The following is a 57,671-nucleotide window of genomic DNA, read 5'->3' on the forward strand; positions in this document are numbered from 1 at the left end:
ATGTCACCGGTCGGCGCCTCCAGCTTGACGACGTCCGCGCCGAGCCAGGCGAGCAGCTGGGTGGCGGACGGCCCCGACTGGACGTGCGTCATGTCGAGGACGCGGATGCCTTCGAGTGCCTTGGTGGTCACCGGCGTTCACCTCACTTGTACATGGTCTGGTTCATGGTTCCGGGGGCGTACGCGTCCGGGTCGACCCAGACGTTGATCAGCGACGGCTTGCCCGACTCACGGGCCCGGCGCAGGGCGGGGCCGATATCGGCGGGGTCACGGACCTCCTCGCCGTAACCGCCCAGCATCTGTGCGAACTTGTCGTAGTGGACGTCGCCGAGGGTGTTGCCGACCCGCTCGCGCTCCTTGCCGTACTTGGCGGCCTGGCCGTAACGGATCTGGTTCATCGAGGAGTTGTTGCCGACGATCCCGACGAACGGCAGGTCGTAGCGGACCAGGGTCTCGAAGTCCCAGCCGGTGAGGGAGAACGCGCCGTCGCCGAAGAGGGCGACGACCTCCTTGTCGGGGCGGGCCTGCTTGGCGGCGAGCACGAAGGGGACGCCGACGCCGAGGGTGCCGAGCGGGCCCGGGTCCATCCAGTGCCCTGGCGACTTGGGCTGGACGACCTGTCCGGAGAAGGTGACGATGTCGCCGCCGTCGCCGATGTAGATCGAGTCCTCGGTGAGGAAGTCGTTGATCTCGCTGACCAGGCGGTACGGATGGATCGGTGAGGCGTCCGACGTGAGGCTGGGCAGCCGCTTCTCGAGCGCGGTCTGCTCGGCGGCCCGCAGCTCGTCGAGCCACTCCTTGCGCCTGGACGCCCCGCCGTTGACGCGTCCCGAGGCGGCCTCGGTCACCGACTTGAGGACCAGCCCCGCGTCGCCGACGATCCCGAGGTCGATGTCCCGGTTCTTGCCGACCGTGCGGTAGTCGAGGTCGATCTGCACGACGGTCGCGGTGGGGGAGAGCCGCTTGCCGTAGCCCATACGGAAGTCGAAGGGGGTGCCGACGATCACGATGAGGTCGGCGTTGGAGAACGCGTACCGGCGGGAGAGCTGGAAGTGGTGCGGGTCGCCGGGCGCCAGGGTGCCGCGCCCGGCGCCGTTCATGTACGCCGGGATGTTGAGGGTGCGGACGAGTTCGATGGCGGCCGCGGTGCCCCGGGTCGTCCAGACCTGGCTGCCCAGCAGGATGGCCGGTTTCTCGGCGTGCACGAGGAGGTCGGCGAGCTTCTCGATCGCCTCCGGGTCGCCGGCGGAGCGGGTGGAGGCCCGGTAGGCGCCGGCCGTGGGTATGCGCGCCTTCTCGGCCTGGACCTTGGCGTCCAGGACGTCGCGCGGTATCTCCAGGAAGGAAGGGCCGGGGGCGCCGTGGTAGCACTCGCGAAACGCCATCGACACCATGTCGGCGACGCGGGCGGTGTCCGGGACGGTCGCCGCGAACTTGGTGATCGGCGCCATCATGTCGACGTGCGGGAGGTCCTGCAGGGACCCCATCTTGTGCTGGGTGAGGGCCCCCTGGCCGCCGATCAGCAGCATCGGGGACTCCGCGCGGAAGGCGTTGGCGACCCCGGTGACGGTGTCGGTCGTGCCCGGACCAGCCGTGACCACCGCGCAGCCGGACTTCCCGGTGATGCGCGCGTATCCGTCGGCGGCGTGAGCGGCCACCTGCTCGTGGCGGACGTCGACGACTTCTATGCCCTCGTCGACGCAGCCGTCGTAGATGTCGATGATGTGACCGCCGCAGAGGGTGTAGATGCGGTCGACCCCCTCGGCCTTCAGCGCCTTGGCAACGAGATGACCACCGGAAATCACGTCCTGGGTGTCGTCTGGCATGGCGAAGTCCTGGTCCCTTCGTAGGAGGTGCGGGGCCGTCTTCGTACATTGCATACAGTCGACGAATACTGTATGAAGCTTGTTATCCCGCATCCGGTGGGTGGTGTCCAGGGGGCGTGCGGCACTTTTAAGACAGGAGCCGGAATGGACCTGTACGAGCACCAGGCAAGGGAACTCTTCGAGGAACACGGCATCGTGGTGCCAAGGGCTGAGGTCACCGACTCGCCCAAGGAGGCCCGGGAGATCGCCCGCCGACTCGGCGGCCGGGTCGTCGTGAAGGCGCAGGTCAAGACAGGTGGCCGGGGTAAAGCGGGCGGAGTCAAGATCGCCGCCGACCCGGCCGCCGCGGAACTGACGGCCCGGCAGATCCTGGGCATGGACATCAAGGGCCACACGGTCGGCAAGGTGATGCTGGCCCAACCAGTGCAGATCGAGAGCGAGTTCTACGTCTCCTACGTCCTCGACCGGGCAGCCGGCGGCTTCCTGGCGATCGCCTCCGCCGAGGGCGGCATGGAGATCGAGGAGGTGGCCGCGACCCGGCCGGAGGCGGTGGCCCGCGTCCCCGTCGACCCCGCCAAGGGCGTCACCTCGGCGAAGGCGGCCGAGATCGCCGAGGCGGCGGGCCTGCCGCCGCAGACGGTCGACGTCCTCGTACGGCTCTGGCAGGTGCTGGTCCGCGAGGACGCCCTGCTCGTCGAGGTGAACCCGCTCGTGCGCACCGAACAGGGCCGGATCCTGGCGCTCGACGGCAAGGTCACCCTTGACGACAACGCCCGCTTCCGGCAAGCCCGTTGGGGTGCGGACGAGGCCGAGCACCACGACCCGCTGGAGGCTACGGCCGCTGCGAAGGGCCTCAACTACGTCAAGCTGGACGGCGAGGTCGGCATCATCGGCAACGGCGCGGGCCTGGTGATGTCCACCCTCGACGTGGTCGCGGGCAGCGGCGCACGGCCCGCCAACTTCCTGGACATCGGCGGCGGAGCCTCCGCCCAGGTCATGGCCGACGGACTGTCGGTGATCCTCTCCGACCCGGCCGTGAAGTCGGTCTTCGTCAACGTCTTCGGCGGGATCACGGCGTGCGACGCGGTCGCCGACGGGATCGTGCAGGCCCTGGACACCGTCCGGCTGACCAAGCCGCTCGTGGTCCGCCTCGACGGCAACAACGCGGCGCGCGGCCGGGCGATCCTCGACTCCCGCGCGCACCCCCTGGTCGAACAGGCCACCACCATGGACGGCGCCGCCCGCCGAGCGGCCCAACTCGCCACCACAGCCTGAGGAGACGGGACGACATGGCGATCTATCTCACCAAGGAGAGCAAGGTCCTCGTCCAGGGCATGACCGGCGGCGAGGGCATGAAGCACACCCGGCGGATGCTCGCCGCCGGGACGGACGTCGTCGGCGGAGTCAATCCGCGCAAGGCCGGCCAGACCGTCGACTTCGAGGACCGGGCCGTCCCAGTCTTCGGCACGGTCGCCGAGGGCATGGCGGCCACCGGGGCCGACGTCACCGTGGTGTTCGTGCCGCCCGCCTTCTCCAAGGCGGCCGTCATGGAGGCCGCAGACGCCGGCATCGGCCTCGCGGTGGTGATCACCGAGGGCATCCCGGTCCACGACTCGGTGGCCTTCACGTCGTACGCGAAGCGGAACGGCACCCGGATCATCGGCCCCAACTGCCCCGGCCTGATCACCCCCGGCCAGTCCAACGCGGGCATCATCCCCGCCGACATCACCAAGCCGGGCCGCATCGGTCTGGTCTCCAAGTCCGGCACGCTGACCTACCAACTCATGTACGAGCTGAGGGACATCGGCTTCTCCACCTGCGTGGGCATCGGCGGTGACCCGGTCGTCGGCACGAACCACATCGACTGCCTCGCCGCCTTCCAGGAGGACCCCGACACCGAACTCGTCGTCCTCATCGGGGAGATCGGCGGCGACGCGGAGGAACGGGCCGCCGCCTACATCCGGGAACACGTCACCAAGCCGGTCGTCGGCTACATCGCCGGGTTCACCGCACCCGAGGGCCGGACCATGGGCCACGCGGGCGCCATCGTCTCCGGTTCGGCCGGCACCGCGCGGGCCAAGCAGGAGGCACTGGAGGCGGTCGGAGTGCGGGTGGGGAGCACACCGACCGAGACCGCCCGGCTGGTCCTCGACCTGCTCGACGGACGGCAGCCGGAAGGGAGCTGAGCCATGACCCTTGCTCTCAAGCCCGGCACCGGCTGGAGCGACGCCTGGGCGCGCTGTCTCGCCCACGCCCCGGAGGCCTTCCGGGACGACCGTGTCCTCAACCTCTGGGCCGCCGCCTGGCGGCCCGACGGCCGGCCGCTGCCCGCGAGCAGCCCGGTCGACGGCAGCCCGATCGCCGGCCCCCCGCGGCTCGACCGCGACTCCGCCCACCGGGCCGTCCGCGCCTGCCTCGACCAGCACCGCGCCTGGCGGCACGTCCCGCTGGAGGAGCGCCGGGCCAGGGTGGCCGCCACCCTGGACGCCCTGACCGAACACCGCGGACTCCTCGCCCTGCTCCTCGTCTGGGAGATCGGCAAGCCCTGGCGGCTGGCCCAGGCGGACGTGGACCGGGCGATCGACGGGGTGCGCTGGTACGTCGACGGCATCGAACCGATGCTCGCGGGGCGCGCCCCGCTGGACGGGCCGGTGTCCAACATCGCCAGCTGGAACTACCCGATGAGCGTGCTCGTTCACGCGGTACTGGTCCAGGCCCTGGCGGGCAACGCGGTGGTGGCGAAGACCCCGACCGACGGCGGGGTCGCCTGTCTCACCCTGGCCTGCGCGCTGGCCGCCCGCGAGGGCCTGCCGGTCACGCTGCTCAGCGGCAGCGGGGGCGCGCTGTCCCAGGTGCTGGTGCGCGCGCCCGAGATCGGCTGTGTCTCCTTCGTCGGCGGCCGGGACACGGGGGCCGCGGTGGCCACCGCCGTCGCCGACCTCGGCAGACGGCACGTACTCGAACAGGAGGGGCTCAACACCTGGGGCATCTGGAACTTCACCGACTGGGAGGCGTTCACCGCCGTCGTCCCCAAGCTGTTCGACTACGGCAAGCAGCGCTGCACCGCCTACCCGCGATTCGTCATCCAGCGTGAGCTGTTCGACGAGTTCCTCACGGCCTACCTCCCCGCGGTCCGCGCGCTGCGCGTCGGCCACCCCCTCGCGGTCTCCGACCCCGGGGACCCGCTCCCGGAACTGCACTTCGGGCCGGTGATCAACGCGGCCAAGGCCAAGGACCTGACCGACCAGGTCGCCGAGGCCGTCGACCGTGGCGCCGTCCCGCTGCACCGCGGCCGCCCGGCCGACGCGCGCTTCCTGCCGGGCCAGGACACCTCGTCGTACGTCCACCCCGTCACGCTGCTCAACCCGCCCCCGTCCTCCCCGCTCCACCACGCGGAACCGTTCGGCCCGGTCGACACGATCGTCCTGGTCGACACGGAGGCCGAACTGCTGGCGGCCATGAACGCCTCGAACGGCGCGCTGGTCGCCACGCTCTCCACCGACGACGAGGCCACCTTCGCGCGGCTGGCCCCGCAGATCCGCGCGTTCAAGGTCGGCCACGGCAAGCCGCGGTCGCGCGGGGACCGCGACGAGTTGTTCGGCGGCTTCGGCGCCTCCTGGCGGGGGGCCTTCGTCGGCGGGGAGTTGCTGGTACGGGCGGTCACGAAGGGGCCGGCGGGGGAGCGGCTGCCGGGGAACTTCCCGGACTACCAGCTCATGCCGTGAGGGCGAGCACCGGGACAGTGACCTCCTCGGCGCGAGGGGGTTCGTCCCGGTGCGGACCAGGGCGATGACCGTGGCAGGGGCCGCCGTCGGGCCGTCGTACGGCACCAGGACCGGCATCGAGCGGACGGTCTCCATGGTGTTGTGCGGCGGCCCGGGTGATGCCCTCCACGGTCGGCACGAGCGGGAGGCCGTACGCCTCGTACCCGGCGCCCGCCGGATTCCCGTAGCGGACCGGACACGCTCGGCGAGGGGGTCGCCCACCTGCGGATATGTCGACGGAAACACAGGTGAAGGCCACTCCGAAAGCTTGGTATTGTTGTGCATGTCGCCGCGGGGAACACCCCCGGTCAGGCGGCAGACACCTAGTCCGGGTGGCGGAATGGCAGACGCGCTAGCTTGAGGTGCTAGTGCCCTTTATCGGGCGTGGGGGTTCAAGTCCCCCCTCGGACACACTCAGGGACGTTCACGAGATCGTTCCGAAGCGTTCACGAATTACCGGTCGAGTCATGTGACTCACCGGTATTTCGTCGTTTCCGGGGCCTTGAGCCTCGTGGTCGGCTCGATGAGGGGGTGAGGCGGTGGCGGTCCAGGTACTGCGCCTCTCACCTCGCTCGTGGAGTGCATCCTCTTCGCTGTCGCTCAGCCTCGTGACTGCTTCATCAAGGCGTTCCACTTCGAACAGGTCTGACTGATCCCCTCGCCGGTTCGCGCATGACGGCTGATGCCAGGTCCGGAGCGACACATGAGCCCCGCATCGCGGGCATTCGGACAGTTCCAATACCCGACTCCACCATTAGCCAGCTACCCCGCCGAGACCATTGAGGCCCACCGCGCATTCATCTCCCGACGGCGAGCCCTGCGCCCCGCCGAGGAGTACCGAACCCCCACCGACGCCGAATGGGAAGACTTTCTCGGCCACTTCGAACGCCGCAAACTCTCCGTCGGCACCTGCGCCCGCGCATACGGCACCGCCTGCATCCACGAACACGCCCTGTTTTCGAGCGGCACAAGATCAGACGTCAGGAATTCGACCGCCTCCCCGGGGGCCGCAGAGCGGGGGTCGGCTCGGCACCGATGCCGGGGCCGTCGGGCAGTACGAATCGTCCGTCGCGGAGATCGGCACCGGCGAAGGGGTCGTTCTGCAGCCAGAGGTGCAGGTCGAGGTCCGCGTAGTCGGCGAGGCAGGTGAGGATCGCGGCGGCCGTGATGGACAGGGAGGTCTCCACCTCACAGCCGATCATGACCGACAGGTCGACCGCTCGGGCGGCGTGGATGAGGCGAAGAGCCTCCCGCATGCCGCCGCACTTGGTGAGTTTGATGTCGATGCCGGAGCATTTCCCGATGAGAGGCCGCAGTGACGAGAGGTCGGTGATCGACTCGTCGGCGATGACGGGGATGGGGGAACGTTCGTGGACCTCGGCAAGGGCCTGCGGATCCGCAGCGGCCACGGGCTGTTCGAGCAGGGTGATCCCGCAGGGTACGAGGACCTCGTCGAGAAGTTCGAGCGTGCGTCTGGCACTCCAGCCGCCGTTGGCGTCGACACGTAGAGGCACATTCACCGCCGCCGCGATCTCCCGGACGATGGTGGCGTCGTCGGGGCAGCCCAGCTTGATTTTGAGGGCGGAGAATTTCGATGCCGCATCCACCGCCGCCTTGACCATCTCGTCGACGGAGTCCAGCCCGATCGTGTAGCAGAGCTCGCGGGTGCGGGTGGTGTCCAGTCCCATCAGGCGGAACGCCGGCGCACCGACGAGCTTGCCGACGAGGTCGGTCAGGGCCATGTCGACGGCTGAGCGCGCGGCCCCGTTGTCGCCGAGTCGCTGGTCCAGGCGGGTAAGGATCGCATCGGAGTCGAACGGGTCGTCGCCCAGGAGCGGGACCGCGCCGTCCAGGTAGCGCAGGATCGCCTCGATCGGCTCCCCGCGCCAGGGCCCTGGCGCGGCCTCGCCGTATCCGACCTTCCCCGCCATGGTGATGGCGACGAAGACGTTCTCCACCACCGTCGTCGTGGACCGCGAGATCGCCAGTGGCCGGACGAGCCGCAATGGCTGCTTCCAGACATCCATCCGCAGACCTTCGCCGCCGCCCATCACCCCGCGCTCCCGACGGACGTGATGCTGTCGCCCCACCCACGCAGATGGCGGGAGAAGAACCGCTGTGAGCGAGGCCGGCTGCTGGCCAGGACGTCCTGGGGAGAGCCGGTTTCCACCACCTGGCCGGCCTCCATCATCAGCATGATGTCGGCCACCTTCGCGGCGAAGGAGATCTCATGAGTCACGACGACGAGGGAGGTGCCGCTGCGGGCGAGCCCGAGGACCACGTTCTCGACCTCCTCCACAAGTTCAGGATCGAGCGCGCTGGTGACCTCGTCCAACAGGAGCACGTCCGGTTCCAGGGCGGCGGCACGGGCGATCGCGACCCGCTGCTGCTGGCCGCCGGAGAGCTCATGAGGGCGGCGCTTCTCCAAGCCGGCCAGCCCCACCCGGTTCAGCCACTCCCTCGCCTGCTCGTCCGCGGCGGGCTTGGACAAGTGCCGTGTCCGCCGCAGCCCGAGCGTCACGTTGGCCAGGGCGTCCAGGTGGCCGAACAGCGCGAACTTCTGCGAGACCAGGCCGATACGGCTGCGCAGTGCAGGCGCCGGGAGCGCGTCGGTGTGGACACCGCCCAGCAGGACCGAGCCGCTGGATATCCGCTCCAGCCGGTTCAGGCAGCGCAGCAGGGTGCTCTTCCCGGACCCGGACGGACCCACGACGCTGATCGCGCGTCCGCGTTCGAGCTGGAAGCTCACGTCGATAAGGATCGTGGTGCCGCTGGCGGACATCTCTATGTTCCGGACGTCGAGCACCACTTCCGCAGAACCGTGACCGCTGCTGTCAGACATGGACAGGCACCTCCGTCCGTGATCCCAGGTTGAGGGCGCTGCCGCGTCCGCCGCGTGCCAGCGTCTTTTCCAGTCGGCGGGCCAGCAGCGTCAGCAGCACGTTGACGATGAGGTACATCGCTCCGGCCGTCAGGTAGAGGGGCAGCGAGGCGAAGGTGGAGCTGATCGCCTGCTGCGTGCGCAGGGTCAGCTCGGTGATGGTGATGAATCCGAGCATCGAGGTGTTCTTGATCAGGGCCACGGCCTCGTTGGTCAGCCCGGGCACCATGCCGGCGAATGCCTGGGGCCATACGACGCGGGCGATGACGTCCCGGTGACCGAGGCCCAGCGAGAGCCCGGCCTCCTCCTGCTCCCTGCCGACGCTCGCCAGCGAGGCACGTACGATCTCGGTCACATAGCTTGCCCCGTACAGGCCGAGGCCGAGGATCCCGGCGACCGGGGCGGAGAGTTGTACGCCTGCGTACGGCAGGCCGAAGAACCAGATGTACAGCTGGACGATGAACGGAGTGTTCCGGAACAGCCCGACGAACCCTCGGATAGCCCAGCGCACGGGCCGCAGATGCACGGCGTAGTCCACCGTCCCCAGCAGACCGCCCAGGAGCATGGCGAACACCAGCGCACCGGCCGCATAGCCGAGCGTCATGGCGAAGCCGTCGAGGAGGAACGGCAGGTTGTCGACCACGGCGGACATTTACGCACCGCCGTTCAGGTCGGAGGTGCCGAACCAGGTCTTGCGCAGCTTGCCGAGCGTGCCGTCGGCCTCCATCGCCGCCAGCGCCTTGTCGACCGACTGCCGCAGCGTGCTGCTGTGCAGCGGCATGACCACGGCGATCGGCTGCGCCGCGTTGAGCGGGGTCGGCAGAACCTTCAAACTCCCGCCTAGCTTCTTGACGTAGTAACCCGCCACGGGGGCATCGGTGATGACGGCGTCGGCGCGGCCCTGGACCACGAGCTGGAACGCCGACGGCGTGTCCTGGACCGTGACGTTCTTGGCCTGCGGGAGCTTCGCCTTCACGAACTCCTCCGGAATGGTGCCGACCTGAACGGCGATGGCCGCTTTCGCAAGGTCGGATATTCCCTTCACCGAGCTGTTCGACGACTTCACGGAGATCACGAACGAGTCGTTGATGTAAGGCTTGGAGAAGGACACCTGCTTTCGACGCTCCGCCGTGTCCAGGATCCCGGAGATGGCGACCTCATCGCGTCCTGACGTCACGGCCGGCAGCAGGCTCGTGAAGGGAAGCTGGTCGAAGGTCGCGTTTTTTCGGCCGAGGCGACTGGCCAGCGCCTGGGACAGGTCCACATCGAACCCGGTGAGCTTCCCGGAGTCGATCTGCTCGAACGGTACGAAGCCAGGATTGATCGCCACCCGCAGAGAGTCCGTACTCGATGACGCCACCGCCGGCTGAGTCTGAGAGGTGGTCGAGGAACTGCCGCAGCCGGCGAGCGTCACCAACGCGAGCCCGGCCAATGAGGCGCAGATATTCTTCCGGATGCCCACTGATATGCCGTCCTTTCAGAGGTGTGCAGTGCGTTCTTCCGTGTTCACGGGCATGTACCAGGCGTCGTCCGGTCCTCGAGAAGCGCGGCCGCCAGCGCCGCATAGCCACGCGCACCGTCCAGCAATGCGTCCACGTGGACGTATTCGTCAGCCCGATGTGCCATGCGCTGCTCGCCGACGCCGAAACCGATCGTCGGCACCCCACGTACACCCGCGCTCAGTGATCCGTTGGTGCAGAACGAGTACGTGCCCGGCGCCTCGGAAAGGCCGATGGACGCCAGCGCCGCGCGGGCGGTGTCCACCAGCGGGCCTTCCGTCCACCACCCCGGCGCGATCTCCCGCACCGCGAGTTCCTGCCCGGTGTACGTCGGTGCGCTGACTTCGACGGTGCTCACCGAAAGGACGGGCGGCTGCGGCCAGTTGTCCCACGCCCGGGCTGCGGCGTGCGAGAACAGGGCATGCAGCTCGCTCTCGGTGTCCTCCGGCAGGAAGCGGACATCGAAGCGGGCCTGAACCCGACCGGGCACGGTCGACACGGAAGGGAAGGGTGACGACACCACATCGATGCAGGTGATGTCCCGGTACCCCAGCCTGGAATGGTGGGGGCGCGGTGCACGCCGCAGCTCGACGAGCAGATCGGTCAGCGCCTCCACCGCGTTCACGCCGTCCGTGGCCAGAGCCGCATGGGCGGAGCGGCCCCCGATCTCGACCTGGAATTTGGCCCGTCCCCGGTGCCCGACCACCAGCTTCAACTCGCTCGGCTCGGTGATCACCACGCACGTCGGCCGGAGTACGTCGAGCGCGTATGCCAGCGCCGCGCCCTCCATGAACTCCTCGCTGACGCTGGCGACCAGTGCCACCAGGCCCGGTGACGCGGCGAACTGCTGAGCCATCGAGCCGAGTCCTGCGACCGCCGCCGCCAGTGAGGCCTTCTGGTCGCATACGCCGAGACCATAGAGGCGGGCGTCGATGATCTCCGCGCCGAACGGGTCGCGGGACCAGTCCCCGTAGGCCGGCGGCGGGATCGTGTCGACGTGACCGTCGATGACGACCCTCGGATGGCCGGGCAGGCCGCGGCCGAGCGTCCCGATCGCGTTTCCCGCCGCATCGATCCGGACCGCGAAACCCAGCGCCCGCATGCTGTCGGCGAGCAGTTCGACGGCATCGCGCTCCTGTCCCGAGGGGCTCGGGATACGAACCAGACGCTGTGCCAGCGACACCACGTGGTCCATCACCGCTCCAGATCCAGCAGGCGGACGGCTGTCCCGCCGAGGATCGCCGCCCGTTCCCCGGCGCCGAGGCCGGGCAGGCCGTCCACCCGGTCCGCCGTGCGCACCGGGTCGTACCAGGGGAAGTCGGAGCCGAGCATCACGCGATCGGCTCCGATGTGCCGGACCAGTGCGGCCAGTTCGGTCGTCGACGGGGCGTTGGGGGCACCGGTCCATTCGATGATCTCGGAGAGGTCGAAGGCGACCTGGGGGTAGGTGCCGGCCAGTTCGGCGGTTTCCCGCCAGCTCGCTCCGCCCAGGTGGGCCAGGATCAGGCGCAGGTTCGGCCACCGGCCCAGCACCGGGCCGAACTCGCTGGGCCGCGCCGATGCGTCGCCACGGTGGCCGGGACCGGAGTGTGACAGGACGACCAGTGCAGCGTCGCTGCAGATGTCGTAGATGGCGTGCAGCCGGGGGTCGTTGGGCAGGAGCCCCTGGGCCACGGGGTGCAGTTTGACGCCCCGCACGCCCGCGCCGGCGAGCTCCGTCAGGTGATCCACGATCTCCCGCCGGGTGAGCACCGTCGGGTCGAGGCTGACCAGCACCTCCACCAGTGGGTTGTTCCGGGCCGTCTCGGCTGCCCAGCGGTTGGACGCCCGCATGGCGGCGGCTACCGCCTCGGTGACGTCGGCGGGTTCCTCCGGAGAACGGCGGCCCGGGGCCGGCCGGACCATCGCTTCGGTACGGGCCAGGGCGGTGTCGAAGAGATGGACGACGACGGCCCGGTCGAAGCCGGCCTGTCCGTAGGTGGTCGTCAGGTCGGCGAGGTCGCCCGCGGTGGCGGCGAACTCCACGCCGGGTTCGTCGCCGTACTCCCAGATGACGTAGCTGTCCTTTGCCTGCCGGCCGGCGTCCGCATTCGGGTAGAGACGAACATGGACGTCGACCAGAGGACTCGATCCCCCTACTGCCATGATCAGGCGCTCGCCGTCTCGGCTGCCGGCAGACCGAGCAGGACCTGCTTGGCACGGTAGGAGGAGAGGGTGCGGGCTAGGAGCATGGCCGCCAGGTAGATGACGATGGTGGTGGCCCATGCCTCCACAGAGGGCAGTCCCACGTTGGTCTTCCCGAAGCCCGACGTACCCGGAATGAGTCCACCGGTGACGGCTCCGACCACAAGCCCGGCGAGGATCGCCACGATCCCTGCCACATTGCCCGGTGAGGCTGCCGCCCAGGACGTCACGGCTCTGGCGGCGCCGTCTTCTCCGGCGGGTCGGCGGCAGCCCGACAGCCGTTCCAGGAGGAAGACGTCGATCGCCATGACGATGGTCGCGCACGGCAGGAACACCGCGCACATGTTGGCCACGATGAAGAAGTTGCTCTGCAGTGAGGACGACCGCTCCATGAATGCTGCGACCGCCGCTGCGACGACACCGAGTGCGAGGACGGTCTCGATCCGCCGCCGGCCGCGGAGGAAGTTCTGCACGGCGTTGACCGCCTCGTAGAGGTTGGCGTCGTTGACAGCGACCACGTTCATGGCGAACACCACGACGGCCAGCGCGGTGAGTCCGAACATCGAGAACGTGGTGAAGAAGTGCATCGTGGCACCCAGCGTCGTTGCGCTGGAGAGCTCGGCCATGAGGTAGCCCGCCACGGGGAAGACCAGCATCCCCAGCGCGTAGCCGACGACCAGCGCCACGACGTTGCGGCCGCCGTCGCGGCGGGCATACCGGAACATGTCCGGCTCGTTGCCGTACACGGCCGCGCCCACCAGGAGTCCGACCGTGAGGAGGATGCCCTGCGTCTGCTGGACGTGAGGAGGAGCGGCGAACAGGTTGTGACCCGAGGCCGAGACGACGGCCTTGATGATGGTGTACGCACCCCACACCAGCAGGATGGGAGCCGCCATGCGGGCGTAGCCGGAGACACTACGGAACCCGAGCAGGTTGTTGGTGATCATCACGAGGGCGAACAGCACGCAGAAGACCTGTAGGTGGGTGAGGCCGAACAGGCCGTTGAAGAGCTGCGCCAGGAACACTGTCTGGAATCCATACCACCCCAGGCCGGTGACGGCGAGCAGCACCGACGCCAGGGCGCTCCCGGACTTCCCGAGGACTCCCCGGGCCAGTACCGAGTGCGGCTGGCCCGTGACGGTCCCCACGTTGGTCGCCAGCAGGCCGTAGCCGACCATGACGATGACGCCGATCAGCGAGGCCCACAGCAGGTCACCGAGCGACATGCCCGCGGAACGAGCCAGATAACCGGTGTACATGTTGGCGACGGTGGCCTGGCACGTGACCCACAGGAGGGTCATTTTCAGCGAACCGTCGCGCCGGCTCTCCGGTACGACCTCTTCCAGCAAATCCGACGTCTCGAGCTTCGACAGCAGGTCCGGCGGTGACCCGTGCCCGGTTTCCTCGGTCCCCGTCGTGACCGTTGCGCCTATTTCCACGGTGTGACTCCCTACACGACAGGCGCGTATGCGCCGAACCTGTTTCGGTATGTGCCAACAATCAGCTCGATTGACCGCTGGGCGGCTTGGCTGGGCTTATCGCCTCAGTCGGTGGTGCCGACCGCCGTGGCCGGGAATTCCGTCTCGACGATGTCCAGGATGTACTCGGTGATCCGCTCGGCCAGCAGCTTCCCCTTCTCCTCGCTGGCCTTGGTGGCCGAGGCGAGTACGCCGCTGGCGGTGGACATCGTCGTGTCGATCGGCACCACGTCATAGGGCGGATGCCGCAGCGGCGCGTCGTCGCAGATCCGGTCCTGCCGGATGGCGCCCGGCCGCAGATAGGCGAAAAGCGAGGTCTCGATGAGCGAAGCGTGTTCCAAATCCAGACCGGGGAAGCCATCCGGGAAAAGCTCCGTCAGATCTTCTTCGGAAAACCGCGGCAAGCCCTCCTCGACAACCACAATCTTGACCTGCGGGTGCCGTTCGGAGACCAGGAAGGCCGGCTCGTAAACGAATCCGGAATTCTCGAAGTGCCAGTTGTAGACGACGATACGAGTGAAGCCCGCGCGCACGAGTTCGTTCAGCACGTCCTCCAACACCGCCATCAATGTGGTGGCGCGCAGCGAGAGCGTGCCGGGAAAGTGCTGGCCGCCACCGCTGCCGGGACGGGAGCGATAGCCCAGCCGTAGCGCCGGACCCACGACGAAGTGCCGTTCGGCCGCGGCCAGCCGCAGCAGTGCCTGCGGGATCGCCCAGTCCGCGGACACCGGTAGGTGCGGGCCGTGCTGCTCGGTGGCCCCCACCGAGATGACCACGGGAGTGTCCCGCCGGGCCTCCTCGGCGATCTCCTGCCAGGTCATCCACTCGTACTCGGCGGTTCCCGCGCCGATCCTGGGACTCATCAGGTCGTCGGTCACTTCGACCCCTTCCTCGTGGTCGTGCGCGGCGCACGGTTGTTCCATGACGCCCTGTCTGCCGTGATCTCCCGCCATTCGCGCCAGGGTTGGCCGGTGTAGAACCGGGCCACGGCGCCCTCGAGCGCCTCGGCGGCGGCTTGGCGGTCCTGCTGTTCGGCGCCTTGTCGGCCGGCCAGGTAGCGGCGTAGTTCGGTGCGTATGGCGGGGCCGTCGACCTTGGTCGTCCGGCCGTCCGCGAAGACGAGCTCGCCGCTGACGTACACCTGCCGCAAGGCGGTGGGACGGGCCCGTCGTACGACCGCGTCGATCGGGTCGGCCGTCGGGTCGAGATAGGCGCCGGTGACCGATTCCCAGTCCAGCACCAGGAAGTCCGCGGCATAGCCCGGTTCCAGGCGGCCGATGCGGCCGGCGAACGGCGTGGTGGCCGCCGAGCCTTCCAGGGCCATGTCCAGTACGTGGGCCGCGGTGGTGCGTGCGGTGGTGTCCTGGCCGGGTGCCTGTGTCAGCGCCCAGGCCAACCGGATCTCGCTGAACATGTCGCGGTCGTCGGCGAGACCCGCCTCGTCGATCCCGAGCGCCAGCCGGACGCCGTTCGCCCGTAGGAGTGCTGTGGGTGCCAGACCGCTGCGGAGTCTCAGGTTGCTGCTGGGGTTGTGGCAGACGAGCGTGCCGCTGGCGGCCAGCAGGTCGATGTCGGAATCGTCGATCCACACGGCGTGGCCGAGGGTCAGCCGGGTGGACAGCAGTCCGCGCTCGTGCAGGTATCGCACTGCGGTGCGGCCGCCTGAGAGCTGGTCGGCGTAGACCTCTTGGTAGGGCGTTTCGGAGAGGTGCATGTGCATACCGACGTCGTCGCGCGCGGAGATCTCGGCGGCGGCCAGCAGCAGTTCCTCGCTGCACCAGTGCAGGTTCGCGGGCGCGAGCTGGATGGCGATGCGGCCGTTGGCGGCCCCGTGCCATTTTTCGCGCAGCCGGGTGTAACTCGATGCCAGTTGCTCTTCGGGGGTTTCGTAGCGGGCGGGCGTCAGCGTGCGCACCGCCGCCTGCTCGGCCGGCGGGAGCGAGGTGATGAACTCCTCGTCGTCGGAGTACACGAAGCGGTTCTGGTCGGTCAGTCCCCGGGAGTAGGACACCCTCATGCCGACGTCGGCGTACGCCCGCAACACGGCCGTGTCGGCCGCCTCGTACTGCTCGGGGTCGCCGCGCAGGCGCCCGTTGAGGTGCTGGACGGTGGTCACGCCGCCGGCGAGAAGGTCCTCGGCGCCGCACACGGTGTCGAGGTAGGGATCCACGGCCGGTGGCCCGTGCCTGCGGGCGATCCACAGTTCGAGCGCGTCGTCGGGCACCCCCAGCTGGGTGGGGGTGAGGCCGACGTGGTGGTGAGCGTCGACCAGGCCGGGCATGACCAGAGACGCGGTGGCGTCGATCTCGACCACGTCACCGTCGAGTTCGGGCAGGTCCACACGCGGTCCTGCGTACCGCACCGTCCCGTCCTGGATAACGAGTGCGGCGTCGGGGATCATGTGCGAGGTGCCCTGGTGTGAAGCGGTGAGCAGCCGTCCGGCCAGAATCACTGTCGAGGTCGTCATGGTCGATCACCGGCTGGGGCACTGTGAAAGAGCGTTGTCATGAAGCCTCCCTGCATGGCCACACTTCAGCGCTCATTCATGACATCCCCGTTAAGCGGCATGACGTCGCTGTTAAGGAGTTCAGCGCAGCCCTGTCACCGACGGCCTGGCAAGGCGTTCCAGACCTGTCCAGAGTGACGTAATGTCTGATTCATTCAGATAGTTGGCCGTCGGAGTTGGCGATCTCGCCAGGGCTCCGCCCAGGAGTGAAGCGTTAAGTGAACGGCCCGAAGGCCCCGCTGGCGGCATCGACGCCCGGCGGTGAGGGGTGACGTACGGTACGGACACCGATGCGTCACCCAGGCGAAACAGGTCTTCCTTAATTTCTGTCGAGCGACAGGAACGAACGGCTCAGCTGGTCGCCCCGGTGCGTGGATCCGGGCTGCTGACGAATACGCAGACGAGCTCGGCGGTCTCAGCCCACGGGTTGGACAGGCGGTGCGGTGTCGTGGCCGGAAAGGCAAGCGTGTCGCCGGGCTTCAGCTCGAACCGCTGGGTGCCGACCTCGATGGCCAGGCGGCCGACGGCGAGGTAGTTGAACTCATGGCCGGCGTGGCGTACGAACTCCTCGCCCGGCGGTGAGACGGCTCCGGGTTCGTAGGTGAGGAGCAGGCAGTTAGCCCCTGGCAGGGAGTGGCCGCTGAGCACCCTGAACTGCTCTCCCCCTTGAAGGTCCACGACCCGCTGGGCTTCGCGCGGGATGAACTCCACGGCCTGGCGCATGTGGGCCGCCAGGCCGTCGCGTACGACATCATCCTGACCGGCCGACGGCGGGAACGGCCCGGTCGCGGCGTGCGCACCCGACCCGCCCGGGCTCGGCACCCCTGCGGAGAGGTCGGCGAGCGTCACGCCGAGCTGACGCGCGATCTCGTAGGCCGTCTTGACCGTGGGGCGGGTCTTGCCCGTCTCGATCTGCGACAACGCGCTGCCGCTGATGCCCGCACGGCGGGCCAGTTCCCGCAGGGATATGTTCTGCGCGTTGCGCGCCACGCGGATGTTGTGGCCAAGATCGGCGCCAAGGCCGTTGGAGGCGGGGATCGTACGGTCCGTCATGGCCGTGAGTCTATCGAGCGACTGCTTAACAGGGCCGTAACGCGAACTACGGTCGGGGCTGTGTAGCCTGCGTTAAGCAGTGTGCAGTCATTCCTTAACGGATCGGCGGGCGGGGCGTCGGCTTCCGTAGCTCTTGCAGAGGAGTAGCCGCAAGATGCCCACCGACGACCACCGACCGCAGCTGATCGACCTCGCCTCGCGTGCCCTCGGTGGCAGCGTCGTCACGGCGAACGACGAATCCTTCGGCGAGAAGGAGAACCTGATCGTCCCCACCGCCGCGGACTTCACCCCCGGCTCCTTCGGCCACAAGGGGGAGATCGTCGACGGCTGGGAGACCCGCCGCAGGCGCACCCCCGGCCACGACTGGGCACTGATCCGCCTGGGCAGCCCCGGGGTCATCCACTCCATCGACGTCGACACCAGCTTCTTCACCGGCAACTACCCGGAGCAGTGCCGCATCGAAGCCTGCGGCGTGGAGGGCTACCCGTCACCCGAGGAACTCGCCGCACCCGACGTCAACTGGGAGGAGATCGTTCCTCTCTCCCCGCTGGACGGCGGCACCCACAACCACTTCACCGTGACGGCGCCGGCCCGCTTCACCCACGTACGGCTGTCCATCCACCCGGACGGTGGCGTCGCCCGGCTCCGCGTCCACGGCCGCGTCATCCCGGACCCCCGCCGCTTCGACGGCCTCACCCTCGACCTGGCCGCCCGCGAACACGGCGGGGTGGTCGAGCTCGGCAGCGACACCTTCTACTCGTCCGCCGGCGTCCTCAACCTCCCCGGCCTCGCCCGGCACATGGGCGAGGGCTGGGAGACCCGCCGCCGCCGCGGCACGGGCAACGACTGGGCCATCATCAGCCTCGCCGCCCCCGGGCAGCTCCGGCAAATAGAGGTCGACACCTCTTACTACGTCAACAACGCCTCGGGCGAGTGCGCGTTGTACGGCGCGACCAGCGACACAACGCCGGGGTCCGACTCCCCCCTGTGGTTCCCCCTGCTGTCCCGGACCCGGCTGCAGCCCGACACCAGGCACTTCTTCAACGTCACCGCTACCGAGGCCGTCACCCACGTCCGCTTCGACGTCTTCCCCGACGGCGGGATCTCCCGCCTGCGCCTCCTCGGCTCCGTCGACTGCACCGCCTGGCCCGCGCTCGCCCTCCGCTGGTTCAACACCCTGCCCGCCGACCAAGCCCAGGCCATCCTCACCACCACCGCCGGGTTCACCCCGGAAACCGCCCAGGCACTCATCGCCCGCCGCCCCCTCACCCCCGGCGACCCAGCCACCGAAGCGATCCCGGGACTGCGCGGCGCCTGAGTCGCCGCTGTCCCGCCCGGCCCCGCCCGTGCTGACACCACCCCGGACCCCAGCACGCGGCACGGACGGCAGACTGTGGCCCATAACGACGCTGCCCGAAGCGGAGGTGCCTGTTGGGTGCCAGAATTTGCGCATGGGCTTTGACCAGGCGTTTTGCAACTGCAGTCGATCATGGCAAGCTCGGACTGCACGGCGCTGCGCATGCTCTACCTGATCTTCCTCCGACTCCTCGGACTGCTCTTGGGGAGTGTCATGAATCAGGTTTGCGCCGCGAGGCGCTGTCGGTTCGTGCGGGGGTGAGAGACCGTCGCCGCTGACCCTGTCGCAGCAGGGCGGTGAAGCTGAGGGCAGCCGGATCCGGGTGATGCCGGGGAGGGCGGGAGCAGCCCTGAGCGCTGCCCGAGGGCAAGCCCGTCGAGATCAGCAGGCTGGCCAAGTCGTTCCACGGCGTCGACGAGCATGGTGGCATGTTCCGCGCCCACCTCGAACTCGCTGCCCTGGCCATTGCGCTGAAGCGGCGGGTCGTCGTCCTGCAGCCCGAGCCGGCCATGATCGTCTGAAGCTGCAAAGTGCCTGTTCAGAGGCTGTATGTGACATTTGACGCCCTACAGGCCCCCAGCGTCCCACTGACACCCAGGCCGGAACGCGGCGCGACGTCGGCCGGACGGCCGCGCCCCGATTGTCACGCCCCGAGGGTGAAGAGGTCAGCGCTGCCGTTCATTGACACCGTGAGAGACTGCATGGTGGGGTCCGTTCGAACGGGGCGGGGGCTGTCCGTAGCCAGGTTCGGCGTGGTGTCATACGTGGAAGAGGGGGCATCAGAATGCCTGCAGCAGGGCGCGCCGATCGGACCGGGAAGCGTGGGTCCGACGAGGCGGAAAGCGTGCTGCAGGCTGTCGAACCGCTGGTGGACGGTCTCGCGGCGACGTTCGGTCCGTACTGCGAGGTGGTACTGCACGACTACCGCTACCCGGAGAACAGCGTTCGCGCGGTGGCCGGATCGGTGACTTCCCGCCATGTCGGGGGCGCGATGAGCGAGATCGGCCTCGGATTGCTGGCGCAGGGTGACCAGGCCGAGGACCAGCTCAACTACGTCACACGCACTGCTGACGGCCGTATGGTGAAGTCCACGACGATGCTGCTGCGCACCGGCTCGGGACGGGTGGTCGGGGCCCTGTGCGTGAATCTCGACATTACCGAGCTGCGGGTGGCCGCCACCTCCCTGGCCGCGCTGGTCGGCAGTACCCCCGAGCCGGAGGCCACCGCTATGACGGTCTTCTCCGATGACATCGGCGAGGTCATCGAGACCGTGGTCGCGAAGGAGGAGGCGTCCATCGGCCGAGTGCTGCCGAGGGACACCCGTAAGGGCCGGCTCGCCATCATCGGGGCGCTGGACGCCAAGGGCGTCTTCAACCTGCCGAGGGCAGCCCAGCAGGTGGCCGCGCATCTCAATGTCTCTCGGGCGACCGTGTACGCCGATCTCAACGCGGTTCGTGGGACCGAAGCAGACGCGTAACAGGAGCCCCAAACTTTCCTTGACAGGTCATCCAGGTCGTTAGACAGTATGTCTGGCCGTCCTGGGCTGGTCTGTGCGAAGTCGCGCTGCTTCCCCGGGTGCCGCCGGTCATCGCAGTCGTCGGCCGGTGGCGATTGCATGGCGCACCCACCCATTGCGCAGCGATCGATGACCAACCACATCAGTGCCAGCACACCGTTGCCGTTTGCCGATGTGTGGAAATGTTGCGTTCATTTTTTGCTCTAAAAGGGATCTCGGGGCTATCCATGAATTCTAGGCCGGTCGCACCGAATCGGTTCTCCGACGCTGACCACCCCTACGCGCCGAGCCGCACAGCAGCAGGCTTGATTTTCGTGTCCGGACAGCTCGGCGTGCTCGACAGCGAGATTGTCCCTGGTGGAATCGCAGCCGAGGCCCGTCAGGCGCTGGTGAATCTCGAACTGCGCCTGGCGGAGCACGGTTGCGGTCCGGCCGACGTCGTGAAGACGACGGTGCTGCTGGCAGACCTCGCTGATCGCATCGAATTCGACACCATCTACGCCGAGTTCTTCACCGAGCCCCGCCCCGCTCGCACCTGCTACGCGGCAGGTGCACTTCCCTACGGCGCCCGGGTAGAGGTGGAGGCAATCGCCTCGGCCAGCGTTTCCCACGATTCGACGAATGAGTGACATGGCGACCCTCGCTACGGCTACCGGTTCGCCCAAAAAGGCCGGCCAGATGTCTGCACGGAGAGTTCCGGGACCCCTTGCAATTCTCGGCATCTTGTTCCTGGCGATAGCGGTCACATCGTCAGTTCTTCAAGAGTCGAGGGCCGCCGTCGCCCGCGCCGAAGGCTGATCTATCGGGATCGAGGAGAGTTATGAGCGACGAATCGGTTATCACAGCCCAGGGCGCGGATCACTCCGGCGCGGACAGCCTCGATGCTGTGCCGCACAACAAGCGTGACTACTCATTCTGGGCGTTGCTGTTCGTCTTTTTGGGCATGCAGGTTCCGGTCTCGTACTTCCTCGTCGGAGGGACCGTGACCGCCGGCCTGACGCTGGGCAACGCGTTTTTGATCACGGTGGTCGGATCGATCGTCGGCTTCCTGGTTCTCGGCGCCGTCGGGGTGATCGGCTGGCAGACCGGGGCGAGCACGATGGTCTGCACCCGGCCGGCTTTCGGGCGCTACGGGTCGTGGCTGCCCGCCTTGATCGCCTTCATTGAGTTGACCGGCTGGGACAGCGTGCATGTACAGCTGGCCGGCAAGCTGATGGGGACCATCGGCGCTCAGTGGGGCATGGGTTACACCTCCCTGTACAGCATCATCGTCGGCCTGTCCATTGTCGTCGTGGTCAGCCTCGGACACCGGTTGCTGCGCCTTCTGGAACGGTTCCTCGTCCCGGTGGTCGTCGTGCTCGTCGCCATGGCCCTGTACGCGGTGCTCAGCGGCCAGCATCTGACCCAGCTCTGGCACACGGCCGGCAAGGGGCACCTGACCTTCATGCTGGCGTTCGACGCCATGTTCATCTCGGCACTGACCTGGGTCCCGATGGTCAGCGACTACACCAGGTACGGCAAGAGCCGACGCGGTTCGTTCTGGTCGGCGTTCCTGTCGCTGCCCGTCGCGCTGTTCATGCTCCTCGTCGGGCAGATCGCGGCGGTAGGGCTCGGCAACCCCAATGCGCTGCTGGCCATGGTGCATCACGGCACCGTCTTCGGCTTGGTGGCCTTCTTCGTCGCGATGTTCGCCACGATCGCGACCGCCGCACTGATCATGTACTCGGCGTCGATGTCGCTTCTCAACATCGTACCCAAGGTACCGATCCGCCGGATCAACTACGGCACCGGTGCCGTAGTCATCGTCGCAGCGGTGACGGTCAACCTGCTCGGTTCCGTGCTGAACTGGCTGTCGTTCCAGGGCATCATGCTGATCCCGCTCTTCGCGATCGTGCTGACCGACTATTACGTTGTTCGCAAGAGGCACTACGACGTCGCCGAGCTGTACCGGCCCAAGGGCCTCTACTGGGGCACCGGCGGGTTCCACATCATCGGACTGGTCGCGTGGGTGATCGGTGCGATCGCCTACGAACTCGTGCACAACGGCGTTCCCTCGCTCGGCGGCGGTGTGGTGTGCTTCGTCGTCTCCAGCATCAGCTACTGGGCAATATCAACAATCACAGGGAAGCTCCGGCCCGGCGGCACCGATGCCACCGCCCGCGATGGCCGCCGCAACCCAGCGGCAGCGTCGCCGCGTACCTCGTCGGTACAGATAGGAGATGCCTCGTGAGCTTGCAGGGAAAGGTCGCAGTCGTCACGGGTGGGTTGTCCGGCATCGGTCGGGCGATCGCGACCCGACTGGCTGACGACGGCGCCCGGATCGTACTCGGCGACAGCGCCGAGACGTCCCGTGACGACGGCACGCCCGGTGACCGGCTTGCCGCGCAGTTGGGGGACGCGGTCCTGGTACGGGGAGACGTCGGGGAACCGGCCGATGTGGACCGGCTGTTCGATGCCGCCGTCTCCGCTTTCGGCAGCGTCGACATCCTGGTCAACAACGCCGGCGTCACCGCGTTCAAATCGCTGGCCGAGCTGACCGTCGAGGAATTCGACCTCGTGATGCGGACCAACGTCCGCGGCTCGTTCCTGTGCGCACGCCGCGCCGTGGCCCAGATGCGCCGGCAGGCCGGACGCGGTGTCATAGTCAACGTGGCTTCGAACTTCGCCTTCGTGGGCGCCACCGACGCCGTCGCCTACTCCACCTCCAAGGGTGCTGTGGCCTCGATGACCCAGGCGTTGGCCGTCGAGGTGGGTCACGACGGGATCAGGGTCAACGCCCTGTGCCCGGGCGCCACCGCGACCGAGTTCAACCGAATCCACCGCGCCCGGCCGGAGATCGCGGCCGAGTGGGAACGGATGACGCCACTGCGTCTCGACGGCGACCGGTACCTGGCCACCCCCGCGGAGATCGCCGACGCGGCGGCGTTCCTCGCCGACGACGCGTCCAGGTTCATGACCGGTGCGGCGCTGGTCGTCGACGGCGGCTGGAACGCCGCATGACGGATACGACCTCGCAGCACAGGACCGTACGTACGAAAGGAACCCCGTGAGCGACTCTGTCGGAGCACCCGGCACCCTGACGTGGCTCGGGCACGCCACCGTATTGATGGCGACTGAGGCCGGTACCCGGATCATGTTCGACCCGTGGCTGGAGGGCAACCCCAAGCGTCCCGAGGGTCTGACGGACATCGGGCCCCTCGACGGGATCGCCGTGACGCACGGGCACTTCGACCACATCGGCTCGGTGATCCCCCTCGCCGCCGAGACCGGCGCCCCGGTCATCTGCACCCCGGAACTGGCCGCGTACTTCAGCTCGGCCGGCGTGTCCGAGGTGATCGAGATGAACAAGGGGGGCACCATCCAGGTCGGCGACGTCGAGCTCACCATGGTCTCGGCCGACCACTCGTGTGGGATCGCCGTCACCGAGGGAACACCGAACGCCTACGGCGGCGACCCGGTCGGGTTCATCGCGTCGCCGCGATCCGGCGAGGGGCGGGTCTACGTCTCCGGGGACACCAACGTATTCGGCGACATGGCCCTGATCCGTGACCTGTACGCCCCCCATATCGGGCTCTTCCCGATCGACGGGCACTACAACATGGGCCCCCGCGAGGCCGCCCACGCGGTCGGACTGCTCGGCCTCGACCGGGCGGTGCCCATCCACTACGGCACCTTCCCGATCCTCACCGGTACCCCGGAGGAGCTCATCCGCCACCTGACCGAGCGTGGGACGACAGTGGACGTGGAGGTCATCGAACCGGGGCAGTCGGTGCCGCTCACGGCAAGGAGCCACCAGTGACCGCCGGGGACAGCCCGGCACTGTTCCCCGGCGTGCGGCTGGAACGAGACGTCGAGGCGACCATGCGCGACGGTACGGTGCTGCGCGCCGACGTCTACGCACCGGATACGCCCGGCGACCACCCGGTACTCCTGCTGCGCATCCCCTACGACAAGTCGATCGCACAGTCGATCGTCTACCGCCACCCCTCGTGGTACGCCAGGCACGGCTACCTCGTCGTGGTGCAGGACACCCGCGGCCGCCACGCGTCCGACGGTGACTTCGCCCCGCTGCGGCACGAAGCCGAGGACGGCTACGACAGTGTGCAGTGGGCGGCGCAACTGCCGAACAGCAATGGCCGGGTCGGCACCTACGGCTTCTCCTACGCCGGAGCCACCCAACTGCTCGCCGCAACCCAGCGGCCGCCGGCGCTCGTCTGCTGCGCGCCCGGGTTCACCAGCAGTGACTACTACGCGGACTGGACGTACGAGGGCGGGGCGTTGAACCTGGCGTTCATCGTCTCCTGGACGGCACAGCTGCTTGCCATCCCCGACGCGCTGCGCCGCGGACGCCCCGACGTCGCAGCGGCGATCGCTCGCCGGCTCGGCGACGTCCCGGCGCTGTACCGCGAGCGGCCGCTCGAAGAGTTTTCGCTGCTCGCGGGCACCGAGGTCGCGCAGTTCTTCTTCGACTGGCTCGAACACGACCGTCGCGACGACTACTGGAAACAGATCTCGCTCGAGCACCGCTACGACGACATCACCGTGCCGTGCCTGCACTTCGGCGGCTGGTACGACACGTTCTCCCCAGGCACGGTCAAGAATTATGCCGAACTCGCCCGGCGCGCCGGTGACCGGACCGACAGACACCGTCTAGTCGTGGGCCCGTGGGTGCACATCCCGTGGGCGCCGATCGTCGGCGGCACCGACTTCGGTGCCGAGGCGATCAACCGCATCAACGAACTCCAACTGCAGTGGTTCGACCACTGGCTCAAGGACCGTCCCACCGAGCTGGGCCCACCTGTACGGCTGTTCGTCATGGGGGCCAACACGTGGCTCGACGCCGACACATGGCCACCGCCTCGGACCACTGTTCAGGAATGGTTCCTGCGTTCCGACGGCAGGGCGAACTCGTTGTCAGGCACGGGCGAACTCACCAAGAGCCCACCCGCCGACGAGCCACCCGACGTCTACGTCTACGACCCGGGCAACCCTGCCCCCAGCGCAGGCGGCCGCTCCTGCTGCGACGCCTCGGTATCCCCTATGGGCCCTGCCTGCCAGCACGCGGTCGAGATTCGCAACGACGTCTTGGTCTACAGCACGTCACTACTGGAGCAACCCGTACGGGTCATCGGAGACGTCCGCCTGAAGCTCCACGCCGCAACCTCGGCGGTCGACACCGACTGGGTGGTACGGCTCGTCGACGTGGGGGAGGACGGAAGCACGGTCAACGTCAGCCAAGGAATCCTTCGAGCCCGGTACCGCGACGGACTGGACACCGCGAACCTGGTGGAACCGGGTGTCTCGTACGAGTACGACATCTCCTTGGGGCCGGCCTGCTGGGAGTTCGCCACAGGGCATCGAATCCGTGTGCAGATCACCAGCAGTGACTTCCCAGCCCACGACATCAACCCCAACACCGGCCAACGAGTGGGTGAGGTCGGGCAACTCGACGGCGTCGTCGCAACCCAGGTCATTTACCACGATGAACAGCGTCCTACGCGTCTGTTCCTCCCCGTCGCTACCTGACGCTGCGCTTGCCGAAGACCTCGGCCGGCTGACCTGACGCCGCACCTTCAACCGGCGTGCACCGAGGCCGGCGGCTTGCAACCCCGCCGACGACGGGCTCTCGAACCCCTCCTGAGTACAGGCCGGCGGGTACCGCGCGTTCCGGCCAGGAAAGGTTCCGTCGGAGGCCGAGCTGCCGGCGCAGCACCGCGACCTCATGGCGCAGCGCGAGCAGCTCGACACCCTTGGCCTCCTGCCAGCGTGACATCAGCAGGATCAGTCCGAGAAGCCGAACGAAGATCAGGTAGAGCACGCGCAACGCCATGCAGCCCGAGCCTCCCATGATCGCCTTAAGCTGCAATGTGCGTGTTCAGGAGCCGTGTGTGACTCTCGGTACCCCACAGGGTCACCGAGACAGACGATAACGCCTCCTCCGTGCCCTCTATCGCTGGCCCAGAGCGGTCCCGGAAGCCGCCCGATAGATGGTCAGTGGCGCTACGGCGGTAACCTGTCGGGCGTGGAGCGTCTCAGGGTGCCGGCTGAGGATCTGGACGAGGAGTCCTCGGCCTGGCTGCGCCACCTGGGCGCCGGGGGAGAGGAGCGGCGGGCGGCCGAGCGCGAACTGCACGCGCGGCTGGTCCGCATCGCGCTGGCCGAGGTCCGGCGCCGTTCGGCCAGCACTCCGGTTACCGGCCCGGAACTCGATGACGTCGCGCACCAGGCTGCTGGCGACGCCATGCTCGCGATCCTGGCGAAGCTCGCTGATTTTCGGGGCGAGAGCAGGTTCATCACGTGGGCGTACCGGTTCGTCATCCTGGAGGTGTCGAGCAAGCTCGGCCGTCACTACTGGCGCAATCCGCCGGTCGCGCTGGACGCCGGGCAGTGGGAGCGGCTTCCCGACCGGCTCGGGATCGACCCGGCGCGGCACGCGGAGGCGGCGGGCATCCTCGCGGAGGTGCGCCGGGTCGTCGAGGACGAGCTGACCAGCCACCAACGGCGCGTTTTCGTGGCGATCGTGGTCGACGGGATACCACTCGACGCGCTGACCGCCGAGCTGGGCGTGCGGCGTAACGCCATATACAAGGTGATTTTCGACGCGCGGCGAAAGATCCGCCGGGCGCTGGTCGCCAACGGGTACCTGGACGAGCCGGGCTTGGAGCGGGGATGAGCGAGTTCGACGGACTGGAGCGGTTCCTGCGAACCGACCCGCGCGATGTCGGCTGTGACGAGGCGATGGCCGTCCTGCACACCTATGTCGACCTCGTGGCCTTCGGCGAGGATGCGGCTGCGCGCTACCCCGGGGTCGCGGCGCACCTGCGGGCCTGCGGCCCGTGCGGTGAGGACTTCACCGGGCTCCTCCTGGCGGCTATCGACGGCTAGCCCGGCTTCGCCCAAGCCCGGCGAGGCGGACAACACTGGAGGCGCGGTGACAAGACGCGAGGTACTGGCGTTCGACCTGTACGGGACGCTGGTTGACCCGATCGCCATCTCCGGCGAGCTCGGCCGGGTCCTCGGCGACGCCGACGGCCGCGAGGCGGCCAGGCTCTGGCGAGTGAAGCAGCTGGAGTACTCTTTCCGGCTCACGGCTATGGGCCGTTACGAGGACTTCCGCTGGGTGACGTCACGCGCGCTTGACTTCACCCTCGCCTCCCTCGGGGCACACCTGCCGGACGGGCAGGCCCAGCGGCTGATCGAGTTCTATGACCACCTGCAGCCGTTCCCCGACGCCGTGCCCGCGCTGCGGGCGCTCGCCGGCATGGGGTACGAGCTCGCGGTGTTTTCCAACGGGACCCCCTCCATGATCGGAAACTGCCTTGACAACAGCGGCCTGGGGGACTTCATCGGCCAGCGGATCAGCGTCGACGAGGCGCGCGCGTTCAAGCCGTCGCCCGTGGCGTACCAGCACGCGGCCGGACGGCTGTCCCTGCCGATCGGGCAGATCCGCCTCGTCACCTGCAACGCGTTCGACAGCGTCGGGGCCGGCGCCGCCGGGATGCGCACGGCCTGGGTGAACCGCTCCGCCGCCCCGTTCGACACGATCGGGGCGCAGCCGGACCTCACCGTGCCCGCTCTGGACCGCCTGCCCGCGGCGCTGGCCTGCTGGACCGCGGCGCCGACCCGCTGACCGCGCGTCAGGCCGCGGCGGGGGCGGTGCTGACGTCCCAGATGACGCCGGTGTCGCTGCCCGCCAGGTGGGCGAGCAGGACAGCGGCCGAGTGCTCCGGGGTGATGAGGGTGCCCTCGGCGAAGTTCCTGTTGAACCGCTCGTGCAGGCCGGGGCCGATATGCTCGGGGTCCTGCTGCCGGATCCAGGCCTGCATGGCGGTGTCGACCCCGCCCGGCCGGTAGGCGTTCACGGTAACGCCGGTGCCGCGCAGTTCGGCGGCGAGGTTCACGGTGTGCGCCTCCAGGGCGGCCTTCGTGGTCGCGTAGGCGTTCCCGCGGACCATGCCGGCCGGCTTGGCGACGATCCCGCTGGAGACGTTGACGACGCGGCCCCAGCCCACGTCGAGCATGCCGGGCACGACGGCGGCGGTGAGCGCGGCCGGCGCGACGACATTGACTTCGAACGCCAGGCGCAGGTCCGCCGCCGCGATGCCGGCGGTGGGCCCGAGCGGCTCGACGGTGGCCGCGTTGTTGACCAGGATGTCGACGCGGCCCGCCGTGAGCACGGCCGCTGCGGCGTGGCCGCGCTGCTCCTCGTCGGCCAGGTCGGCCGGCACCACGCGGACGCGCTCCGCGGGAACACCCTGTTCGGCCAGCAGGGCGCGGGTCTCGTCCAACTGTTCGGCGGTGCGCGCGAGCAGGACCACGCGGGCACCGGCGCCGCCGAGCCCGAGCGCGACGGCGCGGCCGATGCCCCGTCCGGCACCGGTGATCAGCGCGGTCTTGCCAGTGAAGTCAGCTGCCACTGCGGTCTCCTCAACGGTGGTCAGTTCGAGCGGCACGGGGAGTCACCCGTGGTCGTTCCGCTGACTGCTCTTGAATTTCCCGGATGCCTGCTTAGCGGCGCGCGGCGGCGGTGTCTTACCAGGTCCGTCCGCGCGGAATTCACCGGTAAGACCACGGTAAGACCCCGGGATCCACCGGTAAGACCCGGGGCGGAACCGACGCGTACGTACCAGGCGGTCCGGTCCGGCATCGCCGCGAACAACGTTGAAGGAGAATTCCGATGCCCCTGCTCAACCTCGGCGACCCGTTCCCGCGGCTGACGATCAGTACCACCGACGGGCAGTCGCTCGCCCTCCCGGACGCGTTCGCCGGCGACTTCGCCGTCGTGCTCTTCTACCGGGGCGCCTGGTGCCCGTACTGCAACGCGCAGCTGCGCACCTTCGAGCGGGCCGGCCAGACGCTTGCGGACAACGGCATCCGGGTCGCCGCCCTCTCGGTCGACGACAAGGAGAGCACCGCCGCGCTGGTCGCCAAGCACAAGCTGACTTTCCCCGTCGGCTACGGGGCCGACGCGGAAGCGGTCGCCGAGGTCACCGGGGCCTTCGTCAACCCTGACCCGGTGTACCTGCAGTCCACCGGGTTCGTGCTGGACCCGGCGGGTAACGTCGTGGTCAGCGTGTATTCAAGCGGCGCTATCGGGCGGCTCGTCCCCGACGATGTCGTGGGCCTGGTCCGCTACCTGCGCGAGCACTCGGCCTCCACGACGGCCTGACGGAACAGGAGACGGCGGCATGACGGATGCGGACATCCACTTCTACTTCGACCCTGTATGCCCGTTCGCCTGGATGACGAGCAAGTGGGTGCGCATGGTCGCGGCGCAGCGGGACTACACCGTCGACTGGCGCTTCATCTCGCTCCGCGTGATCAACTCCGGGCTCGACTACGACAGCCACTTCCCCGCCGGCTACGAGGAGGGGCACACCTCGGGGCTGCGGCTGCTGCGGGTCGCGGCGCGGGCGCGGGCAGAGCACGGGCAGGACGCCGCCGGGGCTTTCTACAAGGCTGTCAGCAGCGAGATCTTCGACGCTCCCGGCGCCGCCGAGCTGACACCCGCCACCCGGGGCAGCCGCGCCTTCGTCGAGCCGCTGCTCGCCAGGGCGGCCCTGCCCGCCGGCCTGGCGGACGCGCTCGACGACACGCGATGGGACGGCGAGATACGCGCCGAAGGCGACGAGGCACTGTCGCTGACGGGCAGGGATGTCGGCACGCCGATCATCCACTTCGGCCCGCCGGCCGGCGCGGCGTTCTTCGGCCCGGTGATCAGCAGGCTTCCCGGCCCCGAGGATGCCGTCCGGCTCTGGGACCACGTCACGGCGCTCGCCGCGTTCCCCGGCTTCGCCGAGCTCAAGCGGAGCCTGCGCGAACGGCCGCAACTGCGCAGCTTCGGCGTAGAGCCCGGCACGGCCGGCGCAGAGGAAGACTGGCACGCCGGCAGCCGCAAGACGGCGTCATGATGACCCAGTCTCCCGGACGACAGTGGCCCCTCCTCAGCCGCCCGAAGACCCGGTCCCGGTGCCGGCGGATCGGCTGGCGTCCTGTGGCCGCGACCTCCTCGCGGGCCCTGCCGGGGCGCGTCTAAAGAAAGTCGCAGGTGAGCAGCGCTTCGGCCTGGCTGCGCAGGAAGTCGGCCCAGGTCGTGCTCTGCCGCTCGGGCGCGGATGGGATGCCGTGCTCGCGGAGGATCTCCCACATCGGTACGCGGACGGTGCGCCCTCAGTCCTGGGTGAGTACGCCCCCTGTCGGACGGCACGGCGCAGACGCCGGTGAGGTGGCGTCGAGGGTGCTCTGTCGGCGACGGCGGTGCTTGCGGCGAGCTTTCACCGCTCGGTGCCGGGTGTCCGACCAGCGGATTCCGCTGCCATCGCGCGGCGGCCGGAGGGAGGATGGGGCCACCATCAGAGCAAAGGTTCGAGTCGGGAGCGCAGCACATGAGCACAGTGGCTGTAACGGGGGCGACCGGGAAGACCGGCCGGGTCGTGGTCGCGGATCTGGTCGAGCAGGGGTACGAGGTGCTTGCCGTGGACGTTGCGGTGGGACCGGCCGAGCGGGCGTGGGCGAACCGGCTCGGCGTGCCGCTGCTGCGTGCCGACCTCACGGACTACGGTCAGGCCGTGGACGCACTGAGCGCAGCCGGAAGCGTCGTCCACCTGGCCAACATTCCGGCCCCCGGCCTCCACCCGGCCGCCCACACACTCACCACGAACACGGCGATGAACGACAACGTCTTCCTCGCCGCCGCGCACAACAAGCTGGGCCGCGTCGTATGGGCGTCCAGCGAGACCACCCTTGGCCTGCCCTTCGATGTTCCGCCCCGCTACGCCCCCGTGGACGAGGACCACTACCCCTACCCGACCTCCACCTACGCGCTGTCCAAGGTCCTCGGCGAGACCGCGGCGGAGCAGATCTCCGGTTGGTCGGGCATTCCCTTCGTGGCCCTGCGGCTGTCCAACGTCCACCTGGTGGAGGACTACGCGCTGGTGCCCGGGTACTGGTCCGACCCGCACGCGCGCAAGTGGAACCTGTGGGGTTACGTGGACGCGCGCGACGTGGCGCAGGCGTGTCGGCGTGGGTTGGCCGCCCCCGTCACGGGTGCGTCCAGCTATGTCATCGCCGCGGCCGACACGGTCATGGATCGCCCCTCCGCGGACCTTCTCGCCGCGGTCTTCCCCGACGTGAGGCTGACCCGGGAGATCGGGACGTACGAGACGCTGCTCAGCGTGCGGCGGGCCCGTGAGGTGCTGGGGTACGAGCCGCAGCACTCGTGGCGGGACCATGTGAACGACTGAGCCAGTCCGGGCAGCGCCCCGGCCGAGAGCCGGGGCGGGGGACTGCGGCGCCGAGTGCGCCACGGTCGGGGATCAGCCGGTCATCGGCCGCAGGCTGGACGGGACGCGGGATCAGCGGGTCGCCCACGCCTCCTGCGCGGTCGTCACGGGTGACCCCGTAGCCGCCGATTCCTCGACCGCCAGGGCCAGCAGATGGTCCTGGCAGCCCTCGGCCAGCGGATACGGTTCCGGCGCGGCGTCCCGCGCCCATGCGCCCGTGCGGCACAGCAGGTCCACCACGGCGAGGTCGTCCTCGGACAGACTCGCCCCCAGATAGTCGTTGCGCCACACCACCCGTCCGTCGAAGGAGATGTGGTGCACCTCCGCCCCTTCCAGGTTGAGGTCCGTGCCGGTGCGGCGCCGTATCAGCGGGGACTCGATGGGCGTGCGCGGACCGGCCATCCGCACCACGGTGTCGTCCACGATCTCGCCGAGGGAACCGCGCACCACGATCCGGCGGGCGCGCAGTGGATTCCACCACTGGTTGTCCGTGAAGTCGTAGAGCCCTGTGCGGGCCCCGCCGAAGTCCAGGAAGGCGAGGGTGGTGACGGCGTCCTTGGGCGTGAGGTCGTCCGACCAGCCGCCGGGGGACAGCGGGTCGGCGAGCGGGGCGGTGAAGGCCCGGGCCGTCACCATTGCGGGATCGGAACCGACGCCCAGCGTGTGCCGGATCAGCGACATCGCGTGATACATGTGCGTCGAGGACACCTGGACCGACGTGACCTCGCCGATCACCCCCTCTCGCACGAGCGCGATACGAGCAGCGTGGCCGGGCATCAGCGTGTACTGCTCCGCGACCTGGACGAGTGCGCTGCCGTCGGCGCGCGTGGCGCCCCCCACGGCAGCCCACAACTCCCGCAGCCCGCGTACGTCGGGGGCGGGCGGTGTTTCCGCGAGGACCGGTACGTCGCGCTCGACGAGTTCTCCTACGACCTGGGGCGTGACGTCCCACGGCACCGACGGAATCACGAACTCCGGCCCGGTGCGGCACAGTTCGTCGAGGCTTCGGAAGGCGGGCACCCCCCACTCCGCCTCCACCTGCTGGGCGCGTGCGGCCGACCGCGTCACCACGCCGGCCACCGCCAGCCGTTCGGGCAGGGCCCTCGCCAGCCGGGCGAAGAACCCGGCCCGCCAGCCACTGCCCACGATGCCGAAACGTATGGGTGCTGCGCTCACGTGTCCGTTCCTCCCTCATCCGCGCCGCGAGTCTAAACCCGGCGCCTACCCGGCGCGCCGCCGCAGCGGACCGGCAAGCCTGCGAGAGGGCTCGGTCTGAGGCGACCTGCGGGCGGCGAGAGCCTCAGGCGAGCCGCACCGACCAGCAGTGTGGTCCGGCTGCCGGATCCGTGCTGGACCGTGTCCCGGATCGGGCGATCACCGCAGGTCGCAGCCGAGTCGTCGCTGTTCCGCCTCAACGGAACAGGCAGAGGACGCGCAACGGCATGCAGCCCGAGCGCAGCTTTCTGAACCGGTACGGGGGCGCTGGGTACGGCCGTGCGGCGTATGTCATGGCCAGCAATTCGTCATGAGCCTCTTAGACGATCCCGGACCAGGTGGCGACATAGGTGAAGTCCGCCACCCACCGCTCCTTCGGACGGGACGCCGTGAAGTCGCGTTCAAGCGGGTCCGTGGCCCGTTCCTGGTCGTCGTCCCGGACGGTGGTGCGGATCTTGTTGCCGCGCCGGACGCCTTCCAGGCCGAGGTCGTGCATCAGCCGGGCGACGGTGCAGCGGAACACGGCTATGCCTTCGCGGTGGAGTTGCCGCCATATTTTGCGGACCCCGTAGAGCTGAAGTTGTCTGTGTGGACGCGGCTGATCTGCGTCTTCGGTTCGGCATCACGGCCTCCGAAGCCTGCTGGGTCGTCAATTGTCCGGCAACCCGCCTCCATCAGGACCGGGGCGTACCAGAGCCTCCACCAGACCCGCAGCCGTTCAGTCGTCCTGAGCCGTTTGTGGGTGGTGTGCAACTGCCCGCGGTTCCCGTGTGTCCAACCTCCATGGGACGGCCTCGAAACGGGATCGAGGCGGAATCTCGGCGCACGGGGGGGTGTGTTCGGTGATGCTGACGCAGTTCCGGACGACGGATCTGCCCACGGCGGACCGGTTCGACTGCTGGGACGCCATGATGACGAGCACGTTGGTGCCGAACGCGCTCCGCAGTGACCACGAAGACGACTTCCGGGCGAGCGTGCGGCTGCTGGATCTCGGCACGGTGCAGGTAAGTGCCTTGTCCTACCCGCCGTTGGAGACCCTGCGCACCACCAGGCTGATCCGGCGGGGCGACCCCGAGTGCTATCAGGCGATGGTGAACCTGCGCGGAGGCCACCGGATCGTCCAGGGCGGCAGGGACATCACGAGCGGCCCGGGCGATCTGCTGTGCTACGACACCACACGGCCCTGGGAGGGCTGGGCCGGAGACCGCTCGCTCACGGTGGAGGGGGTGATGGTGCAGGTTCCCCGTGCGCTGCTGCCGCTGCCGGCCAACAGGGTGGAACGACTGATCCCGTTATGCCTGCCGGCCGCGTCCGGGATCGCCGCCCTGTTCTCCGGTTACCTCCGGCAGATGGTCGCCGGTGCCGCCGCGTACCGGGCGACGGAGGGCACACACCTGGTCAACACCACCGTCGAACTGCTGACGGCGCTGCTCGTCCACCACCTCGACGGAGGCACCGCGGTACCGGACGAGACCCAACGCCATGCCCTGCTCCTGCAGGTCCAGGCATTCGTCCAACGGCACCTGGGAGACCCGCGGCTGGATCCGGCCACGATAGCCGCGGCGCACCACCTCTCCGTCCGTTCCCTGCACCGCCTGTTCGGGGAGCAGGGCACCACCGTCGCCGGCTGGATCCGCTCACGCCGACTGGAGCGCTGCCACCGCGACCTGGCCGACCCCCTGCTGCGGCGCCGGCCGATCCACGCCATCAGCACCCGCTGGGGCCTGACCGACCCGGCCCACTTCAGCCGTGTCTTCCGCGCCGCCTACGGCATGTCCCCCAGTGAGTACCGGCACGTGTCACTCGCCTGCCGTGGGAGTCACCCATCGTCAACGGCCGGGCGCTGACCGACAACGACATACGCCCCGTCGCGCCGCAGACTTCACGTGACGCGTGCCGACGCATGCGTCGGAGGGTAACCGAACAAGGGGGAGGCATCCCATGAGCAATCCGAAACGAGTCCGTGTGGTGGCCGCGGCCATAGCGGCACTGGCCGTTCCGGCCGGCCTGCTGGTGACAGCGCCCACCGCGTCCGCGGCCGCGACGGCGGCGGCGGCGTACAACGGAGTCTGTGGCTCCGGCTATGTGGTGGTGAACTCGGCAGCGATCGCCAACGTGGGCACGGTCTATCTGACCTACAACTCCAAGACCGGCAAGAACTGTGTCGTGACCAAGCGCAACACCGTCGGCAGCCCCACGTACATGTTCGCCTACCTCAACGTCGTCGGCCGCCCGGAGACCGAGGCGGCGGTCGACGAGGGCCAGTACCGGTCCTACGCGGGCCCGGTGTACAAGTACGCGCCCGGCGTCTGTGTCGAGTGGGGCGGCGGCATCGGCACCTGGCAGACGTTCAACGCGAGTTCGAACTGCGGCCGGGCGGCGGCCAAGACGCTGTACGCGGGGAAGGACGTCAAGTTCCGCGACAGGCACCAGCGCTGAGACGGAACGAACGGCCTATGAACAACGGGAGCCCTCGCACCTGCGACGAGGGCTCCCGTTTCGCCGCCACGTAAGCCGGCGGGCGGCCTGTGGGGCTCGGAAATTCATCGCTGCAGCTCAAGCGGCATGTCTGTACTTGACTCCGGCGAGGACGCGGGCGCGTAGGAGCCTTTGTGCGTAGGGGTCGTGCCCGATAGCGGGCTGGTCCTGAGCCTCGGGCGGTCGTTGGTCTCGGGCCTGTTGTGGTGGATGTCTGTTGTAGTGGTGCTGGTACTCGGCGAGCACCTGTGGGGCGTGGGCCTCGTTCGTGATCAGAACGTGGTCGAGTGCCTCCCGGCGGATCGTGCCGATCACGCGCTCGCAGTGGGCGTTCATCCATCCGTGGCGCCTGCGGCGCGCTTGGCAGCACCTCCATCTCCTCCGCTTCGAAGACGGCGTCGAAGGAGCTGGTGTACTTGTTGTCGCGGTCGCGAAGGGCGAAGCACGCCGATGCACTCGATCGCCGAGCTGATCGGCCGGCGCCTGAACGTGCCGACGAAGTGTCACTGCCGAACGAAGAGGCCGCCGGCCACGTCGGCTGGCTCGCACCCCTCGCGTCGCGGGACGACCACATCTCGAGCGAACTGACGAAGCAACAGCTCGGGTTGATCCCGACCGGCCCTGACCTGCTCACCGACATCGACCGGACGGCGTATTTCACCGCCAGGTGAGCCGCGCTCCCACCGGCGGCCCGCGCCGCCGAGAACTCCTGTCAAGGTAAGGGAAACCGTCCATGACCAACAGCCCTACCTCGGAGGCTCGTTCCGTGTCGATCTGGTCGGCGAGATGATCGTCGAATGGGACGTGCCGATCGAGGCCGGCGACGGGAACGTGCTGCGTGCCGACGTCTTCCGGCCCCACCGAGCCCGGCACCCACCCAGTAGTCCTCACCTACGGCCCGTACGGCAAGGGCAAGCCGTTCCAGCAGTACCAGCCCCGCCGAGGCGGTGCCGGCCCTGGCCACACCGGGGCGGCGCTCGGCGGCGCATCGACGCCTTACCGACCTGTGAAAGCTTTCCGTGCTGATAACACGCTGTTCCGATCCCAGTCATCGCCCACGACATTGCCCGTAACGAACGCCACCAATTCTTTCTAACCGTCGTTACGATCGATGGGCTCTGACGGTTAGAGGAGAAGGTGCACCATGGTCACATGGGCAAGCAGGAGAGTGGCCGCGTGGACGGCCGTCGCGGCCGCTGCCGTGACGACCGCGACCGCATGCGGTTCGACGGCCACGTCAGGGGCGGGCGGCAGCGCGGCGAAGCCGACACTCGTCCTCTACTCGGCCATGGGCTACGACCAGCCGGTGGCCGACGCCTTCCAGAAGGCGACCGGTATCCCGACCAAGGTCGTGGACGACAGCACGGGACCGCTGCTGGCGAAGGTGGCCGCGGAGAGGGCCAATCCGCAGTGGGGCCTGCTGTGGGCCGACGGTGCCGAGTGGGCGGCGGCGCTGGACAACCAGGGACAGTTGCTGAAGGGCTACACCCCCTCGGTCACCTTCAACGCGGCAGGCCAGGCCGCCCTGCCCAAGGACAAGAGCTACACCCCGTCCGGCGTGACCATGGCCGGCACCATCGTCTACGACACGACCAAGACGCCGAAGCCGCCGACCTCCTGGCAGGACCTGCTGACCCCGGCCTGGAAGGGCAAGGTCGGCATGAACAACCCTGCCGTGTCCGGGCCGACCTACCCGTTCGTGGCCGGAATGATGAACAAGCTCGGCGGTGAGTCCAGGGGCAAGGACTACTACACCAAGCTCAAGGCGAACGGGCTGCACGTCTTCCAGACGAACGGCGACACGCTGCACGCGCTCGCCACCGGGCAGATCGACATCGCCCTCATCCAGAGCTCGGCCGGCCTCGGCGCGGCCAAGAAGGTAAACGACCCCCACCTCAAGACTGCCTTCGTCGACGGCGTCAGCCTGCTGCCGGGTGTCATGGCCATCGACGCCAAGTCGCCCGCCGCGGTGCAGGCCGAGGCCAAGAAGTTCGAGCAGTTCGTGCTCAGTCCAGCCGGACAGCAGGCCGCCAAGAACGGCAACCCGACCGGCGACTCGCTGTTCTGGCCGGTGGTCCAGGGCGTCTCGCCGCTTCCGGCCGTCCCCCCGCTGTCTTCGGTCAAGTACCAGACGGTTGACCCGACCATCTGGGGCCCGAAGGAAGCGGAGATCAACTCGTGGTTCACCGCGAACATCGCGAAGTAGTGGCATGACGACGAACAGGCTCGCCCCGGCTCCGGCGGCCGACCGGGGCAAGCGCCCTCGGGAGGCGGCCGGCCGGCCAGGGCCGAAGCGTGCAGCCCGGTGGGGGCAGCCACGGCTCGGCGGGGTCGGCCCGGCCGTGCGCACCCTGGCGGGGCCTCTCGCCGGGGCCGCCGCCGGGCTGGTGCTGCTGGCGCCGGTGGGAGGGTTCCTCCTGGTCGCGGTCAGCCCCAGGACATTCGGCCAGGGCTCGGCGTGGTTCACCCTGGCGCCTTTCGGCTCCGCGCTGAGCGGGAGCATGCTGCGGGCGCTGCTGGACACCGCCCTCACGGGAGCGGCCGCCGCGGTGCTCGCCGCGGCGGTCGGCACCGCTCTGGCGCTGCTGCTGGGTCGGGCCAAGGTCCCGGGTGACGGCCTGTGGCGGATGGCGATCTGGGCCGTGCTGCTCGCCCCGTCCTATCTCGAAGCGCTCGGCTGGGCCCGCCTCGTGGAACCGGACGGGGTCCTGACCCAGCTCCTGGGCATGGACGTCGGCTGGCTGCGTCACTTGGTGCTGGGGCCGCTCGGGGTGATCTGGGTCCTCGGCAGCCGCGGCGTGCCTTTCGCCTTCTTCGCGGTCTCCGGCTCCGTCGCGGGACTCGGCCGCGACTTTGAGGACGCGGCGCGGGTGCACGGCGCGGGAACCCGCTCCCGGCTCCGGATCACGCTCGGCATGCTCGCCCCAGGACTGTGGGCGGCCGTCGCGATCGTCTTCGCGGAGGCCATCAGCGACTACGGCGTGGCCGCGACACTCGCCGCGGACGCGCACTTCCCTATCGCCACCTACGCCCTCGCCGGTGCCGTGACCAACTTCCCCGCGGACTACCCGACGGCGGCGGCGGTGGGCTGGCTGCTGATGGTGCTGATCGTGCTGGCCATGCTGGCGCAGCGCAGGGCGACCCGCGGCCGGTCCTACGCGGTGCTGTCCGGGCGTACCCGCTTCACGGCCCGGGTGCCGCTGAGCGGCCGACGCTCGGCGGCGGCCCTGGCCGGTCTCGGCCTCTTCTTCCTGCTCGCGCTCGCCGTACCGGCTCTGGGGGTGGTCTCCGCCTCCATGCTCGGACCCTTCGGCACCGTGACGGCGCACAGCTTCACGCTGGACAACTACCGGCAGGTCTTCCAGCAGTCCAATCTGCTCGCGCCGCTCCTGCTGTCCCTGCAACTGGCGGCCGTCACCGCGACGGTGGCGCTGATCGGCGCCGTGCTCGTGGCCCGCTTCCTCTCCCGCAGCGCTCGTACCGGCGCCGGACGGGCGGCGGGCGTGCTGGACCTGCTCCTGCTGGGGGCCGTCGCCCTGCCCTCGATCGTGCTGGGCGCCGGTTACATCTTCACGTACAACCTGCCGCTGATGAACGTCCTGGGCATCCACCTCTACGGCACCCTGACGCTGCTGGCCATCGGTCTGCTCGCGGGCGCCCTGCCGGGGGCGTCACGGATGCTGGCGGGTTCCTTCGCGCAGGTGCAGGACTCCATGCTGGCGGCGGCGCGGGTGCACGGCGCGGGACCGGGACGGACCTGGGCCACGACCGTCCTGCCCCTACTGTCCAGGGGGCTGTTGTGGACGTGGCTGCTGACCTTCGGCGACCGGTTCCTGGAGCTACCGCTTGCTTCGATGCTGTATCCCCCCGGTCAGCAGCCGCTATCGGTCGCGGTGACCAGTCTGATCGTCAACTACGACTTCGGCACCGGCACCGCCTCGCTGGTGATCGCCTGCGCGGGCGTCCTTCTCGTCATCGCTCTCGCACTTCTGACCTTCCGTCTCGTCGCCCCGTCGGGCTGGCATCGATTGGAGCAACGGTGAAATCCGAACTCAGGGCCGAGGTCACCCAGCTGCAGATCGACGGGGTGGTCAAGCGGTACGGCCCCCACACGGTCCTCGACGACGTTTCGCTGACCGTCGAGGCCGGCGAGTTCCACGTCCTGTTGGGACCGTCGGGGTCCGGCAAGAGCACGCTGCTGCGGGTGATCGCCGGTATCGAGCGGGTCGACGAGGGCCAGGTGCTGCTCGGCGACCGGGTCGTGGCCGACCGGCGGGTGTGCGTGCCGCCGGAGCGGCGGGGCCTCGGCATGGTCTTCCAGGACTACGCCTTGTGGCCGCACATGACCGTCGCCGACAACGTCGGCTATGCCCTGCGCAGGCAGGGGATCGATCGGGCGGAGGTGACGGCGCGGGTGGGCGCGCTGCTGGAGCGGGTCGGGCTGGGCGGCTACGCACGGCGTCACCCCGGCGAACTGTCCGGCGGCGAACAGCAGCGCGTCGCCCTGGCCCGCGCCCTCGCGGGGCGCCCCAGCCTGCTGCTGTTCGACGAGCCGCTGTCCAATCTGGACGCCGACCTCAAGGAACGGCTTCGTGTGGAGATCGCCACGCTGGCCCGGGAGACCGGTGCGACAACGATCTACATCACCCACGACCAGTCGGAGGCGTTCGCGCTGGCCGACCGGATCAGCGTGCTGCGCGAGGGCCGGCTGGTGCAGCAAGGGACTCCGGAGACCATCTACTCCCGGCCCGCCTCGCCCTTCGTGGCGCGTTTCACCGGCCTGTCCGGGGAGCTGTCCGCGACGGTCGCGGGGCTGGCGGAGGACGGCGCGGTGCGCGTACGGGTGCTGGACCGCACGCTCGTGGCCCACGCGCCGACCAGGCCGTCCGACGGCGCGTCGGTGGATCTGCTGATGCGACCCGCGGCCCTGCGGATCGGCCGCCCGGACGCGGCAGGGGCGGAACGCACGCTCACCGGTTTCATCAAGGACACCGCCTATCGGGGGCGCGGGTACGACCACGTCGTCGAACTCCCGGACGGGGCGCTGCTTTGCGGGGTCTTCGACCAGCGGGCCTGGCCGCGGGGCCAGACCGTCACGCTGACCGTGGAGGCCGGCGGATGTTTCGCCTACCCCAGCGCCGGACGTGCCGCGTCCGACGTCCCTGCAGGTGTCGCACGCACGATAACCACTGGAGGAATCCTATGAGCGGGACTGCACTGGTCCTCGCCGTCTTTCTGGCCTGCGCGGTGGAAGCCGTCGAGGCACTCACCATCGTCCTGGCCGCGGGTGTCACCCGCGGCTGGCGCTCGCCCCTGCTCGGAGTCGGCGCGGCGCTGCTCGTCCTGGCGGTCGTGGTGGCCGTGCTCGGGCCGGCCGTCGGCCGGATCCCGATGGGTGCGATGCAGTTGGTGATCGGCACCCTGCTGCTCGTCTTCGGGCTCCAGTGGCTGCGCAAGGCGATCCTGCGGGCGTCGGGGTACAAGGCGCTGCACGACGAGGACAAGATCTACCGGGAGCAGGTCGCGGCCGCCGAGACCGCTTCCCACGAGAGCCGGGCCTTCGTCACCGACTGGTACGGCTTCACTCTGGCATTCAAGGGTGTGCTCCTCGAGGGCCTGGAGGTGGCGTTCATCGTGGTCACCTTCGGCTCCGTCCAGGGCCGGATCGGGACGGCGGCGCTCGGGGCCGCCGCCGCAGTGGTGCTGGTGGTCGCGGTCGGCCTGCTGGTGAGGGGGCCGCTGGCCAAGGTGCCCGAGAACACCATGAAGTTCGCGGTGGGTGTTCTGCTCACCGCCTTCGGCACCTTCTGGGGTGCCGAAGGCGCCGGGGTCCAATGGCCGGGCGCCGACGCCGCGTTGCTGGTCCTTGTCCCCGGGGTCCTCGCCGTGTCCCTTGCCTACGTGGCCCTACTGCGCCGTACCGGCGTGGCGGCCCGCACCCAGAACGCCGGAGCGGCCTCATGACACCGATCACGCGATTCCTGCGCTTCTGGTACGACTTCCTGGTCGGCGACGACTGGACCGTCGCGGTGGGCGTGGTCCTGGCGCTCGCCGTCACCGCGCTGCTTGTCACCGGTGACGTCCCGGCCTGGTGGCTGGTACCGGTCGCGGCGGTGGCGCTGCTGGGGGTGTCGTTGAGGCGGGCGACCCGCGGCGCGTAGCGGTCTGCCGGAGCAACGAGCCGGCGGGACGGGGACCCGCTCCCCCTCACGCCGGCCCGCCTCCGGCGGCGGTCAGCGGGTCTCGCCCTCCTCGAGATAGACCCGCGCGGCGTACTCCTCCAGGACCTGTTCGCAGCGCTTCAGCGCCGCCCCCACCTCCGCGCGGCCGGACGCCGACAGCAGGTCGCGCTTGCGCACCTTGGCGAACCAGTTCTTGAGCTTGGTGAGGTCCTCGTCGTTCTCCTCGAGCTCGGCGTAGGTGAAGTGGTCGGCCTGGTACTCCTTCTCCACCTGCTCCAGGAAGTCCTTGCAGCGGTCGATGATCTCCTCGTACTCGTCGTCCCGGGCTGCGTTGAACGCGGCGGCGACATCGCTTTCCCCGGCGAGCACCTCGGAGCCGAGCAGCTGGGCCGTGCCCCCCATGTCGATGATCTCCTTGCGCAGTACACGCAGCGCCCGCTCCGCGGCGAGGGTACGGGGGAAGGCCGCCACCGAGTTCTGCAGATAGATCGCGCCCAGGCCCTTGATACGGCGCCACACCGCGGCCCTGAGCCGGGTCGGCTCGCTCGGCACCCGGTAGACGAGCACCAGCCACCGCTGCCCGTGACCTGCCACCTCGGCGCCTTCGGGTTCCCCCTCCTGCTCCGAAGCCGTCGAAACCACCGTGCACCTCCCAGTCGACCCGCTTGCCGCAGCCACCATACGGGGATCGCGCAAGCGCCGCCCACATCGTTGCCGATCAGCGCGCTGGCCGACCTGGTAGTGCGGCTCGTTGATCATCGTGGTGACCTCGAACCCCGCGATGTCGGGGGTGCTGGAGAACAGCAGCGAACGCCTCTGCGACCTGTGCGGGAGCGGCCAGCCCTCACAGCCCGGTGTCCTCGTGCTGCTCGGTGGCGGATGCCCGCTCCAGCTAGATCGTGTTGCCGTCGATGGTCAGTGAGATGCGATGCCCTGCGGAGTGCCGGCCAAGGGCAGTGCCGCAAAGTACCGACGAGCGCGGCGAACACTCCACGGCAGCGCTCAACGCAACGACGATTGCCCAATGGCAAGCGGATCGGTGCCTTTGTGCGACCCGGCGGAATCCCCCCTCGGACACAGACCGTATCCCCGACTTGTGCGGGCCGAGCTGAGCCTCGGCCCGCACGAGCCGTTGTCGGCATCGCTCAACTACGCCATTGGTTTCTCGCTGTCAGGCCTGGCCGGCGTAGGACGCGAGGCGATCGGCGAACGCGACGACGAGGTGGCGCAGTTCGTCCGGGCGCTCGATGACGAACGGCCGGTCGAGTGAGGCGAGCACCGGAGGCAACCAGTCGAGCCGCTCCGCCCGTAGCGCAACCCTTGCGATCGCCGGCACCCGCACGGTCCCGCTCTTCGCCCCGGGCTCCGCCCGTCCGGCCGGACAACCGCAGCGTGATCACCGAGTTCCTCGTCGACGACGTGGACCGCGTGCACCAGAACCTGACCGGCTTCGTCACCGACTTCGTCAACGAGCCCACCACGATGCCGTGGGGCAACCGGTCGCTGCTGTTCCGCGACCCCGACGGCAACCTCATCAACTTCTTCACCCCCGTCACCGCAGCTGCCATCGAGAAATTCGCACGTTGACGCCACCAGCAGGCCCGCCGTGGCGCCGATGACGCTGGTCGACTGCGAGGACATGCTGTCCAGGATTTGCGTAATTCAGCAAGGAAGTTGCAATTGTTTGCGTGACTGATTCTTTGCTTCGTCGGAATCTAGCGCAGGGGAGGGGTGATCTGTACGGTCGGGGCGCCGGTTTCCCGCACCCCTCGCCCCGGCAGGCCCAGGCGGCAGCGAGCGCGGCGGTGGGTGCGGCGACACCGTTCTCGGTCACGAGGCCGAGGCGGGAACGCCGGCCGGGGGTGCGGCCGTCCGGTCGCTGGACCCGGACAACACCTCTGACGCCGGCGGCGGACAGTGGTTTCGCTGCACCGTGGAGGCCGCCACGGCCGGCACCTACACCCTCGGCATGCGTGTCGCGGCTCCCTCCGCGGTGGCCGGGCACTGCACCTGTCGGACGCCTCCGGCGCCGGCCCCACCGCGGCCGTCGACCTGCCCGCCACCCGCAACTGGCAGACCTGGGCCACCGTGACCACCCACGTGACCCTGCCCGCCGACCGACGGACCGTCAGTCACATGAGATCTTGCGGGGACCATTTTTATTTGTTGCAAAGTCCTGTCCAGTTATTGCGTGTTCATATCAAGGATATTACGGTCCCCCTTGCGCCGCCACCACCCCCCACCTCCCCTCCGTACCCCGTGTCCTGACGGTGCCAGCGGAACAGTTCCGGCGTTCCGCGTGAAAGGAGTGGCAAGTGTTCCATTCCATACGAGATCTGAGACGAGCCCTCGTCTGGGCGGTCAGCACCGCGATGCTGGCTGCCGTCGGCGTCGTCGCTCTGGCCGTCCAACCGGCCTGGGCGGCGACCGCTGCCACCGGCGGCAGCGGTGCCAGCCTGCCGTACGTCGAGGTGCAGGCGGAGAACTCCGCCACCAACGGCACGCCCATCGGCCCGAGTTACACCCAGGGCCAGTTGGCCGACGAGGCGTCGTACCGCAAGGCGACAACGCTTCAGGGCGCCGGCCAGTACGTCACGTTCACCACGCCGGTGGCGACCAACTCGATCAACTTCCGGTACAGCATCCCCGACACCTCGGGCGGCTCGGTCTACACCGCCGCACTGTCTCTGTACATCAACGGCGTCAAGCAGCCCGACTTCACCCTGACCAACGCCTACAGCTGGTACTACGGCAGTTACCCCTTCACCAACTCGCCGGGCAGCAACCCGCACCACTTCTTCGACGAGGCCCACCGGCTGTTCTCCACCACCTATCCGGCGGGAACGACCTTCAAGCTGCAGGTCGATCCGGGGAACACCGCCTCCTCGTACACGATCGACTTCGCCGACTTCGAGCAGGTCGGCGCCGCCCAGACCGCCCCCTCGGGGTCGGTGTCGGTGACCAGCAAGGGCGCCGACGCAACCGGTGCGACAGACGCGACCAGCGCGTTCAACGCCGCGATCAGCGCGGCCGGCCCCGGCGGCACCGTGTGGATCCCGCCGGGCACCTACAACATCCCCGGCCACATCAGCGTCAACAACGTCACGATCGCCGGCGCCGGCATGTGGTACTCGACCGTCACCGGCACGGCACCCGGCTTCTACGGCAACTCCGCACCCTCGGCCAGCACCAACGTGCACCTGCAGAACTTCGCCATCTTCGGCAACGTGCAGGAGCGCAACGACAGCGCCCAGGTCAACGGCATCGGCGGCGCGATGAGCAACTCGACCGTGGCCGGCCTGTGGATCGACCACATGAAGGTCGGCGCCTGGATGGACGGGCCGATGGACGGCCTGACGTTCACCGGCATGCGCATCCGGGACACCACCGCGGACGGCATCAACTTCCACGGCGCCGTCACCAACTCGAAGGTGACCAACAGCGACATCCGCAACACCGGCGACGACGGCATCGCCACCTGGGCGGACTCCGGCATCGGTGCCGACGCCAACGACACGATCTCCAACAACACCGTGTCACTGCAGATCCTCGCCAACGCCATCGCGATCTACGGTGGCCACGACAACACGGTCAGCGGCAACCGCGTGGTGGACACCGGCCTCGCCCAGGGCGGCGGCATCCACGTGGGACAGCGCTTCACGTCGACGCCGGTCGGCACCACCACGATCTCCGACAACACCATGATCCGGGCCGGCAGCCTCGACCCGAACTGGCAGTTCGGCGTGGGCGCACTGTGGTTCGACGGCAGCCAGGGCGCGATCACCGGCCCGATCAACGTGACCAACGCGCTGATCCAGCAGAGCCCGTACGAGGCCATCCAGTGGGTCGAAGGCACCATCAGCGGGGTCAACCTCAACAACGTGACCATCGCCGGCACCGGAACCTTCGCCCTGCAGGAGCAGACCGGCGGCGCCGCCAAGTTCACCAACGTCACGGCGACCGGAGTCGGTTACTCGTCCCCGGTGTACAACTGCTCGGGCGGCAACTTCGTCGTCACCGACGGCGGCGGCAACTCCGGCATCAGCGGAACGCCGTACTGCGGCGGTTGGCCGGCTCCGGTCTACCCGCCCTACCCGGCCGAAGGCGTGACGGCCACCCCCGGCGCGCTGAACTTCGGTTCGGTCCCGACCGGTTCGACGAGCGCCGCACAGACCGTGACGGTCTCCAACCCGACCGGCACAGCCGCGTCCGTCTCGTCGATCTCCACCAGCGGCGACTACTCCCAGAGCAACACGTGCGGTTCGTCGATCGCGGCGAACGGCTCGTGCACCGTCAGCGTGAAGTTCGCGCCGACGGCGACCGGCAGCCGTAGCGGTGCTCTGACCGTCAACGCGGGCGGGATCACCAACACGGTCAGCCTCTCCGGTACCGGCACCGCGCCGGGCCCGGTTCTGAACACCGACCCGGCGACCCTGTCCTTCACCGGCACGGTGGTCGGCTCGTCGGCCACCGCGCAGACGGTCAAGGTGACGAACTCGGGCACCGCGTCGGCGACCGTCTCGGGCGTCGCGGTCACCGGTGACTTCAGCCAGACCAACAACTGCGCCACGCTCGCGGTCGGCGCTTCCTGCACGGTGAGCGTCGGGTTCAAGCCCACCACGGGCGGACCGCGCACGGGCAACCTGACCGTCACCAGCAACGCCAACAACAGCCCGACCGTCGTCTCCCTGACCGGCAGCGGCATCGACAGCACCACCAACGTCGCCGCGGGGCGGCCGGCGTCGGCGAGTTCAAGCTCCAGTCCGTACGTCGCCTCGAACCTCACCGACCCGGACGCCTCGACGTACTGGGAGAGCGCGAACGGTTCGTTCCCGCAATGGGCCCAGGTCGACCTCGGCCAGAACTACAGCGTCGGCAAGGTCGTGCTCAAGCTCCCGCCGGCGACGGCGTGGGCGGCCCGCACACAGACGCTGTCGGTGCAGGGATCCACGGACGGCTCCAGCTTCTCCACGATCAAGGCATCGGCCGGGTACACCTTCGACCCGAACACCAACAACACGGTGACCATCACGTTCAACGCCGCCACGGCGAGATACGTGCGGGTGAACATCACCGCCAACACAGGGTGGAACGCCGCCCAGCTGTCGGACTTCGAGGTGTTCCCCAGCGCCGGCGGCCCCTCGACGGCGACCTTGTCGGCCAGCCCGACGTCGTTGACGTATCCCACCCAGGCGCTCAACACCGCCAGCAGTGCGAAGACGGTCACGGTGACCAACACCGGTACCGCGGCCGCGACCGTCTCCGGCATCACTGTCGCGGGCGATTTCTCGCAGACCAACAACTGCGGGACGTCGATCGCGGCGAACGCCTCCTGCACGGTGAACGTCACGTTCAAGCCCACCACGTCCGGCACCCGCACCGGCGATCTCAGCATCGCCAGCAACGCGTCGAACGGCACGACCACGGTCGCGCTGACCGGCACCGGCGCCGGCACGGTGAGCAGGAACCTGGCAGCCGGCGCGGCCACCACCGAGTCCGGCCACGCCGACGTGTACGCGTCGTCGAACGTGACGGACGGCAACCAGGGGTCCTACTGGGAGAGCGCCAACAACGCCTTTCCCCAGTGGGTCCAGGTGGACCTCGGTTCCGCGCAGAGCGCCGGGCGCGTCGTCCTCCAGCTCCCCGCGGCCTGGGGCGCCCGTAACCAGACGCTGTCCCTGTCGGGCAGCACCGACGGCGCCGGCTTCACCACCATCAAGTCGTCGGCCACGTACGCCTTCGACCCCGCCACCAACAACACGGTCACCATCACGTTCACCGCGACCACCCAGCGCTACGTCCGGGTGAACATCACGGCGAACAACGGCTGGCCGGCCGGTCAGCTCTCGGAGTTGCAGGTCTGGAACACCTGATCCGACCTGACGGTGCCGCCGAGCGCCGGCGCGCTCGGCGGCACCTACAGGTCTCGGAGTTCGAGGGTCTTCGGCGCTTGACGCGAACGTGCGCGGCCTGAGACCAAGAGCTTTTCGCGGGCGATTCAGCCGCATCTTCGAGCGGCACAGGGTCGACCTATAGTGGGCCGCATGAGCCGTTGGCAGGAGTTGACCGGGGGGACGTCCGGAGAGGACTACGCCGCACGGTTCGCCGCTGTGGCCCGCAGCGGCAAGGACGTACACGGAGAGGCACGGTTCTGCGCGGCACTGGTGCCCGCCGGAGCGCGGGTGCTGGACGCCGGGTGCGGTACCGGACGGGTCATGATCCGGCTCACGGAACTCGGGTACGACTGCGTCGGGGTGGACCTCGACGCGTCGATGCTGGCTGTGGCGCGGGAGCAGGCCCCGGGACTGCCCTGGTTCCAGACCGACCTTGCCGAGTTCGAGCCCCGTCGGCTCGGCATCGCGGCCGACTTCGATCTCGTGGTTGCCGCCGGCAACATCCTGCCTATGCTGGCGGCCGGCACCGAGGCCACTGTGGTCGAGCGGCTGGCCGCTGCCCTGCGCCCCGGCGGCCTGCTGGTCTCCGGGTTCGGCCTGGACGAGGCCCATCTGCCCGTGCCGCCCTGCGTCACCCTGCCCGAGTACGACGACCACTGCGCCGCGGCCGGCCTCACCCTCGTCGACCGCTTCGCCACCTGGGACGCCGACCCCTACTACGACGGCGGCGGGTACGCCGTCAGCGTCCACCGCCGCTGACCCTTCCGGTCATCGTGAACCACCGGTGGAAAACCCCGTGGAAGTGCTGTCGGTGGTGCCGCTTATGCTGCACCCGATGATCACGCGGATCCTGGGGAGGGCGCGGCATGTTCGAGAAGCTGTTCGGCAGAGGCGGGGAGAGAGCGCCGGCGGATCCGCATGTCCTTCCCGCCCCGCGCAGGCCGAAGAACGGCATGTACACGTTGCGCGCGCTCGGAGACGCGCGGGTGCTCGCGCTGGTGGAGGCGGCCGCCGCGGGTGACTGGGCGGCGGTCAAGGCGGCCCTGGCCCCCTTCGAACTCGGCCGGGACCACCAGGTCCTCGGTGAGCTGGCCGAGCTGGACGGCGTGCAGGACTGGATCGGCCGGGCCGTCGAGGCGGACAAGGAACACCGGGCGACGGCTCTGCTGATATCCGGGGCGCGCCACATCAGCTGGGGGTGGGAGGCACGCACCAGCGCGCGTGCCGCGCACGTCACGCAGGAGCAGTGGCGGGTGTTCCACGAGAGGCTGCACATCGCCGAGGAGCAACTGTTCGAGGCCGCCGAACTGCGGCCGCAATGGATCACGCCGTGGCGCCTCCTCCTCACCTCCGGCCGCGGCATGTCGCTGGGCCGCGCCGTCAACGAGACCCGGCTCGACGCCGCCCTGCGCCGCGACACGCTGGACCTGGAGACCCACATCGGGTGGGTTTCGCAGTTGCAGCCTCGTTGGGGCGGCGAGCCCGGTGATGCCCTGGCGTTCGCCCGGAAGGCGTTCGCCGGCGCGCCCGACGGCCATCGCCTCGGCTGTGTGATCGCCATGGCACACATCGAGGACTGGGTCGAGTCCGACCACAAGAACTGCCTCAGAAGCCCAGAGATCCAGGACGAGTTGGTGGAAGCGGCCGAGCGCAGCATCCTCGACCCCGCCTACGTGCGTCGCCCGGGCTGGCAGCGGGACTTCAACATGTTCGCCATGGCCTTGTCCCTGGCCTCCGTGAGCACCGCGACGCCGCGTGTCTTCCGTGAGCTGCAAGGCGCCTACACCCCGTGGCCCTGGGAGTACATGGCGCAGCCCGAACAGATGTACGCCCGCGCCCGGCGCAACACCTGACCCCGCCACCCCGCCCGGCTCTCGACGCCCACCTCACCCCGGACTGCCCGATGACTCTGCCCGACACCCCTTCGACCCCGGCCGGCGCCGACCGCACCTTCCAGGTGGATCTGCGCGGCCTGGTCGATCTCCTCTCCCACCACCTCTACTCCAGCCCCCGCGTCTACCTGCGCGAACTCCTGCAGAACGCGGTGGACGCGCTGACCGCGCGGCACGACCTCGAACCGGGCGCCCCCGCCGACGCGTTCGGTATCCGCCTGTACGCCGACGGCTCGGTGGTACGGGTGGAGGACGACGGCGTCGGCCTCACCGAGGCCGACGTACACACCTTCCTCGCCACCATCGGCCGCAGCAGCAAGCGTGCGGAGCGGATCGCCGAGCAACGTGCCGATTTCATCGGCCAGTTCGGTATCGGCCTGCTCTCCTGCTTCCTGGTCGCGGACGAGATCCACGTCCTGAGCCGTTCCGCCCGCACCCCCGGCGCCCCCGCCGTGGAGTGGCGGGGACGCGGCGACGGCAGCTACTCCGTCCGCACCCTGCCCGCCTCCGCCCGGCCCCGGCCCGGCACCACCGTCACGCTGACGCCCCGCGCCGACACGGGCGAGTGGACCCGGCCGGCCCAGGTGCACGCGCTGGCCCGGCACTTCGGCTCCCTGCTGCGCCACCCGGTGACCTTCGACGACGGCACCGACGGCCCGGGTGCGTCGGTCAATCCCGAGCCCGCACCCTGGGCGCGCACGTACCCCACGCCGGGAGCACGCTCCCGCGCGCTGGCCGCGTTCGGCGAGGAGATCTTCGGATTCACACCGCTGGACACCATCGACCTGGACCTGCCGGCCGTGGGCCTGAAGGGCATCGCGTGCGTGCTCCCCGAGACGGTGCCGGCCGGGCGCCGCCACGGCCACCGCGTGCACGTCAAGGGCATGCTGCTGTCCGAGCAGGCCGAGGAGATCCTGCCCGAGTGGGCGTTCTTCGTCCGCTGCGTCCTCGACGCCGAGAGCCTGCGCCCGACCGCGTCCCGCGAGTCCCTGTACGAGGACGACACCCTCGCCGCCGTCCGTGACGCCCTCGCCGAACGGCTGCGCGCGTGGATCGCCCGTACCGCCGCCAGCGACCCGGAGCTCCTCGGCCGCTTCCTCCAGGCCCACCACCTGGCCGTGAAGTCCCTCGCCGTGCACGACGACGAGATCCTGCGGATGCTGCTGCCATGGCTGCCGTTCGAGACCACCGCCGGACACGCCACGCTGGACGAGTTCGCGCGCACCCACCGCACCGTGCTCGTCACCTCCAGCGTGGAGGAGTTCCGGCAGGTCGCGGCGATCGCTTCGGCCGCCGGGCTCGGCGTCGTCAACGGCGGCTACACCTACGACCGTGAACTGGTCCACCGGCTGCCGGAGATCAGGCCCGAAGTCAGCGTCGCCGACCTCGACCCGGCCACGCTCACCGCCCACCTCGACCCCGTCGACCGGGAGACGGAACTCGCCGCCGCGGCCTACCTCGCCCTGGCCCGCGACGCCCTCGCCGTCTTCGACTGCGACGTCGCGCTGCGCACGTTCCAGCCCGCCTCGGCCCCCGCCCTCCTCCTCGACAGCCGCGAGGCCCGCCACGAGCGAACCCGCTCCCAGCTCGCCCGCGAACAGCAGGGCGGCGTGTGGGGCGACATCCTCGGCCACCTGCGTCAGGACGCTCCGCGGGCCCAGCTGATCCTCAACCAGCTCAATCCACTGGTCCGTACCGCGGTGACCATCGGCGAACCCGAACTGGCCCGTACCAGCGCCGAAGCCCTCTACGGGCAGGCCGCGATGCTGTCCCGGCGCCCCCTCAGGCCCGCCGAGTCGAGCCTCATCAACCGCTCCTTCCTCGATCTCCTCGCCCACGCCCTCCGCAAGGACAGCTGACGATGCCCACCGCACCCCATCCCCAGAACACGGACCAGCTGTACCAGGCGCTCCAGGAGAACGACCGGCGCCCCTACGGCCGTACCCGCACCGTCACGGCCGAGGAACTGGCCGAAGCCGCCGAGCAGTTCGCGGAGCCGGTCGCGCTCATCCACGCCCTCCTGGAACTTCAGGAGGCGTACACCTACGGCTCCGAACCCCGCAAGTCGCCCGTCGTCTTCGCCCGCCTGCTCACCCTCTTCGACGAGCAGCCCGACATGTTCGACGAGCGGCTGCGCCACCTGCTGTTCTGGCGGTTCAAGTGGGTGGCCAACGCCCTGGTCGCCCTGCCCGAGATACCCCTGGCCAGCCTGCGCCAGTGGCTGACGGAGATGCGCGACCGGTACGAGAAGGCCGGTCTCGGTCTCCAGCCCTATTACGGACAGGCCTACCGGCTCGCCGCACACGTCGGCGAGGACACCGGCCTGCCCTTCGAACTGTGGGCGGGACGGACCCGCACCCAGCTCAGCGACTGCGAGGCCTGCGAGATCTGCGAGCGCGCCCTGTACCACCTCGCGGCGGGCGACGACGAGCGGGCGCTGCGCAACTGGGAGCCCGTCCTGACCGGGAAGGAATCCTGCCAGGAGGAGCCCGCCCGCTCCGTCTCCTACGCACTGCTTCCCCTGCTGCGCACCGGCCGCACCGACCGGGCCCGCGAGCTGCACCTCACCGGCTACCGCGCCTGCCGCCGCAACCCCTCGATGTCCGGTGAGGTCGGCCGGCACCTGGAGTTCTGCGCACTGACCGGCAACGAGGCACGCGGCCTGGAACTCCTCGCCGAGAACCGCAGCCTGTTCGACGACGTCGACTCGCCGCTGGACCTGCTCGGCTTCCTCACCGGCGTCGAGGTCCTCCTCCAGCGCGTCGAACTCCTCGGCCACGGCCAACTGCCCGCCGCCGGATACGCCGGCCGCACCTGGACGGTGGCCGGCCTGCACGCCGAGGTGCGCGGCCGCGCCGCCGACCTCGCCGCCCGTTTCGACGCCCGCAACGGAACCACGGCCCACACCGACCGGCGCCGAGCCCGCCTCGACCGTGCCCCCCTCCTGGAGACACTGCAACTGACCCTGCGCGCCCGCGGCCTCGACGACGTGGCCCCGGCTGCCGCGCCCGCCGCCCGCACGACCACCGCCGCCGTCCCCGAGTCGCTGCCCGACCTCATCGCCCGGGCACGGGCGTTGGACGAACAGGCGCATCCTGACGCGGCGGCCTGCTGGGTACGGCTGCGCACCCTCGTCACCGCCCCGGACTACGCCCACCCCGACGACCCGGCCGTGGGACCGCTCGCACAGCTGCGCGCGGACCTGCTCGTCGACGAGGCGAGCCGGGTGGGCGAGAAGGATGAGTTCGACAAGGCGGCCGCCCTGTACGAGGAGGCCGCGGGCCTGTACGACGAGGCCGGAGCGCCGGGTCACGCGGTGCTCGCCCGCGCCTGCGCCCTGCTCCCCGCGGCGGAGATCCCCGCGGAGCGTGCCGACGGAGCCGAGGCGAAGGCCGCCGCGCTGACCGCCGCCCACGCGGCCCTGGTCCGGCTGCACGAGGAGACGCCCGGCCTCGCCCCGTACCAGGAGGCCCGTCTGCTGCGGCTGCGGGCGACCGCGCTCGGCCTGCGTCTGCAGACGTCGAGGAACGAGGAGCACATCGCGCCGGTCCTCGCCGAGGTGGACCTGCTGCTCGCCTTCGCCACCCGGCACGACATCGCCGGACAGATCTCCGGCGCCCACCTGCTGCGGGCCAGTACCTACGCCCTCTCCGGCGACCTGCCCGCCGCGCTCACCGAGATCGACGCCCTGCTCGGCCGGCTGAAGGCGCACGGCCCCGCCTGGCACCTGCCTCGCACACTCGGTCTGCGCGGCCGGCTCCAGCTCGGCCTCAGCGACGCGCAGGCCGCCCACGTGGATCTGACCGAGGCTCTGCGGCTGGCCGCCGAGTGGCCGTCCGACTCCGTCGACACCGCACGCCTCCACAGTGATCTGGCCGAGGCCTGCATGCACCTGGGCCGCCCCGACGAGGCACTGCGGCACCTCACGCGCTCCGCGGAGCTGGAACTGCGCCACGGCAGCCGGACGGACGCGTTCTGCACCTACAGCAACGCGGCCCAGCTCAGCCTCGACCTGGGCCGTGTCGAGGACTGCATCGCTCTGCTCGACTCCCTCCTGGCGGAACCGGACGTCGCCGCCGGAGAGGTCGACGACCGGCTCGTCGCCCAGCTGCGCCTGTGCCGCGCCCGCGCGCTGCACGCGGGCGAGGACCTCAAGTCCGCCACGGCGGAGCTCGCCGCCCTCGCGGCCGAGTCGGCCGGCTGGGACGACGACCCCGGCAGCCACGCCATGATCGCCGCGGAGACCGCCGTGCTCCTCGCCGAGTCCGGCGAGTTCGGCCGAGCTCGCGAGGCAGCGGACCAGGCCCTCGCCGCCCACGTCCGGGCCCCGCGCTACGAGCAGCTCAGCAGCTGCCTGCGCGAACTCGCCCGCCTCCAGGCCCAGCGGCAGGGGCCCGAGGGCCTGGCCGACGCCCTCGCCCTCCTCGCCGACGCGGGCAGGATCGCCGACGAGGCCCGCGCCGCGGGGTACGAGGCCCGCGGCCGCTCCCTGGACAGCGCCCTCGCCTACGAACACGGACGGGTCAACGCCTACGCCGGTGAGTACGAGACCGCCCTGGTCGCTCTGGACAAGGCCCTCACCCTGCTCGGCGAACCGGGACCCGACGAGGACCACGCCGGCGAGTGGGCAGAGTGCGTCCGTCTCGCGGCTGCCGTGGAGGGCCTCTACCTGGAACGCCCCGCCCCCGCCCTCACCCGCCTCGACAGTGCGGTCTCCTGCCTCACCGCCCTGGCTCACACCGAGGAGACCAAGCCGCTGACCTCCCTGGCGACCCGGCTACGCGACGAGGGGTAACACGACGGGCCCCTACCGGGGGCCGGCCCGCCTCGGGACGGGGCGGGCCCCCTCGCCGACCGGCCGGTGCGTGCTCCGGGTGGCGGCCCGAAAGGAGCCTTTGCTGAAGCACCGTAACTCCCGCAAGGAATCCCACGGCTCGGCGCGGCTCCCGGCCCCTCCCGTGCAGGGCGCGGGTTCGCGTCTTCGACGGCAACGGCCCGCGTGGACGGGCGGCCCGGGGTGAGATCGCCGGCGTCCGGCACGCGCGGATCCGAGAACTTCGCAGTCAGAACGTCCTGTTGGCCTCGTTGACCTGCCGCAAGCACAGGCGATGCACTAGACACTCGTGCGTGGCGACGTTGTCAGGCCGTTGGGAGTGACGCGCGTCTCCCGTCTCCGCGGGTGGGCCGGAGACGGGAGACACCGGGCTACTTCGCGGTGAGGAACTCGTCGCCGGACAGCGGACGGTTCACGATCCGGATGTCGCCGATGCCGCCGTGGAACACGATGTCGACGGCGCCCGCGTACTCATGGCCGCCCACCAGCCAGGGCAGCCCGAGCGAAGTGAGGCCGACCGACAGGCGGTTCGGGTTGTCGACGACCGGAGCGCCCTCGACGTACAGCTTCGTGTGGCGGCCGTCGTTGACCACCGCCAGGTGCCACCACTTGAGCTCCACCAGGCCGTGGCCCCAGTTGGTGGTCGGGTAGGTGTCGTTGAGCGGGTAGTGGTTGAACTGCGGCTCACGGCCGTTGTTCGAGATGGCGAGCTGGAGCACGGGCTCGCCCGGGTCGGTGTTCTTGCCGTGCTTGCCGGCGTCACCGGCCGAACCCCGGCGGCTGAGTATCGACGCCCAGCCGTTGCTGCCGGCGTCCCAGTCCAGCGGCATCCTCACGAACGTCTCGATGGTGTACCCGGACTCGAACGTCTCGGCGTTCAGCGGAGCCTTCGCCCCGGTGGTCAGATACGAGCCGTGGAGCGGGTTCCGGCCGCCCGTGAACTGCAGGCTGGCGTGCGCGGGCTGGTCGGGGTGGTGGTCGGCCGACCAGGTCAGCGCGTCGGCGGCGGTGCCCGGCACGGTCACCACCGTCAGGTCGTTGCCCCTGCCGGACAGGTCGGGCACGGTCTGGCCCGCGGTGAGCGCGGTGCCGGGCGTGCCCTGCCCGTCGAAGCGCCAGTACGCCAGGGTGCCCTTCACCAGCTCCCGGGCGCCCGGACGGGCCGGCCGGACCGGAACCGGGGCAAAGCCGGAGAACCGCTCCGCGAAGTCGACCGGCACCGAGAAGTTGTCGACCGGGCCGGTGATCCGGGCGTGCTGGGCCGCCAGTTCGGTACGGGACTCCGGCTCCTGGGCCAGGATCCAGGGGTTGACCGTCTCGACGTCGATCGTGTTTCGGGCAAGGTCGAAGTGGTACAGGCGGATCATGCCGCCACCGCCGAAGTAGCGGTTCTGGTAGTTGGTGATATGCAGGTGCACGTCGTTGCCGGCGGCGTTCTTCGCGGTCGTACGCGCGGGCGGCCAGTAGTGGCCGTTGAGGGTCAGGAAGATCTGGTCGTTGTCGTTGATCAGTTTGTCCCAGACCGTCTGGCCGTAGCCGGAGAGCACGGCGTTGTTCTCCGGGTCGCCGGACTCGTACGGGAAAACGTTGTCATCGTAGTTCGAGTAGACGAGGTCGTGCGTGGTGAGGATCACCGGCAGCTTCGGGTGGGCCTTGATGACGCCGTCGGCCCAGGCGAAGCCCTGCTCGCTGGTCCGCCAGTCCAGGGCCAGCAGCAGCCAGGAGCGGCCGGCGGCCTGGAAGATGTGCGCGGTGTTGTAGCCGGTCGGGTCCGCCCCGGCGAACGTCTTCGCGTGCTTGAACCGCTGCGGTCCCATGGTCCGCAGATACGCCGTGTCACCGCGGCTGTCGTCACCGCTCACGTCGTGGTTGCCGGCCAGCACGCTGTACGCGGCACCGTGCGCGTCCAGCATGGCGAACGCCTTGTCGACCTGCTGGAAGGACGACGGGTCCGCGTCCTGTGTCAGGTCACCGAGGTGCGCCATGAACACGATGTTGTCGTCGGTGGCGCCCCCGCTGTTCTTGATGATGTAGCGGAACGACTCCTCCTGCGGCGTCCGGTTGACGCTGTCCTGACTGCCCCAGTACAGGAACTGGGTGTCCGGCATGACCGCGAGGGTGAACCGGCTGGCGGTCGGATCCGGTCTCCAGGTGCCGGTCCCGCCGCTCTGGGCGGTGACGGCGGCGAACGCGGGTGTTCCGGCGAGCGAGGAGGCGCCCACAGTTGCCGCACCGGCCAGCGCCGCGTTGCGGAGAAAACCACGCCGACTCTGCCCGGTCGTCTCTTGTGACGGAGTGTCATCCTGAATGGACATAGGGCCTTTCCCGGGTCGATGGTTCAAACTGCGACGACGCTACCCAGAAGGCCCCTAAGCCGGGCGGACACGAGGTGACAAGCGAAGGCCGGGCGTCTGTCCAGGATCGAAAGACTGGCCCGCACGCCGTCGTTCGGCCCCGGTTACTCTCCGACCAGCGGTCGGTTGCTCAGGCCGAGGTCTCCGTCACGGTGTGCTCGCCGCGCCGGAAGGTGGCCAGGGCCGCCCACACCATGGCGGCCAGCGGGATGACACCCGAGATGATCACCTGGCCCTGGCTGGAGACCAGGCTGTTCGGGGTGCCCAGCAGATAGCCCAGGCCGATGCAGCTGCGGGACAGCGCCTGGAAGCAGGCCCATGCGCTGCCGTGCACCTCGGCCGGCACGCGCGAGTGCACCGCGTTGCGCAGACCGACGTTGCACGCTCCGTTGCCGAAGCCTGCGATCAGGAACAGCGGGAAGATGACCGCGGCGACCGGGATCAGACCGGTGAGGAGCAGACCCAGGCCGATGCCCGTGATGCCGCCGACGATCAGCAGGGTGTGCCGGTCCGCCCAGCGCACCCGGCCCGCGAGCAGGGCGCCGGGGACGGACCCCAGTGCCCAGGTCGCCAGGAAGAGGCCGAAGACGGTGTCGTTGCCGTCGACGACGTCCCGCAGGTAGAAGACGCCCGCGACATTCTCGATGCTGGTGGCCAGCATCGCCGCCGCCAGCGCCGGCATCAGTGTGCCCACCACCGGGGCGTCGCGCAGCGCCCGGTAGCCGTCCGCGAGCTTCGTGGCGGGGCGGCGGCCGATCGCCACGTCCACGGTGCTGGGCACCGCCAGCATGGTGCAGCCCGCGAGGACGAGGAAGGACACGGCGTCCACCGCGAGGAGCACGCCGGTGCCCCACTGGGAGGTGAGGAAGCCGGCCAGCGGAGGCCCGAGCAGCCCCGCCACGGAGAGTCCGGCCGTCAGCAGGCTGTTCGCCCTGCCGGTGTGCTGGTCCCCGGCGACGGCGGGCAGCATCTTGAACCCGGCGGCCACCGAGGCCACTCCGGCCAGGGCCGACAGCGCGATCAGCGCGACCTTCACATGGAACCCGCCGACGGCGGTGGCCGCGCCGAGGGCCAGCGACTGGACCAGCAGTGCCCACAGGCACACCGCGCGCGCACTGAACCGGTCCACCACCGAGCCGATCAGCGGTGCCGCGAGCACCGTGGGGATGAGCTCGGCGAGCATCACCTCGGTCACCCCGAAGCGGATGTCCCGGTCCGCCGCGTGCAGCACCAGCCCCAGCGAGGCGAGTGTGTCACCGAGACGGGAAAAGAGCGTTCCCGCGATGAGCACCTGCGCGGCGACCGGCATGGCGGTACCCCGGCGCAGCGCGGCGAACGGCGCTCTCCGCGTCTTTTGCGTGTCCAATCCAGTCCAATCCGTCCACTTGCTGTGCCCATCCAGTCTGCTCGCCGATCAGATTAGGCCTGCTCGCAGAGTGGTGGAGCGTCCACCGGCCACCGGGACACACCGCTTTCC

Annotated in this window: 48 protein-coding genes, 1 tRNA gene and 5 pseudogenes; 32 read left to right on the top strand and 22 right to left on the bottom strand. The window is 69.5% G+C overall.

Translation table 11 applies throughout. From position 1 onward, the window contains the following. Positions 1-131, bottom strand: a 131-nt coding sequence (locus tag ABZ396_RS24190) for a CoA transferase (protein ID WP_359185907.1), incomplete at its 3' end; no start/stop codon positions are given. An 11-nt stretch (positions 132-142) separates the two neighbouring features. Next, positions 143-1,825, bottom strand: coding sequence for a thiamine pyrophosphate-binding protein (locus ABZ396_RS24195; protein ID WP_358919884.1), 1,683 nt, complete (start codon positions 1,823-1,825; stop codon positions 143-145). A 144-nt stretch (positions 1,826-1,969) separates the two neighbouring features. On the opposite strand from ABZ396_RS24195, the gene sucC reads away from it, so the two are divergent. The 5 genes and pseudogenes from sucC to ABZ396_RS24220 form a co-directional block, all read left to right on the top strand. After that, positions 1,970-3,100 (top strand): ADP-forming succinate--CoA ligase subunit beta, encoded by a 1,131-nt coding sequence (gene sucC, locus ABZ396_RS24200; RefSeq protein ID WP_358919882.1) that lies wholly within the window; start codon positions 1,970-1,972, stop codon positions 3,098-3,100. Positions 3,101-3,114: 14 nt separating this feature from the next. Beyond that, the gene (gene sucD / locus ABZ396_RS24205) at positions 3,115-4,011 is read left to right on the top strand and encodes a succinate--CoA ligase subunit alpha (RefSeq protein WP_358919880.1); all 897 of its coding nucleotides are present in this window, start codon (positions 3,115-3,117) and stop codon (positions 4,009-4,011) included. Between the two features lie 3 nt (positions 4,012-4,014). Continuing rightward, a complete protein-coding gene (locus ABZ396_RS24210) occupies positions 4,015-5,550 on the top strand; it encodes an aldehyde dehydrogenase family protein (RefSeq protein ID WP_359185812.1) in 1,536 nt (511 codons plus the stop codon). 365 nt (positions 5,551-5,915) lie between these two features. Next, positions 5,916-6,000, top strand: a tRNA-Leu gene (locus ABZ396_RS24215). Positions 6,001-6,157: 157 nt separating this feature from the next. Beyond that, positions 6,158-6,238: pseudogene (locus ABZ396_RS24220) on the top strand (SDR family NAD(P)-dependent oxidoreductase); the annotation flags it as partial. Between the two features lie 331 nt (positions 6,239-6,569). On the opposite strand, the gene ABZ396_RS24225 reads toward ABZ396_RS24220, so the two are convergent. The 10 genes from ABZ396_RS24225 to ABZ396_RS24270 form a co-directional block, all read right to left on the bottom strand. After that, positions 6,570-7,616 carry a dipeptide epimerase gene (locus ABZ396_RS24225; protein ID WP_358925267.1) on the bottom strand — a complete coding sequence of 349 codons (1,047 nt, stop codon included), beginning with the start codon at positions 7,614-7,616 and terminating at the stop codon, positions 6,570-6,572. A gap of 23 nt (positions 7,617-7,639) precedes the next feature. Beyond that, complete coding sequence (locus ABZ396_RS24230; protein WP_358925268.1) at positions 7,640-8,431, bottom strand: ATP-binding cassette domain-containing protein; 792 nt, start codon at positions 8,429-8,431, stop codon at positions 7,640-7,642. After that, complete coding sequence (locus ABZ396_RS24235; protein WP_358925270.1) at positions 8,424-9,122, bottom strand: amino acid ABC transporter permease; 699 nt, start codon at positions 9,120-9,122, stop codon at positions 8,424-8,426. Before ABZ396_RS24235 ends, ABZ396_RS24230 begins: the two co-directional genes overlap by 8 nt. After that, the gene (locus ABZ396_RS24240; protein WP_358925272.1) at positions 9,123-9,800 is read right to left on the bottom strand and encodes an ABC transporter substrate-binding protein; all 678 of its coding nucleotides are present in this window, start codon (positions 9,798-9,800) and stop codon (positions 9,123-9,125) included. It abuts the gene before it with no gap. 176 nt (positions 9,801-9,976) lie between these two features. Continuing rightward, a complete protein-coding gene (locus ABZ396_RS24245; protein ID WP_358925274.1) occupies positions 9,977-11,164 on the bottom strand; it encodes a M20/M25/M40 family metallo-hydrolase in 1,188 nt (395 codons plus the stop codon). Continuing rightward, entirely contained in the window at positions 11,164-12,114 is a 951-nt protein-coding gene (locus tag ABZ396_RS24250; RefSeq protein WP_358925275.1) for an amidohydrolase family protein, read from the bottom strand. Before ABZ396_RS24250 ends, ABZ396_RS24245 begins: the two co-directional genes overlap by 1 nt. Before the next feature lie 2 nt (positions 12,115-12,116). Then, positions 12,117-13,592 (bottom strand): cytosine permease, encoded by a 1,476-nt coding sequence (locus tag ABZ396_RS24255; protein WP_358925277.1) that lies wholly within the window; start codon positions 13,590-13,592, stop codon positions 12,117-12,119. 104 nt (positions 13,593-13,696) lie between these two features. Then, positions 13,697-14,509: a creatininase gene (locus ABZ396_RS24260; RefSeq protein WP_358925279.1), complete on the bottom strand. Its 813-nt coding sequence runs from the start codon at positions 14,507-14,509 to the stop codon at positions 13,697-13,699. Then, complete coding sequence (locus ABZ396_RS24265) at positions 14,506-16,098, bottom strand: amidohydrolase family protein (RefSeq protein WP_358925281.1); 1,593 nt, start codon at positions 16,096-16,098, stop codon at positions 14,506-14,508. The genes ABZ396_RS24260 and ABZ396_RS24265 overlap by 4 nt, the downstream gene beginning before the upstream one ends. Positions 16,099-16,488: 390 nt before the next feature. Beyond that, on the bottom strand, positions 16,489-17,190 hold the full coding sequence (locus tag ABZ396_RS24270; RefSeq protein WP_358925282.1) for an XRE family transcriptional regulator: 702 nt from the start codon (positions 17,188-17,190) through the stop codon (positions 16,489-16,491). Between the two features lie 154 nt (positions 17,191-17,344). On the opposite strand from ABZ396_RS24270, the gene alc reads away from it, so the two are divergent. The 7 genes from alc to ABZ396_RS24305 all read left to right on the top strand — a co-directional run bounded on the left by alc (position 17,345) and on the right by ABZ396_RS24305 (position 25,589). Further along, positions 17,345-18,508 carry an allantoicase gene (gene alc, locus ABZ396_RS24275; RefSeq protein ID WP_358925283.1) on the top strand — a complete coding sequence of 388 codons (1,164 nt, stop codon included), beginning with the start codon at positions 17,345-17,347 and terminating at the stop codon, positions 18,506-18,508. 883 nt (positions 18,509-19,391) lie between these two features. After that, positions 19,392-20,024, top strand: coding sequence for a PAS domain-containing protein (locus tag ABZ396_RS24280; RefSeq protein ID WP_358925285.1), 633 nt, complete (start codon positions 19,392-19,394; stop codon positions 20,022-20,024). 266 nt (positions 20,025-20,290) lie between these two features. After that, positions 20,291-20,692, top strand: coding sequence for a RidA family protein (locus ABZ396_RS24285; RefSeq protein ID WP_358925287.1), 402 nt, complete (start codon positions 20,291-20,293; stop codon positions 20,690-20,692). Positions 20,693-20,883: 191 nt separating this feature from the next. Continuing rightward, positions 20,884-22,293, top strand: a complete 1,410-nt coding sequence (locus ABZ396_RS24290; RefSeq protein WP_358925289.1) for a cytosine permease — start codon at positions 20,884-20,886, stop codon at positions 22,291-22,293. After that, the gene (locus ABZ396_RS24295) at positions 22,290-23,063 is read left to right on the top strand and encodes a glucose 1-dehydrogenase (protein WP_358925291.1); all 774 of its coding nucleotides are present in this window, start codon (positions 22,290-22,292) and stop codon (positions 23,061-23,063) included. The genes ABZ396_RS24290 and ABZ396_RS24295 overlap by 4 nt, the downstream gene beginning before the upstream one ends. A gap of 46 nt (positions 23,064-23,109) precedes the next feature. After that, positions 23,110-23,862, top strand: a complete 753-nt coding sequence (locus ABZ396_RS24300) for a metal-dependent hydrolase (protein ID WP_358925293.1) — start codon at positions 23,110-23,112, stop codon at positions 23,860-23,862. Next, positions 23,859-25,589 carry a CocE/NonD family hydrolase gene (locus ABZ396_RS24305; protein WP_358925295.1) on the top strand — a complete coding sequence of 577 codons (1,731 nt, stop codon included), beginning with the start codon at positions 23,859-23,861 and terminating at the stop codon, positions 25,587-25,589. The genes ABZ396_RS24300 and ABZ396_RS24305 overlap by 4 nt, the downstream gene beginning before the upstream one ends. On the opposite strand, the gene ABZ396_RS24310 is transcribed toward ABZ396_RS24305, so the two are convergent. Then, entirely contained in the window at positions 25,582-25,893 is a 312-nt protein-coding gene (locus tag ABZ396_RS24310) for a hypothetical protein (protein WP_358925297.1), read from the bottom strand. The two genes, ABZ396_RS24305 and ABZ396_RS24310, sit on opposite strands and share 8 nt — an antisense overlap. A 192-nt stretch (positions 25,894-26,085) precedes the next feature. On the opposite strand from ABZ396_RS24310, the gene ABZ396_RS24315 reads away from it, so the two are divergent. Genes ABZ396_RS24315 through ABZ396_RS24325 form a run of 3 tightly spaced genes read left to right on the top strand, consistent with a single transcriptional unit; the run spans position 26,086 to position 27,693 of the window. After that, positions 26,086-26,736 carry a sigma-70 family RNA polymerase sigma factor gene (locus ABZ396_RS24315; RefSeq protein ID WP_358925298.1) on the top strand — a complete coding sequence of 217 codons (651 nt, stop codon included), beginning with the start codon at positions 26,086-26,088 and terminating at the stop codon, positions 26,734-26,736. After that, positions 26,733-26,948, top strand: coding sequence for a hypothetical protein (locus ABZ396_RS24320; protein WP_358925299.1), 216 nt, complete (start codon positions 26,733-26,735; stop codon positions 26,946-26,948). Before ABZ396_RS24315 ends, ABZ396_RS24320 begins: the two co-directional genes overlap by 4 nt. 46 nt (positions 26,949-26,994) lie before the next feature. Next, positions 26,995-27,693, top strand: coding sequence for a haloacid dehalogenase type II (locus tag ABZ396_RS24325; protein ID WP_358925301.1), 699 nt, complete (start codon positions 26,995-26,997; stop codon positions 27,691-27,693). 7 nt (positions 27,694-27,700) lie between these two features. Here ABZ396_RS24325 and ABZ396_RS24330 read toward each other — a convergent pair whose 3' ends face one another. Beyond that, positions 27,701-28,480 carry an SDR family oxidoreductase gene (locus ABZ396_RS24330; protein ID WP_358925303.1) on the bottom strand — a complete coding sequence of 260 codons (780 nt, stop codon included), beginning with the start codon at positions 28,478-28,480 and terminating at the stop codon, positions 27,701-27,703. A 260-nt stretch (positions 28,481-28,740) separates the two neighbouring features. On the opposite strand from ABZ396_RS24330, the gene ABZ396_RS24335 reads away from it, so the two are divergent. Beyond that, positions 28,741-29,232 (top strand): peroxiredoxin family protein, encoded by a 492-nt coding sequence (locus tag ABZ396_RS24335; protein ID WP_358925305.1) that lies wholly within the window; start codon positions 28,741-28,743, stop codon positions 29,230-29,232. Positions 29,233-29,251: 19 nt separating this feature from the next. Then, positions 29,252-29,974, top strand: coding sequence for a hypothetical protein (locus tag ABZ396_RS24340; RefSeq protein WP_358925306.1), 723 nt, complete (start codon positions 29,252-29,254; stop codon positions 29,972-29,974). Positions 29,975-30,104: 130 nt separating this feature from the next. On the opposite strand, the pseudogene ABZ396_RS24345 reads toward ABZ396_RS24340, so the two are convergent. Beyond that, positions 30,105-30,212 (bottom strand): annotated as a pseudogene (locus tag ABZ396_RS24345) (integrase); the annotation flags it as partial. 236 nt (positions 30,213-30,448) lie between these two features. On the opposite strand from ABZ396_RS24345, the gene ABZ396_RS24350 reads away from it, so the two are divergent. Further along, a complete protein-coding gene (locus ABZ396_RS24350) occupies positions 30,449-31,306 on the top strand; it encodes an NAD(P)-dependent oxidoreductase (RefSeq protein ID WP_358925308.1) in 858 nt (285 codons plus the stop codon). A gap of 111 nt (positions 31,307-31,417) precedes the next feature. Here the strand turns inward: ABZ396_RS24350 and ABZ396_RS24355 are convergent, their stop codons facing one another. Further along, on the bottom strand, positions 31,418-32,521 hold the full coding sequence (locus ABZ396_RS24355; protein WP_358925310.1) for a Gfo/Idh/MocA family oxidoreductase: 1,104 nt from the start codon (positions 32,519-32,521) through the stop codon (positions 31,418-31,420). 358 nt (positions 32,522-32,879) lie between these two features. Continuing rightward, positions 32,880-33,125: pseudogene (locus ABZ396_RS24360) on the bottom strand (IS3 family transposase); the annotation flags it as partial. A gap of 280 nt (positions 33,126-33,405) precedes the next feature. Here ABZ396_RS24360 and ABZ396_RS24365 point away from each other — a divergent pair. Beyond that, entirely contained in the window at positions 33,406-34,407 is a 1,002-nt protein-coding gene (locus tag ABZ396_RS24365) for a helix-turn-helix domain-containing protein (RefSeq protein ID WP_358925311.1), read from the top strand. A 94-nt stretch (positions 34,408-34,501) separates the two neighbouring features. Next, complete coding sequence (locus ABZ396_RS24370; RefSeq protein WP_358925313.1) at positions 34,502-34,999, top strand: spore-associated protein A; 498 nt, start codon at positions 34,502-34,504, stop codon at positions 34,997-34,999. Positions 35,000-35,116: 117 nt separating this feature from the next. Here the strand turns inward: ABZ396_RS24370 and ABZ396_RS24375 are convergent, their stop codons facing one another. Continuing rightward, positions 35,117-35,374 (bottom strand): integrase core domain-containing protein, encoded by a 258-nt coding sequence (locus tag ABZ396_RS24375; protein WP_358925315.1) that lies wholly within the window; start codon positions 35,372-35,374, stop codon positions 35,117-35,119. A gap of 74 nt (positions 35,375-35,448) precedes the next feature. Here ABZ396_RS24375 and ABZ396_RS24380 point away from each other — a divergent pair, with 74 nt between their 5' ends. The 6 genes from ABZ396_RS24380 to ABZ396_RS24405 all read left to right on the top strand — a co-directional run bounded on the left by ABZ396_RS24380 (position 35,449) and on the right by ABZ396_RS24405 (position 41,199). Next, the gene (locus ABZ396_RS24380) at positions 35,449-35,709 is read left to right on the top strand and encodes a hypothetical protein (RefSeq protein ID WP_358925316.1); all 261 of its coding nucleotides are present in this window, start codon (positions 35,449-35,451) and stop codon (positions 35,707-35,709) included. Positions 35,710-36,182: 473 nt separating this feature from the next. Continuing rightward, positions 36,183-37,244, top strand: a complete 1,062-nt coding sequence (locus ABZ396_RS24385) for an ABC transporter substrate-binding protein (protein ID WP_358925318.1) — start codon at positions 36,183-36,185, stop codon at positions 37,242-37,244. Between the two features lie 4 nt (positions 37,245-37,248). Further along, on the top strand, positions 37,249-39,081 hold the full coding sequence (locus tag ABZ396_RS24390) for a hypothetical protein (protein WP_358925320.1): 1,833 nt from the start codon (positions 37,249-37,251) through the stop codon (positions 39,079-39,081). Beyond that, positions 39,078-40,244: an ABC transporter ATP-binding protein gene (locus ABZ396_RS24395; RefSeq protein WP_358925322.1), complete on the top strand. Its 1,167-nt coding sequence runs from the start codon at positions 39,078-39,080 to the stop codon at positions 40,242-40,244. Before ABZ396_RS24390 ends, ABZ396_RS24395 begins: the two co-directional genes overlap by 4 nt. Next, entirely contained in the window at positions 40,241-41,002 is a 762-nt protein-coding gene (locus ABZ396_RS24400; protein ID WP_358925324.1) for a hypothetical protein, read from the top strand. The genes ABZ396_RS24395 and ABZ396_RS24400 overlap by 4 nt, the downstream gene beginning before the upstream one ends. Continuing rightward, on the top strand, positions 40,999-41,199 hold the full coding sequence (locus tag ABZ396_RS24405; protein ID WP_358925325.1) for a hypothetical protein: 201 nt from the start codon (positions 40,999-41,001) through the stop codon (positions 41,197-41,199). Before ABZ396_RS24400 ends, ABZ396_RS24405 begins: the two co-directional genes overlap by 4 nt. A 72-nt stretch (positions 41,200-41,271) precedes the next feature. Here ABZ396_RS24405 and ABZ396_RS24410 read toward each other — a convergent pair whose 3' ends face one another. Both ABZ396_RS24410 and ABZ396_RS24415 read right to left on the bottom strand, forming a co-directional pair. Next, positions 41,272-41,862: a Chromate resistance protein ChrB gene (locus ABZ396_RS24410; RefSeq protein WP_358925327.1), complete on the bottom strand. Its 591-nt coding sequence runs from the start codon at positions 41,860-41,862 to the stop codon at positions 41,272-41,274. Between the two features lie 529 nt (positions 41,863-42,391). Further along, positions 42,392-42,541 (bottom strand): annotated as a pseudogene (locus ABZ396_RS24415) (transcriptional regulator); the annotation flags it as partial. Between ABZ396_RS24415 and ABZ396_RS24420 the strand changes: the two are divergent. The 6 genes and pseudogenes from ABZ396_RS24420 to ABZ396_RS24445 all read left to right on the top strand — a co-directional run. Beyond that, positions 42,531-42,807, top strand: a pseudogene (locus tag ABZ396_RS24420) (VOC family protein); the annotation flags it as partial. The pseudogenes ABZ396_RS24415 and ABZ396_RS24420 sit on opposite strands and share 11 nt — an antisense overlap. A gap of 728 nt (positions 42,808-43,535) precedes the next feature. Beyond that, positions 43,536-47,093 carry a choice-of-anchor D domain-containing protein gene (locus ABZ396_RS24425; RefSeq protein WP_358925329.1) on the top strand — a complete coding sequence of 1,186 codons (3,558 nt, stop codon included), beginning with the start codon at positions 43,536-43,538 and terminating at the stop codon, positions 47,091-47,093. A gap of 171 nt (positions 47,094-47,264) precedes the next feature. Then, positions 47,265-47,873: a class I SAM-dependent methyltransferase gene (locus tag ABZ396_RS24430; RefSeq protein ID WP_358926824.1), complete on the top strand. Its 609-nt coding sequence runs from the start codon at positions 47,265-47,267 to the stop codon at positions 47,871-47,873. A 107-nt stretch (positions 47,874-47,980) separates the two neighbouring features. Then, positions 47,981-48,967, top strand: a complete 987-nt coding sequence (locus ABZ396_RS24435; RefSeq protein ID WP_358926823.1) for a hypothetical protein — start codon at positions 47,981-47,983, stop codon at positions 48,965-48,967. Positions 48,968-49,017: 50 nt separating this feature from the next. Continuing rightward, complete coding sequence (locus ABZ396_RS24440) at positions 49,018-50,865, top strand: HSP90 family protein (RefSeq protein ID WP_358926822.1); 1,848 nt, start codon at positions 49,018-49,020, stop codon at positions 50,863-50,865. A gap of 2 nt (positions 50,866-50,867) precedes the next feature. Further along, on the top strand, positions 50,868-53,801 hold the full coding sequence (locus tag ABZ396_RS24445; RefSeq protein ID WP_358926821.1) for a hypothetical protein: 2,934 nt from the start codon (positions 50,868-50,870) through the stop codon (positions 53,799-53,801). 410 nt (positions 53,802-54,211) lie between these two features. Here ABZ396_RS24445 and ABZ396_RS24450 read toward each other — a convergent pair whose 3' ends face one another. Together ABZ396_RS24450 and ABZ396_RS24455 are read right to left on the bottom strand one after the other, a co-directional pair. After that, on the bottom strand, positions 54,212-56,155 hold the full coding sequence (locus ABZ396_RS24450; protein WP_358926820.1) for a LamG-like jellyroll fold domain-containing protein: 1,944 nt from the start codon (positions 56,153-56,155) through the stop codon (positions 54,212-54,214). A 169-nt stretch (positions 56,156-56,324) separates the two neighbouring features. Then, entirely contained in the window at positions 56,325-57,560 is a 1,236-nt protein-coding gene (locus ABZ396_RS24455) for an MFS transporter (protein WP_358926819.1), read from the bottom strand. Positions 57,561-57,671 lie beyond the last annotated feature (111 nt).

The organism is Streptomyces sp. NPDC005866 (genome assembly GCF_040629895.1).
Classification (GTDB): Bacteria; Actinomycetota; Actinomycetes; order Streptomycetales; family Streptomycetaceae; genus Streptomyces.

Bases quoted from the DNA above. Each gene is read 5' to 3' on its own strand.
- ABZ396_RS24370 (WP_358925313.1), top strand. From the start codon at position 34,502: ATGAGCAATCCGAAACGAGTCCGTGTGGTGGCCGCGGCCATAGCGGCA.
- ABZ396_RS24285 (WP_358925287.1), top strand. From the start codon at position 20,291: ATGAATTCTAGGCCGGTCGCACCGAATCGGTTCTCCGACGCTGACCAC.
- ABZ396_RS24405 (WP_358925325.1), top strand. From the start codon at position 40,999: ATGACACCGATCACGCGATTCCTGCGCTTCTGGTACGACTTCCTGGTC.
- ABZ396_RS24195 (WP_358919884.1), bottom strand. From the start codon at position 1,825: ATGCCAGACGACACCCAGGACGTGATTTCCGGTGGTCATCTCGTTGCC.
- ABZ396_RS24235 (WP_358925270.1), bottom strand. From the start codon at position 9,122: ATGTCCGCCGTGGTCGACAACCTGCCGTTCCTCCTCGACGGCTTCGCC.
- ABZ396_RS24440 (WP_358926822.1), top strand. From the start codon at position 49,018: ATGACTCTGCCCGACACCCCTTCGACCCCGGCCGGCGCCGACCGCACC.
- ABZ396_RS24230 (WP_358925268.1), bottom strand. From the start codon at position 8,431: ATGTCTGACAGCAGCGGTCACGGTTCTGCGGAAGTGGTGCTCGACGTC.
- ABZ396_RS24375 (WP_358925315.1), bottom strand. From the start codon at position 35,374: ATGAACGCCCACTGCGAGCGCGTGATCGGCACGATCCGCCGGGAGGCA.
- alc (WP_358925283.1), top strand. From the start codon at position 17,345: ATGCCCACCGACGACCACCGACCGCAGCTGATCGACCTCGCCTCGCGT.
- ABZ396_RS24250 (WP_358925275.1), bottom strand. From the start codon at position 12,114: ATGGCAGTAGGGGGATCGAGTCCTCTGGTCGACGTCCATGTTCGTCTC.
- ABZ396_RS24385 (WP_358925318.1), top strand. From the start codon at position 36,183: ATGGTCACATGGGCAAGCAGGAGAGTGGCCGCGTGGACGGCCGTCGCG.
- ABZ396_RS24335 (WP_358925305.1), top strand. From the start codon at position 28,741: ATGCCCCTGCTCAACCTCGGCGACCCGTTCCCGCGGCTGACGATCAGT.
- ABZ396_RS24450 (WP_358926820.1), bottom strand. From the start codon at position 56,155: ATGTCCATTCAGGATGACACTCCGTCACAAGAGACGACCGGGCAGAGT.
- ABZ396_RS24270 (WP_358925282.1), bottom strand. From the start codon at position 17,190: ATGACGGACCGTACGATCCCCGCCTCCAACGGCCTTGGCGCCGATCTT.
- sucD (WP_358919880.1), top strand. From the start codon at position 3,115: ATGGCGATCTATCTCACCAAGGAGAGCAAGGTCCTCGTCCAGGGCATG.
- ABZ396_RS24365 (WP_358925311.1), top strand. From the start codon at position 33,406: ATGCTGACGCAGTTCCGGACGACGGATCTGCCCACGGCGGACCGGTTC.
- ABZ396_RS24350 (WP_358925308.1), top strand. From the start codon at position 30,449: ATGAGCACAGTGGCTGTAACGGGGGCGACCGGGAAGACCGGCCGGGTC.
- sucC (WP_358919882.1), top strand. From the start codon at position 1,970: ATGGACCTGTACGAGCACCAGGCAAGGGAACTCTTCGAGGAACACGGC.
- ABZ396_RS24290 (WP_358925289.1), top strand. From the start codon at position 20,884: ATGAGCGACGAATCGGTTATCACAGCCCAGGGCGCGGATCACTCCGGC.
- ABZ396_RS24225 (WP_358925267.1), bottom strand. From the start codon at position 7,616: ATGGATGTCTGGAAGCAGCCATTGCGGCTCGTCCGGCCACTGGCGATC.
- ABZ396_RS24435 (WP_358926823.1), top strand. From the start codon at position 47,981: ATGTTCGAGAAGCTGTTCGGCAGAGGCGGGGAGAGAGCGCCGGCGGAT.
- ABZ396_RS24400 (WP_358925324.1), top strand. From the start codon at position 40,241: ATGAGCGGGACTGCACTGGTCCTCGCCGTCTTTCTGGCCTGCGCGGTG.
- ABZ396_RS24430 (WP_358926824.1), top strand. From the start codon at position 47,265: ATGAGCCGTTGGCAGGAGTTGACCGGGGGGACGTCCGGAGAGGACTAC.
- ABZ396_RS24390 (WP_358925320.1), top strand. From the start codon at position 37,249: ATGACGACGAACAGGCTCGCCCCGGCTCCGGCGGCCGACCGGGGCAAG.
- ABZ396_RS24320 (WP_358925299.1), top strand. From the start codon at position 26,733: ATGAGCGAGTTCGACGGACTGGAGCGGTTCCTGCGAACCGACCCGCGC.
- ABZ396_RS24445 (WP_358926821.1), top strand. From the start codon at position 50,868: ATGCCCACCGCACCCCATCCCCAGAACACGGACCAGCTGTACCAGGCG.
- ABZ396_RS24210 (WP_359185812.1), top strand. From the start codon at position 4,015: ATGACCCTTGCTCTCAAGCCCGGCACCGGCTGGAGCGACGCCTGGGCG.
- ABZ396_RS24340 (WP_358925306.1), top strand. From the start codon at position 29,252: ATGACGGATGCGGACATCCACTTCTACTTCGACCCTGTATGCCCGTTC.
- ABZ396_RS24310 (WP_358925297.1), bottom strand. From the start codon at position 25,893: ATGGCGTTGCGCGTGCTCTACCTGATCTTCGTTCGGCTTCTCGGACTG.
- ABZ396_RS24265 (WP_358925281.1), bottom strand. From the start codon at position 16,098: ATGACGACCTCGACAGTGATTCTGGCCGGACGGCTGCTCACCGCTTCA.
- ABZ396_RS24245 (WP_358925274.1), bottom strand. From the start codon at position 11,164: ATGGACCACGTGGTGTCGCTGGCACAGCGTCTGGTTCGTATCCCGAGC.